Here is a 54,570-nt window from a genome sequence, read left to right as displayed (position 1 = left end):
CCACAACTACCCTTTCCTCGTTTGCTGAAAAGGGCTGCAACGGGACCTGCGGCCCCCCCCCCCCCCCCCCCACGCCCCGGCCTCCCCGGCCGCCGCCCGCGCGCCCGGTGAGGTGCGGCCCGCCGCGCCCCTCGACGCCGATGTCCGCGAGCTCCTGCTGCACGGCGCGCATCACGACCCGCACGCCGTGCTGGGGGCGCATCACATCCAGGGCGGGGTGCTCTTCCGGACCCTGCGCCCCCACGCGCGCGCGGTCTGCGTGGTCGCCGAGGGGCTGCGGGTCCCGCTGCGCGACGAGGGCGACGGGTTCTTCGCCGGGGTGCTGCCGCTGGCCCGCATCCCGACGGGGTACCGGCTGCGCATCGGCTACGCCGACGCCGAGGTGGAGACCGACGACCCGTACCGCTTCCTGCCGGCGCTCGGCGAGCTGGATCTCCACCTGATCGGGGAGGGCCGGCACGAGCAGCTGTGGCACGCGCTGGGCGCGCGGCCCATGACGCACGACGGCGTGGCCGGCACCCGCTTCACCGTCTGGGCGCCGAACGCGCGGGGGGTGCGGGTCGTCGGCGACTTCAACCTCTGGGACGGCACGCCGCATCCGATGCGCTCGCTGGGCGGCACCGGGGTGTGGGAGCTGTTCCTGCCGGGGGTCGGCGAGGGCGCCCTGTACAAGTTCGAGATCACCCGGCCGGACGGCTCGCGCGGCCTGCGGGCCGACCCGATGGCCCGGCGGACCGAGGTGCCGCCGGCCAACGCGTCGATCGTGCACGCCTCGCACCACGTGTGGCGCGACGGCGCGTGGATGGACCGCCGGGGGGCGCGGCCGGTGCACGAGGCGCCGTTCTCCGTCTACGAGGTGCACCTGGCCTCCTGGCGGCCGGGGCTGACGTACCGGCAGCTGGCCGAGCAGCTGCCGGCGTACGTGAAGGACCTGGGCTTCACCCATGTCGAGCTGATGCCGGTGGCGGAGCACCCCTTCGGCGGCTCGTGGGGGTACCAGGTGACGGGCTTCTACGCGCCGACCGCCCGGCTGGGCACGCCCGACGACTTCAAGCACCTGGTCGACTCGCTGCACCGGGCGGGCATCGGGGTGCTGATGGACTGGGTACCGGCGCACTTCCCCCGCGACGACTGGGCGCTCGCGTGCTTCGACGGCCGGCCGCTGTACGAGCCGCAGGACCCGGTACGGGCGGCGCATCCCGACTGGGGCACGCTGGAGTTCGACTACGGGCGCCGGGAGGTCCGCAACTTCCTGGTGGCGAACGCGGTCCACTGGTGCGAGGAGTACCACGTCGACGGGCTGCGGGTGGACGCCGTCGCCTCGATGCTCTACCTGGACTACTCCCGCGGGCCGGGGCAGTGGACGCCCAACGCGCACGGGGGCCGGGAGAACCTCGACGCGGTGGCGTTCCTCCAGGAGATGAACGCCACCGTCTACCGCCGCTGCCCCGGGGTGGTGACCATCGCCGAGGAGTCCACCGCGTGGGACGGCGTCACCCGCGCCACGCATCTGCGGGGGGCTGGGGGCTTCGGCGGGCTGGGCTTCGGGCTGAAGTGGAACATGGGCTGGATGCACGACTCGCTGGAGTACATGGCGAAGGAGCCGGTGCACCGCAAGTACCACCACGGCGAGATGACCTTCGCCATGGTCTACGCGTACAGCGAGAACTACGTGCTGCCGATCTCGCACGACGAGGTGGTGCACGGCAAGCGGTCGCTGGTGTCGAAGATGCCGGGCGACTGGTGGCAACAGCGGGCGGACCACCGCGCGTTCCTGGGCTTCATGTGGGCCCATCCGGGCAAGCAACTGCTGTTCATGGGGCAGGAGTTCGCGCAGGGCGCGGAGTGGTCGGAGGGTCACGGTCCGGACTGGTGGCTGCTCGATCCCTCGTACTCCGCCGAGCCCGACCACCGGGGCGTGCGCGATCTGGTGCGCGACCTCAACCGGCGGTACCGGGAGACGCCCGCGCTGTGGGAGCGGGACACCTCGCCCGAGGGGTTCTCCTGGGTCGACGGCAACGCCTACGAGGACAACGTCCTCGCCTTCCTGCGCTTCGCGGCCGACGGCTCGCCACTGCTGGCCGTCAGCAACTTCTCCCCGGTGGTGCGCGGCGGCTACCGGCTGGGGGTGCCGGCCGGGGACACGGTGTGGGAGGAGTGCCTCAACACCGACGCGGAGCGCTACGGGGGCGGCGGGGTCGGCAACGCGGACCCGGTGAAGGCCGAGGCGGTGCGCAGCCACGGCCGCCCGGCGAGCGTCACGCTGACGCTGCCGCCGCTGGCGACGGTGTGGCTGCGGCCGGTGTGACCGCCTCGCGCGGGGCCAGTTCCCGTGCCGCCCGGACGAGCAGGGGGAGGGACGGCGCGGGCGCTTCCTCGCGCCAGACCAGGTCGAGGTCGACGGAGGGCAGGTCGTCGCGGACGTCCAGGGCCACCGCGCCCGCGGGGAGGTGGCGGGTGAAGGTGCGCGGGACGACGGCGAAGTCGTGGCCGCCGAGGGTGAGGTGGCGGAAGCCGGGCATGGACTCCTCCTCGACGGCGAAGTCCTCGCCGGTGCCGCGCAGCGCGGCGAGGAGCGCGTCGTGGAAGGCGGGGGCGATGTCGCGCCGGATGATCCGCAGCCGGTCGCCGCGCAGCTCCGCCAGCGAGAGCTCCGCGCGCCCCGCGAGCCGGTGGGAGGCGGCGAGGACGGCGACGAGGTCCTCCCGGGCGAGGGTCAGCCGGGCCAGCCCCGGGCGGTCCGGGAGGCTGCGGGACAGCGCGGCGTCGATCTCCTCCCGCTCCAGCGCGCCGAGGAGGTCGGCCGACCACATCTCGCGGCTCTCGACGCGCACCCCGGGGTGGCGGGCGCCGAGGGCGGAGAGGATTCCGGGGACGGCCCAGTAGGCGGCGCTGGTGACGTAGCCCAGCCGGACCGTGCCCACGGTGCCGCGGGCGGCGCGCACGGTGCGTTCCACAAGGGCGTCCGCCTCGGCGATCAGGGCCCGGGCGCCGTCCACGAAGACCCGGCCGGCCTCGGTGGTCCGGGTGGGGCGCCGCTCGAAGAGCCGTACGCCCAGGTCGCGTTCGAGGGCCGCGATCTGCCGGCTCAGCGGCGGCTGGGCCATGTGCAGCCGGTCGGCCGCCCGCTGGAAGCCGCCCTCGTCGGCCACCGCCACCACGTACCGCATGAGCCGGAGATCCACCATCGTCATACCCGCAGGGTATCTCCACCGTACGGAACCGGTCTTGGTCAACTCCCCCTCGTACGGCCCAGAATCGAAGACGTCACCCCACCTCCCCCTGACTTTCCCAGGAGCACGTCATGCACGCCCGTCACCTCGCCTCCCTCCGCGTCTCCGCCCTCGGTCTGGGCTGCATGGGCATGAGCGACTACTACGCGCCCGGCGACGAGGCCGGCTCGCTCGCCACGATCCGGCGGGCGCTGGACGTGGGGGTGACCTTCCTCGACACGGCGGACGCCTACGGCCCCTTCACCAACGAGGAGCTGGTCGGCCGGGCGATCGCGGGCCGCCGGGACGAGGTCGTCCTGGCCACGAAGTTCGGCGCCGAACGGCTGCCGGACGGCAGCCCGGTGGGGGTCAACGGGCGGCCCGAGTACGTCCGTTCCGCGTGCGAGGCGTCCCTGCGGCGGCTCGGCGTCGACCACATCGACCTCTACTACCAGCACCGTGTCGACCCGGACGTCCCCGTCGAGGAGACGTGGGGGGCGATGGCCGAGCTCGTCGCCGCCGGCAAGGTGCGCCACCTGGGCATCTCCGAGGCCTCCCCGACGACGGTCCGGCGGGCGCACGCGGTGCACCCGATCACCGCGGGGCAGTACGAGTACTCGCTGTTCACCCGGGACGTCGAGGACGCCCACCTGCCCGTGCTGCGCGAGCTGGGCATCGGGCTCGTCGCCTACAGCCCCGTCGGGCGCGGCCTGCTGACCGGGGCGTTCTCCACCGGGCAGTACGGCGAGCGGGACTTCCGCCGCACGGCGCCACGCTTCCAGGGCGAGAACCTCACGGCGAACCTCGCCCTCGTGGAGCGGGTGCGGGCGCTGGCCGCCGCCAAGGGCGTCACACCCGCGCAGCTGGCGCTCGCCTGGGTGCTGGCGCAGGGGCCGGACGTCACGGCCGTCCCGGGGACGAAGCGGGTGGCCTACCTGGAGGAGAACGCCGCCGCCGCCGACGTCGTGCTGACCGCGGCGGAGCTGGCGGCGCTGGACGCGGCCGTGCCGCGCGGCGCGGTGGCGGGCGAGCGCTACGACGCGGGCCGGATGGCGCAGGTCGACCTCTGATCCGACGACGCGGGGATGCGGGGATGCGGCGGTGCGGTGGCCCGCCGGTCCGCGCCCGGCCCTGCCCCGGCCCGTCGTCAGGCGGGCACCGGCTGCTTCTCGTCCGGCTTCTCCCCCGGTCCGGCCTCCGGTGCCGCCGCCTCGTCCACGAGCGTCGCCTCGTCGAAGGGGAGCCGGCCGGCCAGCACCTCGGCCGCCCGGGCCTTGTCGATCTCCTTGGTCCAGGTGCCGATGAGGACGGTGGCCACCGCGTTGCCCGCGAAGTTCGTCAGCGCCCGGGCCTCGCTCATGAAGCGGTCGATGCCGACGATCAGGCCGACGCCGTCGACCAGTTCCGGCCGGTGCGACTGGAGGCCGCCGGCGAGGGTGGCGAGGCCCGCGCCCGTCACGCCCGCCGCGCCCTTCGACGCCACGATCATGAACAGCAGCAGCGACACCTGCTGCCCCAGCGACAGCGGCCGCCCCATCGCCTCCGCCACGAACAGCGACGACATCGTCAGGTAGATGGCCGTGCCGTCGAGGTTGAAGGAGTAGCCGGTGGGGACGGTGATGCCGACGACCGGGCGGCTGACGCCCAGGTGCTCCATCTTGGCGATCAGGCGCGGCAGCGCCGACTCCGACGAGGACGTGGAGAGGATCAGCAGGAACTCCCGCCCCAGGTACTTCAGCAGCGCGAAGACGTTCACCCCCGCCACCAGCCGCAGCAGCGTGCCCAGCACCACGACGACGAAGATCAGGCAGGTGAGGTAGAAGCCGATCATGATGACGGCCAGCGACTTCAGGGCGTCGACGCCGGTCGCCCCGACGACCGCCGCGATCGCCCCGAACGCGCCCACCGGCGCGGCCCACATGATCATGCCCAGGATGCGGAAGACGAGCTTCTGCACATGCCCGATGCCGCGCAGCACGGGCTCGCCCGCCGCCCCCATCGCCTGGAGGGCGAAGCCGGACAGCAGAGCGACGAGCAGGGTCTGGAGCACCTGTCCACCGGTGAACGCGGACACCAGGGTGGTCGGCACGATGCCGAGCAGGAACGCGGACGTGGACTCGTGGGCGGCGCCCTTGGCCTGGGCCTCGCCGGCGTGCCGGAGGGAGTCCGTCAGGTGGAGGCCGCTGCCCGGCTCCAGGAGGTTGCCGACCACCAGGCCGATGGCCAGCGCGACCGTGGACATCAGCAGGAAGTAGCCGAGCGCGAGGCCGCCCACCGCGCCGACCTTCGCGGCCTTCCGCACCGAGCCGATGCCCAGCACGATCGTGCAGAAGATGACGGGCGAGATCATCATCTTGATCAGGTTCACGAAGCCGGTGCCCAGCGGTTTGAGCTCGACCGCGACCCCCGGCGCCGCGAAGCCGACCGCGATGCCCGCGAGCACCGCGCCGATCACCGCGAGGTAGAGGTAGTGGGTCCGGTCGGTGCTGCGGCCGGGTGGGGAGTGGACTGCCACGGCGGTCTCCTCGTCATGCGTGTCGTACCGGGAACGTCGTGCGGAGACTATGCACTCCGATGTGACGGCGGTCACCCTTGCGTGCATTACGTTCACGAACACGCCAACAGGCACACTGTCGGCCATGCGCAAACCTCGCATACGCCGCCCCCGCAGCCTGGCCGGCCAGCTCTTCGCGACACAGATCGTGCTGGTCGCCGCCGTGGTGGCCGCCTGCGCGGTGTTCGCCTACGTCTCCGGCCGGGACCAGGCGCGGGAGACGGCCCGCCGGCAGGTGACGGCCGCCGCGGCCGCCGTCGCCGCGTCCCCCGCCGTCCGCGCCGCCGTCCGCGCCCCGGACCCCAGCGCCGCCCTCCAGCCGTACGCGGAACAGGTGCGCCGCGACACCGGCGTGGACTTCGTGACCATCATGAGCCCGAACGGCGTCCGCTGGACCCACCCCGACCCGCTGCGGATCGGCGAGCGCTTCCTCGGCCACACCGGCCCCGCCCTCCACGGCCGGGCCTTCTCCGAGACCTACACCGGCACGCTGGGCCCGTCCGTCCGGGCCGTGGTCCCGGTGAAGGGCGGGCCGGCCGGGGTGACCGCCCTGGTCAGCGCCGGCATCACCGTCCACGCCATCAGCGCCGAGGTACGCCGCCAGGTCGCCGTGCTGTGCGGGGTGGCCCTGGCCGTGCTCGCCGTCGGCGGCGCCGGGACCTACCTCCTCAACTCCCGGCTGCGACGCCACACCCACGGCATGAACGCCACCCAGCTCGGCCATCTCCACGACTACCACGAGGCCGCGCTGCACGCCGTGCGCGAGGGGCTGCTGATGCTCGACGGACGGCAGAGCATCGCTCTCGTCAACGACGCCGGCCGGGACCTCCTCGGCCTGCCCGACGACGTCGTCGGCCGCCGCGTGGACGCCCTCGGCCTCCCGCCCTCCCTCACCGAGGCCCTCCTCGACCCCGGCCCGCGCGTCGACGAGGTGCACCTGACCGCCGAGCGGATCGTCGTCCTCAACACCTCGCCCGTCTCCAGCGCCAAGCGGCACGGCACCGTCGTCACCCTCCGCGACCACACCGAACTCCAGGCACTCACGGGTGAACTGGACTCCGTACGCGGCTTCGCCGAGGCACTGCGCTCCCAGGCCCACGAGGCCGCCAACCGGCTGCACGCGGTCGTCTCGCTCATCGAGCTCGGCCGCGCCGAGGAGGCCGTCGACTTCGCCACCGCCGAGCTCGAACTGGCCCAGGCGCTGACCGACCGGGTCGTCGCCGCCGTCGCCGAACCGGTCCTGGCCGCCCTGCTGCTGGGCAAGGCCGCCCAGGCCAACGAGCAGGGCGTGGAGTTCGTCCTCACCGACGACACCCGCGTCGACGACGGGCTGCTGCCGCCCGGCCTGCCCGCCCGCGACCTGGTCACCGTCCTCGGCAACCTCGTCGACAACGCCGTCGAGGCGGCCCGCGACCCCCGCCGCACCGGCCGGGTCACCGTCACCGTCCGCGCCGACGAGCACGAACTGCTGCTGCGCGTCGGCGACACGGGCCCCGGCGTCGCGCCCGAGGCCGTGGACGAGGTGTTCCGGCGCGGCTGGTCCACCAAGTCCCCGGGCGCCGCCCCGCACGGCCGCGGCCTGGGCCTCGCCCTCGTCCAGCAGGCCGCCCGGCGCAACGGCGGCACGGTCGTCCTCGGCGACTCCCCCTGCGGCGGCGCCGAGTTCACGGTCCGGCTGCCGCTGCGCGTCCCCACTTCCGAAGGAGTCCCCGCATGAGCACCAGCCCCTGTCCCGCGCCCCGGGCGGCCGCGCCCCCGATCCGGGTGCTCGTCGTCGAGGACGACCCCGTCGCCGCCGACGCCCACGCCCTCTACGTGGGCCGGGTGCCCGGGTTCACCGTCGCCGGGGTGGTCCACTCGCGCGGGGCCGCCTCGCAGTTCCTCGGGCGCCACCCCGTCGATCTGCTCCTGCTGGACCTGTACCTCCCGGACGGGCACGGCCTCCAGCTGGTCCGCTCGCTGCGCACCGCCGGGCACGCCGCCGACGTCATCGCCGTCACGTCGGCGCGCGACCTGGCCGTCGTCCGCGAGGGCGTGTCGCTGGGCGTCGTCCAGTACGTCCTCAAGCCGTTCACCTTCACCACGCTCCGCGACCGGCTGTCCCGGTACGCGGAGTTCCGGGCCGCCGCCGGGGAGGCCAGCGGGCAGGAGGAGGTCGACCGGGCCCTCGCCGTGCTGCGCACCCCGCAGCCGGTGGCGCTGCCCAAGGGGCTGGCCGTGGACACCCTCCAGGCGATCACCGAGACCCTGCGGGCCGCCGGCGCCGAGGGCGTGAGCGCCCAGACGGCCGCCGCGGCGGTGGGCATCTCGCGGATCACCGCCCGGCGCTACCTCGAGTACCTGGTGGACACCGGACGGGCCGGGCGCGCGCCGCAGTACGGGCAGATCGGCCGGCCCGAACTGCTCTACCGGTGGTCCGGCCGGCGCTGACGGCCGGCGCCCGGACGCTCCCGGGCGCCGGGGGCGGGGCGCGCGTGCGGCGGGGCCGCCGGGGGAACGTACGACTCGACATCCCAAGGTGCAGGAGGTCGTGCCGTGCGCCCCACCAGTCCCGTACCTCTCGTCGCCGCACTCACCGCCCTCGGCTGCGTCGCCGCGCTCACCGGCTGCGGCGGCTCCGGCGAGGACCCGGACACCCTGCGGGTCGTCTACCAGCGCAGCACGGACAACAAGGTCCGGTTCATGGACGACTACCTGGCCGGCATCAAGAAGGAGTTCGAGCGGGAGCACCCCGGCAGGAAGCTCCGGCTGATCCCGGTCCAGGCCACCCAGGACGACTACAACGCCAAGGTCCAGCAGATGATGCGGTCCCCGAGGACCGCGCCGGACCTGGTGCGCGAGGACACCTTCCTCATCAACTCCGACATCCGGAGCGGGTATCTCAGACCGCTCGACGACAAGCTGGCCGGCTGGCGGTACTGGGACCGCTTCGCGCCGGCCGCGAAGGCCTCGGCGCGGGCCGAGGACGGGCGGACGTACGGGGTCCCGGACGGCACCGACACCCGGGGGCTGTGGTTCAACAAGGAGATCCTCGCCCGGGCCGGCCTGCCGGCCGACTGGCAGCCCAGGACCTGGCAGGACGTCCTCGACACCGCCCGCACGATCAAGCGGAAGGTGCCCGGGGTGATCCCCCTCAACGTCTACACCGGCAAGGGCGCCGGCGAGGCCGCCGCGATGCAGGGCTTCGAGATGCTCGCGTACGGCACCGGGGCCGACCCGCTCTACGACCCGGCGGCCAGGAAGTGGGTGGCCGGCGGCGAGGGCTTCCGGGCCGCCCTGGAGTTCGTCCGCACCGTCTACGCCGAGGGGCTGGGACCCGATCCGTCGGACGCCCTCGCCCCCACCATCGGCACCAAGGTGGCCACCGACTGGCTGCCGGGCGGCCGGCTGGCCATCGCCCTGGACGGCTCCTGGCTCGGCAAGACCTGGCTGCCCTCGGGCCCCCGGCCCTGGCCCCAGTGGTCGCGGGTGCTGGGCCGGGCCGCCTTCCCCACCAGGGACGGCCGGGCGCCGGGGCGCGTCAGCCTCTCCGGCGGCTGGACCTGGGCCATCGGCGCCAAGTCGGCCAAGGCCGACCTGGCCTGGGAACTCGTCGAGACCCTGCAGACGCCCGCCAACGCCACCGAATGGACCGTACGGGACGCGCAGATCGCCGTGCGCGACGACGTGGCCGCGTCGCCCGCCTACCGCGCGTCGATGCCCGGCATCGAGTTCTTCACCGGCCTGGTGAAGGACACCCGCTACCGCCCGGCCCTGCCCGTCTATCCGCAGGTGTCCGCCGCCATCCAGGAGGCGATGGAGGCCGTCACCAGCGGCGACGCCGACGCGGCCGCCGCCGCGCGCCGCTACGACGAGCGACTGAAGTCGATCGCGGGCCCGTCGGGGGTGACGACCCGGTGACCGCGCGCCGCGTCACGGGCGCCCGCTGGCTCCCCCTGGCCCCGGCCACCGCCCTGCTGCTGCTCTTCCTCGCCGGCCCCATCGCCTACTGCGTGGTCCTGGCCTTCACCGACACCCGGCTGACCGGTCAGGCCTCGGCCTCGTTCGTCGGCCTCGCCAACTTCCGGCGCGCCCTCACCGACGAGGACTTCCTCAACGCGGTGTGGCTGACGCTGGTCTTCACCGTGCTGTCGTCGATCGTCGGCCAGAACACCCTGGGCTTCGCCCTCGCCGCCCTGATGCGGCGGGCCTCCCGGACCGTGCGGTCGGTGACGGGCGCGGTGGTGGTCGCCGCGTGGGTGCTGCCCGAGATCGTCGCCGGCTTCCTGCTCTACACCTTCTTCGCGCGGGAGGGCACCCTGAACGCCGTCCTGGACCTGCTCGGTCTGCCCCGGCAGAACTGGCTGTTCACCCTGCCCATCCTGGCCGTGTCGTTCGCCAACGTCTGGCGCGGCACGGCCTTCTCGATGCTCGTCTACTCCGCGGCCCTCGCGGAGATCCCCCGCGAGGTGACGGAGGCGGCGGAGGTGGACGGCGCGAGCGGTCTCCGCCGCTTCCGGCACATCACACTCCCCATGCTCCGCCGCTCCATCGGCACCAATCTGATGCTCAACACCCTCCAGACCCTGTCCGTGTTCGGCCTCATCTGGGCCATGACCCGGGGTGGTCCGGGCAACCGCAGCCAGACCCTGCCGGTGTTCATGTACGACCAGGCGTTCCTGAAGTCCCTGATCGGCTACGGCACGGCGGTGGCATTGCTGCTGTTGCTGGTGGGAGGGCTGTTCTCAGCGGTGTACGTGCGACTGCTGCGCGAGGAGGTGTAGATCCGTGATCACTGGCCGAGCGGCGACACGGCGTTGCACAGCGCCAGACCCGTGTCCGAGGCCTTGGCCTTCTTCTCGTCGAGGACCTTGCCCTTGTACGTGATCCGGCAGCCGCCCTCGCCCTCCGACACCATCGCGCTGACGGTGGGGGCGGCGATGCCCTTGAGGGTGACCGTCTTCTTCCACGGGGTCTTCGGCTTGTCCTCGGTGGTGAACTGCGGGTCGGCCGGCGAGCCCTTGCCCTCGTTGAAGTCGACCGAGTCGACGGAGCCGGTGACCTCGTAGGTGACCTCGAAGCTGCCGCCCACGGCCTTGTCGACGGTGTCCACGGCCTTGTCCTCGACCGACTTCTTGGCGTCGGCCGCCTTCTCCTCGACCGACTTCCTGCCCTCGGTGCCCTCCTCCTTGCCGGCGGCCTTCCGGACCTCCTCGGTGCTGCAGGCGGTCACGGCGGTCAGCGCCAGACCGGCCACGGCGAGGGCGGAGAAGGTGCGGCGGAGGTGGGCGGAGCGGTTCACGGGTGTTCCTTCGGCGGGTGGGGGGTGGTGACAGCCGCTGAAGTACACAGCAAAGGGAAGGCAAAGGCAAGCGATGGAAGGAAGGAAAGGAAGGAGGGGCCGGGGTGGGACCGCCCGGTCCGCACCCCGGCCCCTCGGGCCTCAGCCGTGGAAGGGGACGCCCGCCCCACCCCTCCCGTTTCCGTGCCGCAGCAGCACCACCGCGTTGGCGACGGCACCGAAGAGCCCGGTGACGGCGGCGACCTGGGACCCGGGCAGCGCCGCGCCCACGCTCAGCACGACGATGACGACGACCACCACCACGGCGATGTCCGGAAACGGCTTGCGTCTCCACGGGCGCCGCAGGGGACGAAGAGAGATCGACCGACCCATCCGGTCCGTCCTTCCCGCCGACGACGTCGGCCGGCCGGTCCACCATGTGTCCGCGCGCTCCGGCGGGGCCGGGACACTGGCGACCCGCCAACTGCCGTGTCACCAGCATGTATTGACCTCTGCCCCGGTTCAGACGAACGAGGCAATACCAATACAATACGCGCTCAAAGGGTGACAATGCGGGAGGACATGCCCGAATGGCCCCTCGTTCGGAAGGTGAACCCAACCCGCACGGGCGCGGCGGTGTTTGACGGGGTGCCGCTCAGGTCATGGCGACGGTCGGCGGCGTCACCGGCGGGTTCGGCCTGATGACGGCGTAGGTCGCGCCGAAGGGGTCGCAGAGCCAGGCCATGCGGCCGATGTCGGGGACATCCGAGGCCGGCACGCGGACGGAGCCGCCACCGCCCTGCGTGGTGCGGACGACCTCGTCGACATCGGTGACGGAGAAGTAGGGGATCCAGCGGGGGGTCTCGTTGGGCTCGAGGAGGGGGACGACACCGCCGAAGGACGCGTCCTGCTGATCACCGTCGGCGGTGGACAGGACGGTGTAGGTCATGCCGGGCACCTTGAGATCGGCGGAGCGCCAGCCGAACAGGCCCCGGTAGAAGGCCTTGGCGGCGGCGGGGTCGCCGACGTGGAGTTCCGCCCAGCACAGGCAGCCCTCGTCGGAGGCCCGGTCGAGGCCGCTGACGGCGGCCGGCTGCCAGACGGCGAAGTCGGCGCCGCCGGGGTCGGTGAAGCAGGCCATGCGGCCGGCCTCCATCACGTCGAAGGGGGCGACCCGCACCACGCCGCCGCCCTTCTCGACGTCCTTGGCGGTCGCGTCGGCGTCGGGCGACTGGAAGTAGACGGTCCAGGCCGAGGAGGCGCCGGCCTCGGTGAGCGGGCCGAGGGCGGCGACGTTCCGCCCGTCCTTCTGGAAGAAGCCGTAGCCGCCGGCCTCGGGGCCGGCGGACCTCAGCTCCCAGGCGAACACGGACCCGTAGAACGCCGCTGCCGCGTCCGTGTCGGGCGTGCCGAGGTCGAGCCAGTTGGGAGCGCCGGTGACGAAGTCAGTGGTGAGCATGGTGGTGTGCCCTTCGACGGAGTCCGCTGGTGTGTCTCCGGGTTTTTCTCCGGCTCTTTTTCTCCGGCCTCTCTTCTCCGGCCGGTTTCGTCCGGAATTCAGTCTGGCACCGGCGGGGGAGCCGCGCCCGGCGCGGGGGCGGCGCACGGGCGGCGGGGGCCCGGGGAGCGCCCCGGGGGTCACCCGAACGGAGCAGTCCTCCGATCGCCGGGCGGGGCGGGGAGAGGGACGATGGAGGTGCCATCAGTGAGAGCACACCCGACATCGCGCACTCAGGAGGCACGTATGACCACGGCCAAGGACATCATGACCAGCGGTGCCCACTGGATCACCAAGTCGGACAACCTCGAGCACGCCGCCCGGATGATGCGGGACCTCGAGGTCGGCGCCCTGCCGGTGGGGGACGAGACCAACGACGAGCGGCTGTGCGGGATCATCACGGACCGCGACATCGTGGTGAAGTGCGTGGCCGAGGGCCGTGCGCCGGCCGAGTGCACCGCCGAGGAGCTGTGCGAGGGCACACCGCAGTGGGTCGCCGCCGACGCCGACGTGTCGAAGGTGCTGAACCAGATGGAGACCCACCGGATCCGCCGGCTGCCGGTGATCGAGAACAAGCGGGTCGTCGGCATGATCAGCGAGGCGGACCTCGCCGAGCACCTCTCGGAACACCAGATAGCCGAGTTCGCGGAGGCCATCTACGCCCGCTGATCAGCGCCGGTCCGGCGGCGGGCGCCCGGCTCAGGAGACAGATCATGACCAAGGCGAAGGACATCATGCACGAGGGGGCGCAGTGGATCACGCGTGAGGAGACGCTGTCCCGCGCCGCCCAGGTGATGCAGCTGCTCGACGTGGGCGCCCTGCCGGTCAGCGACGACAACGGCAGACTGTGCGGGATCGTCACCGATCGCGACATCGTCGTGAAGTGCCTGGCGAAGGGGCGTGACCCGGCGAAGGTGACGGCCGGTGACCTGTGCGAGGGCACTCCGCGCTGGATCGACGCCGAGGCGGACGTCGACGACGTGCTGCACGAGATGGAGACCCACCGGATCCGCCGGCTGCCGGTGATCCGGGACAAGCGCCTGGTCGGCATGATCAGCGAGGCCGATGTGGCGCGACACCTGCCGGACGCCCAGGTGGCGGCCTTCGCCGGGCAGATCTACTCGCCGGCGAAGTAGACGGAAGGGAACGGACGAGAGCACGGGACCACCCGTGAGGGCGACATTCGCCCGCTGACGCGCACCTCCGGTCGCGCGCTACGCTCCCCTCGAGTCGTTCGCGCACGCCGCGCCCGGAGGTGCCATGCGTCCGCTCCTCGCCCGCCGCACCCGTCACCGCCTGGCCGCCGACGCCGCGCTGCTCGCGGTGGCGGCGGCGTTCGCCGTTCCGCTGCTGTGGCTCGTCCTGTCGTCGGTGGACCCGGCGGCCGGGCTGAGCGTACGGACGCCCGAGCGCCCGACGACCGGCAACTTCTCCTCCGTCCTGACCGAGGAGATCACCTTCCGGCCCGTCCTCAACAGCCTGCTGCTGTGCGGCGGGGCCACCCTGCTGACGCTGGCCTGCGCCGCCCTGGCCGCGTACCCGCTGTCGCGCTACCGCTCACGCCTCACCCGGCCGTTCCTGCTGGGGGTGCTGTTCACGACGTGCCTGCCGATCACCGCGGTGATGGTGCCGGTGTACGGGCTGTTCGTCCGGATCAACCTGATCGACACCCTCGCCGGCACGGCCCTCTTCCTCGCCACCGCCCAGCTGCCGTTCGCGATCTGGCTGATGAAGAACTTCATGGACGGCGTACCGGTGATCCTGGAGGAGGCCGCCTGGACGGACGGCGCCGGCCGCCTCCAGACGCTGGTCAGGGTCGTCCTGCCGCTGATGGGGCCGGGGCTGGCGGTGGTGGCGGTCTACTGCTTCATCATGATGTGGGGCAACTTCTTCGTCCCCTTCATGCTCCTGCTCACCCCGGACCAACTGCCCGCGTCCGTCAGCATCTTCACGTTCTTCGGCAACTACGGCCAGGTGGCCTACGGACAGCTGGCGGCGTTCTCGATCCTCTACTCCACGCCCGTGATCCTGCTCTACGCCCTCATCGCCCGCCGCCTGGGCGGCGGCCTCACGCCGGGCGGGGCGGTGAAGGGGTGACGGAAGCCGCGCGGGCCTTCTCGGCGGCGATCCGGCGGATGGTGCCGAGGATGTCGGGCGCCCGGTCGAACTCCTCGTCGCTGATCTCGATGCCGATCAGCTTGCGTGCGTGTTCCCGGGCGGCGGCGAGCCGCTCGGCGCGCTGCGCGGCGGTGGGCTGCTCGGCGGCCAGCGCCTCGACCAGCCGGCCGATGGTCATGCCACGTTCCTCGGCCAGCCGGGCAAGGTGGTCACGGGGCGCGCGGGAGACCCGGATCGTCGTGGTGTCCGCCATGTCGGCACCGTAGACCGCTCCCGGATGGCGGCGTGGTTCTTCCTGCCCTCAAGGTGGTTCTTCCTGCCCTCAAGGGTGGCATCTGGGTCCTGAGGGGGACACCGTCCGTCTGAAGTACTACGCGCCCGTGCCGCCACGGGCCCACAGGCCGACGCCGCATTCCGGTCGTTCGGCTGACGTTTCACCGGTGGGCCGCACCAAGAATGGGAATCGCCGATTCCCCGTTGCCCCCGCCCCTCCGGACGCCAAGGGCCGTACGAGCTGATCCCCCGCCGGACCCCACCCACCCAGGACTGACCCCGACATGTTCCGTACCGCCCTGCGCAATCTCCTCGCGCACCGGACCCGGCTGATGATGACCGCCCTCGCGGTCCTCCTCGGCACCGCCTTCGTCTCCGGCACCCTCGTCTTCAGCGACTCCGTCGGCAGCGCCTACCGCGACCGGATGTCCAGGAGCCTCCGCGACGTCGCCGTCTCCGTGACCGCCGGCGGCCCCCGTAGCGACGCCGAGGACCGGGGCGTCCTCGACGCCCGGACGGTCCGGCGGATCGCCGCCCTGCCGGGCGTGGCCTCCGTACGGCCCTCCGTCACCGGCACCCCGGTGATCGCGGACCGGCACGGCGACGCCGTCGGCGGCGACTGGGGCAGTGACGGCGCCAACTACGTCCCCGGACCCGACGGCAAGGACAGCCGCTACCCGCTGGTCGAGGGCCGCGGCCCCGCCGCCGAGCGCGAGATCGCCCTGGACGGGAAGACCGCGAAGAAGCTCGGTGTCACGCTCGGCGGCACCGTCCGGCTCGCCGTCGACGGCCCGGTCATGACCAAGAAGCTCGTCGGCGTCGTCCGGACCGACAACCCCCGTGTGAGCGCGGGCGCCGGCCTGGCGCTCTTCGACACGGCGACCGCGCAGAAACTCTTCGGCAAGCCCGGCGAGTTCACCGAGCTCGTCGTCTCCGCGACCCCCGGCACCGACCACACGGCGCTCACCGCCACGGTCCGCGGGGTCCTGCCGAAGAGCTTCGAGGCGCGGAGCGGCGAGCGGCTCGCGGCCACCGAGGCGAAGATGATCGACGAGCAGACGAGCTCGATCCGCAAGACCCTGCTGATCTTCGCCGGCATCTCCCTCTTCGTCGGCGTCTTCATCATCGCCAACACCTTCACCATGCTGATCGCCCAGCGCGGCCGGGAGATCGCCCTGCTGCGCGCCGTGGGCGCCTCCCGCCGCCAGGTGGTGCGCGCGGTGCTGATCGAGGCGGGGCTGCTGGGCCTGGTCGCCTCCGCCCTGGGCTTCGGCCTCGGCATCGGCGTCGCCACCGGTCTCCACCCGGTCCTCAACGCGACCGGCGCGAGCCTGCCGGACGGGCCGCTGGTCATCAGGCCGACCGCCGTGCTGGCCGCCCTCGGGGTGGGCGTCGTGGTGACGGTGCTCGCCGCGTGGCTGCCGTCCCGCAAGGCCGCGCGGATCGCCCCGGTCGAGGCGCTGGCCGCCGTCGACCAGGCGCCGGCGTCCCGGAGCCTCGTACTGCGCACCTCCCTCGGCGCGGCCCTCACGGCCCCGGGCGTGGCGCTCATGCTCTACGTCACGACGTTCAAGGACAGCGGCGGCATCCGGTACGCGATGGCGGGCTCGGCGCTCACCCTCGCCGGCCTCATCGTGCTGGCCCCGCTGCTCTCCCGCCCGTTCGTACGGCTCTTCGGCGGTCTCGCGGTCCGGCTCTCCGGCGTCAGCGGCAAGCTCGCCCGGGAGAACGCCCTGCGCAACCCGCGCCGCACCGCCGCCACCGCCTCCGCGCTGATGATCGGCCTCACGCTGATCACCGGCCTGACCGTGGCCGCCGTCTCTGCGGACCGGGGCATGTCCACGATGGGGAAGCCGGACATGACGGCCGACTACAAGGTCGGCTCCACGAACTACCTGGGCCTCTCCCCCGAGATCGCCCGGACGCTCGCCGGGCAGAGCGGCATCGCGGCGGCCGTGCCGCTGCGGACGGCCGGCTTCGAGTCGGACGAGCGCCCGGCGCTGGCCACGGCGGCGGACGCCTCGGCCGTCGGCAAGGTCGTCGACGTGCGCGTGGTCAGCGGTTCGCTCGACGGTGTCCGCGGCACGACCTCCGTCGCCGTCTCCGGCACGTTCGCCGCCGAGCACCGTCTGACCGTCGGGTCCACGCTGCCGATGTCCTTCCACGACGGCGGGAGGGCCGCCCCGCGCGTCGTCGCCGTCTACCGGGACAACGACGTCCTGTCCTCGGTCCTCACCGCCCCCGCCCTCGTCGATCCCCACCTGGACACGGTGCGCGACGACCAGGTGCTGGTGAAGGCGGCGCCGGGCCGGGCCAAGGAGCTCCCCGGGAAGATCAAGGAGACGCTCGGCGGCAATCCGCTGATCAAGGTCCAGAGCCAGGACGACCTGCGCCGCGCCGACGCCGGCAGCATCGACGACATCCTCTACCTGATGTACGGGCTGCTGGGCATGGCCGTCGTCATCGCCGTCGTCGGTGTCGTCAACACCCTCGCCATGTCGGTCTTCGAGCGGACCCGGGAGATCGGGATGCTGCGCGCGATCGGCCTGGACCGGCGCGAGGTGAAGCGGATGGTCCGGCTGGAGTCCGTGATGATCTCGATGTTCGGCGCGGTGCTGGGCGTCGGGGCCGGCATCTTCCTCGCCTGGTCCGGCGGCCACCTGCTGCGCTCGTCCTTCCCGCGGTACGCCATGGTCGTGCCGTGGGGCCGGATCGGGGTGTTCCTGCTGCTGGCCCTGGCGGTCGGTGTGCTGGCCGCGGTCTGGCCGGCCCGCCGGGCGGCGAAGCTGGACATGCTGGAGGCGATCGGGGCGCAGTGAGCACGGGAGAGGCCCCCGCCCGACCGCCGGGTCGGACGGGGGCCTCTCGCGTGTGCGGGCCCGAGGGAGACGGACTAGAAGACCGACTCCGCCTCGTTCATCCGGTCCTCCGGGACGCGCTTGAGCTCGGTGACGGCGTCGGCCAGCGGCACCATCTCGATGTCCGTGCCCTTGAGGGCCGTCATCATGCCGAACTCGCCCCGGTGGGCGGCCTCGACGGCGTGCCAGCCGAAGCGGGTGGCGAGGACGCGGTCGTACGCGGTGGGCGTGCCGCCGCGCTGGACGTGGCCCAGGATGACCGGGCGGGCCTCCTTGCCCAGGCGGCGCTCCAGCTCGGTGGCGAGCTTGGTGCCGATGCCGGCGAAGCGCTCGTGACCGAACTGGTCTATGGCGCCCTTGGCGTAGTCCATCGACCCCTCGACCGGGTGCGCGCCCTCGGCGACACAGATGACGGCGAACTTCTTGCCCCGGGCGAAGCGCTCCTCGACCATGGCGACGAGGTCGGCCGGGTCGAAGGAGCGCTCGGGCAGGCAGATGCCGTGGGCGCCGCCGGCCATGCCGGACTCCAGCGCGATCCAACCGGCGTGGCGTCCCATGACCTCGACGACCATCACCCGCTGGTGGGACTCCGCGGTGGTCTTGAGGCGGTCGATGGCCTCCGTCGCGACGCCGACGGCGGTGTCGAAACCGAAGGTGCGATCGGTGGAGGAGATGTCGTTGTCGATGGTCTTCGGGACGCCGACGACGGGCAGGCCCGCGTCGGAGAGCATCTTGGACGCGGTGAGCGTGCCCTCGCCGCCGATCGGGATCAGCACGTCGATGCCGAGGTCGCGGGCGAGCTCCTTGGAGCTCTCGCAGGCCTCGCGCAGCCGGGCGCGCTCCAGGCGGGAGGAGCCGAGGATGGTGCCGCCGCGGGCCAGGATGCCGCTGACGGCGTCCAGGTCGAGCTTGCGGTGGCGGCCTTCGAGCAGACCCTTGAAGCCGTCCTCGAAGCCGATGACCTCGTCACCGTGGCCGACCATCGCCCGGTGCACCACCGAGCGGATGACAGCGTTCAGGCCGGGGCAGTCTCCGCCCGCCGTGAGGACTCCGATGCGCATCGTGCTGTGTCTCCTGCTCGCTATTGGTACCTGTGAGCCAGGCCGATTGTTTCATGGCCGACGGCCTGCGTCGCCTTCCACCGTCACCCTACTGACGAGCGCTTTATCCATGGGCGCAGGTATTGTCAAGAGGTAAAGCCCACCCTAACGGGTTTATTTTCAGCCGAGCACGAGCCGAGAACATAGGAGAGCACGCGTGACGCGCAGCGTGTACGTGACCGGGACCGACCGGGGCGACGGGCGCCAGGTCATCGAGCTGGGAGTCATGGAGCTCCTCACCCGTCATGTGGAGAAGGTGGGCATCTTCCGCCCCCTCTTCCACGGCGACGGTCCCGACCGCCTGGTGGACCTGCTGCGGTCGCGCTACCGGCTGACGCAGGGCGCCGCCGACGTGGTCGGCATGACCTACGCCGACGCCGCCGCCCTCCAGGCCGAGCGGGGCACCGACGAGCTGGTCTCCCGGCTGGTGGAGCGCTTCCACGCCGTCGCGCGGCACTTCGAGTACGTCCTCGTGCTGGGCACCGACTTCGCCGGCACCACCCTCCCCGACGAGCTGGCCCTCAACGCCCGGCTGGCGAACGAGTTCGCCGCCTCCGTGATCACCGTGGTCGGTGGCCAGGACCAGTCCGCCGAGTCCGTGGACGCCGAGGCCCGCAACGCCCACCGCGCCTACGCGTCGCTGGGCTGCGACGTCGTCGCCCTCGTGGTCAACCGGGTCGCCCCCGCCGACCGCGAGCCGATCGCCGAGCGGCTCTCGGCCACCCTGCCGGTGCCCTGCTACGCGCTGCCGGAGGACGGCACCCTGTCGGCGCCGACCGTCCGCCAGATCGTCCGGAAGCTGGGCGCCGAGGTGCTGCTCGGCGACGACGCCGGCCTCTCCCGCGACGCCAAGGACTTCGTCTTCGGCGGCGCCATGCTGCCGGTCTTCCTGCCCGCCCTGACCGAGGGCTGCCTGGTGGTGACCCCCGGCGACCGCGTGGACCTGATCGTCGGCGCGCTCGCCGCGCACAGCGCGGGTGCCCCCGCCATCGCCGGTGTGCTGCTGACCCTGGACGAGCGCCCCGGCCCGGACATCCTGGCCCTCGCCGGCCGGCTGGCCCCCGGCACCCCGGTCGTGTCGGTGCCCGGCGGCTCCTTCCCCACCGCGGCCGAGCTGTTCGCGATCGAGGGCAAGCTGGAGGCGTCCTCGCCGCGCAAGGCCGAGACCGCGCTGGGCCTCTTCGAGCGGCACGTCGACACCGCCGAGCTGACCGACCGCATCGCGGTGGCCCGTTCCGAGCGGGTCACGCCGATGATGTTCGAGCACGAGCTGATCGAGCGCTCCCGCTCCGCCCGCCGCCGCGTCGTCCTGCCCGAGGGCACCGAGGAGCGCGTGCTGCGCGCCGCCGACGTGCTGCTGCGCCGCGACGTCTGCGACATCGTCCTCCTCGGCGAGGAGGAGGCCATCCGCAAGCGCGCCGCCGAGCTGAGCATCGACCTGGGCGAGGCCCAGCTGATCGACCCGGCGACCTCGCCGCTGCGCGAGCGCTTCGCCGAGATCTACGCCAAGGCGCGCGCCCACAAGGGCATGACCGTCGAGCTGGCGCACGACGTCGTCGCCGACGTCTCCTACTTCGGCACCCTGATGGTCCAGGAGGGCCTGGCCGACGGCATGGTGTCCGGCGCGGTGCACTCCACCGCCGCCACCATCCGCCCCGCCTTCGAGATCATCAAGACCGCGCCGGGCGCCCAGATCGTCTCCTCGGTCTTCTTCATGTGCCTGGCCGACCGGGTCCTGGTCTACGGCGACTGCGCGGTCAACCCCGACCCCGACGCCGAGCAGCTGGCGGACATCGCCATCCAGTCCGCCGCGACCGCCACCCAGTTCGGTGTGGAGCCGCGCATCGCGATGCTGTCGTACTCCACCGGCACCTCCGGCTCCGGCGCCGACGTCGACAAGGTCCGCAAGGCCACCGAGCTGATCCGCGAGCGCCGCCCGGACCTCAAGGTCGAGGGCCCGATCCAGTACGACGCCGCCGTCGACGCGGCCGTCGCCCGGACCAAGCTCCCCGGCTCCGAGGTCGCGGGCCGGGCCACGGTCCTGATCTTCCCGGACCTCAACACCGGCAACAACACCTACAAGGCCGTGCAGCGCTCGGCCGGCGCCGTCGCGGTCGGCCCGGTCCTGCAGGGTCTGCGCAAGCCCGTCAACGACCTCTCGCGCGGCGCGCTGGTGCAGGACATCGTCAACACCGTCGCCATCACCGCGATCCAGGCCCAGGGCGAGCAGCGCGGCGAGCGCACCGAGCCGTAGCCCGGCCGCGGGGCCGGGGCACTCCCCCGGCCCCGCACCCCGGCGCCCCACCCCGTATCCCCCCACACCCACCGCTACCGGAAAGCCCAGATGACTTCCAACGCCACCCGAGTCCTCGTCCTCAACTCCGGCTCCTCCTCGGTCAAGTACCAGCTGCTCGACATGGCCGACGGCGCCCGCCTGGCCGCGGGCCTGGTCGAGCGCATCGGCGAGGAGACCTCGCGGCTGGCGCACACCCCGCTGGCGACGGGCGGCGCCAAGCGCGAGCGCGTCGCGCCCATCGCCGACCACGCCGCCGCGCTGAGCGCCGTCGCCGAGGAGCTGGCCGCCGACGGGCTGGGCCTGGACTCCCCCGAGCTGGCCGCGATCGGCCACCGCGTCGTGCACGGCGGCAGCGAGTTCACCGCCCCGACCCTGATCACCGACGAGGTCGTCGCGGAGATCGAGCGCCTGATCCCCGTCGCGCCGCTGCACAACCCGGCCAACATCACCGGTATCCGCACGGCCCAGGGCCTGCGCCCCGACCTGCCGCAGGTCGCGGTCTTCGACACCGCCTTCCACACGACGATGCCGGAGTCGGCCGCGCGCTACGCGATCGACACCGCGACGGCCGACGCGCACATGATCCGCCGCTACGGCTTCCACGGCACCTCGCACGCGTACGTCTCCCGCGAGACCGCCAGGCTGCTGGGCAAGGACCCGTCCGAGGTCAACGTCCTCGTGCTGCACCTGGGCAACGGCGCCTCGGCCTCCGCGGTGAAGGGCGGCCGCTGCGTCGACACCTCCATGGGCCTGACCCCGCTGGAGGGCCTGGTCATGGGCACCCGTTCCGGTGACCTCGACCCGGCGGTGCTGCTCCACCTGTCCCGCAACGCCGGGATGTCCGTCGACGAGATCGACTCGCTCCTGAACAAGAAGAGCGGTCTGATCGGACTGTGCGGCGACAACGACATGCGCGAGATCCGCCGGCGCATCGACGAGGGCGACGAGCGGGCGGCGCTCGCCTTCGACATCTACGTGCACCGGCTGAAGAAGTACATCGGCGCCTACTACGCGGTCCTGGGCACGGTCGACGCCGTGGCCTTCACCGCCGGCGTCGGCGAGAACGCCGCTCCCGTGCGCGAGGCGGCCATGGCCGGTCTGGAGCAGCTGGGCCTGGTCGTGGACGCGGATCTCAACCAGATCCGTTCGGACGAGCCGCGGCTGATCTCCCCCGGGTCCGCCCGGGTCGCGGTGGCCGTGGTGCCCACCGACGAGGAGCTGGAGATCGCCACGCAGACGTACGCGCTGGTCAGCTCTTGATCATCGACCGTTGGTTGGTCGTTCCCACAGCACGAATATTCCGCTCCGAAACAAACCGATAGGATCTGCCCCATGCGCCGTTCCAAAATCGTCTGCACCCTGGGCCCCGCCGTCGACTCCTACGATCAGCTGAAGGCGCTGATCGAGGCCGGTATGAACGTGGCCCGCTTCAACATGAGCCACGGGACCCACGCGGAGCACGAGGAGCGGTACGTCCGCCTCCGCAAGGCCGTGGAGGAGACCGGTCGCGCGGTCGGCGTCCTGGCCGACCTCCAGGGCCCGAAGATCCGTCTGGAGACCTTCGCGGACGGCCCCGTGGAGCTGGTGCGCGGCGACGAGTTCACGATCACCACCGAGGACGTCCCGGGCGACCGGACGATCTGCGGCACGACCTACAAGGGCCTGCCGGGCGACGTCGCCAAGGGCGACCAGGTGCTGATCAACGACGGCAACGTCGAGCTGCGCGTCACCGAGATCGACGGCCCGCGCGTGAAGACGATCGTCATCGAGGGCGGTGTCATCTCCGACCACAAGGGCATCAACCTGCCCGGCGCGGCGGTGAACGTCCCGGCGCTGTCCGAGAAGGACATCGAGGACCTGAAGTTCGCGCTCGCGATGGGCTGCGACATGGTCGCCCTGTCCTTCGTCCGCGACGCCGCCGACGTCCGTGACGTCCACCGCGTCATGGACGAGGTCGGCCGCCGCGTGCCGGTCATCGCCAAGGTCGAGAAGCCGCAGGCCGTGGACAACATGGAGGAGGTCGTCATGGCCTTCGACGGTGTCATGGTGGCCCGTGGCGACCTCGCGGTGGAGTACCCCCTGGAGCGCGTCCCGATGGTGCAGAAGCGCCTCATCGAGATGTGCCGCCGCAACGCCAAGCCGGTGATCGTCGCGACCCAGATGATGGAGTCGATGATCACCAACTCCCGGCCGACCCGCGCCGAGGCGTCCGACGTCGCCAACGCGATCCTGGACGGCGCGGACGCGGTCATGCTCTCCGCCGAGTCCTCGGTCGGCGCCTACCCGATCGAGACCGTCCGGACGATGTCCCGCATCGTCGAGGCGGCCGAGCAGGAGCTGCTCTCCAAGGGCCTCCAGCCGCTGGTCCCGGGCAAGAAGCCGCGCACGCAGGGCGGTTCCGTGGCCCGTGCCGCATGCGAGATCGCGGACTTCCTGGGCGCCAAGTCGCTGGTCGCCTTCACCAAGTCCGGTGACACGGCCCGCCGGCTGTCCCGCTACCGCGCGGCCCAGCCGATCCTGGCCTTCACCACGGACACCGCGACCCGCAACCAGCTCACCCTGAGCTGGGGCGTCGAGACCTTCGTCGTCCCGCACGTGGACAACACCGACGCCATGGTCGACCTGGTCGACGCCGAGCTGCTGAAGCTCAAGCGCTACAACGACGGCGACACGATGATCATCACCGCCGGCTCCCCGCCCGGCGTCCCCGGCACCACCAACATGGTGCGGGTGCACCACCTGGGCGAGAACCGCTAGGTTCCGCCGGGCTCGGCGCGGCGCGAAGGCCGCCACCCCCGAGGGGGTGGCGGCCTTCGCCGTGTCCTACCCTTCGCTCCCTGATCACGCACCACCCGCAAGGAGCACCCGTGTCCCTCATGGACCGCCGCCGCAGACAGACCTTCGAAGCCGCGACCCCGATGCTGGCCCCCGGTGAACGAGTCGACCTCATCACCTGCGTCAACGTCGGCACCGTCTCGGTACGCCGGCAGGTGGCGACCGCCGCGCTCGCCGGCGTGCTCAGCGGCGGCACCATGATGGCGACGGTCCGGCCCCGGCAGATGTACCTCGTCCTCACGGACGGACGCCTGCTGTTCTTCGACGCCTCGACCGCGACCGGGAAGCCCGGCAAGCTCCTGATCGAGCTGGCGCGCCCTTACGTGGCGGCGGGCCCGGCCCGGAAGGGCATGCTCGGCCTCACGCTGATCATCGAACTGGCCCTGGCCGGCAGCGCCGAAGGCCTCAGGCTGACCTTCCCCTCGCCCTGCCGGGCGGACGGCCGGCAGCTGGCGGGGCTCCTGCCGGCCGCCCCCTGATCAGGGGTACGTGCCCTCCGTCAGGTACTGGTGGAGGTTGGGGATGTGCAGCGTGCCGCCGTACTGGCCCGACTGGCGGATCTTCACGTCGGTGAAGAAGATCGGGATCGGCAGTTTGACCCCGGGGATCAACGGCGGCGGGCTGGTCGGCGACTGCGTCGACGGCAGCAGGCCCAGCAGCCGGCCCTTCAGCTCCTCGGTGTACATGGTGATCCGGCCGCCCTTGACGGTGGACTCCGTCCCCACGCCGGTGACGTGGTACTCCTTGCCCTCGCTGTTGATGATCTGGTGGAGGTCGCGGATCGCCAGCGCGTCCGCGGTGAACTTCAGGACGGACTTCTGCTCGCCGTTCACCGTCGTGATCTTCTTGACGCCCTCGTAGGTCAGCCCCGTGAGGGTGAGTCTGCTCGCCTCCAGGTACCAGGGCTGGCGGGGGAAGGCGCGCTTCTCGTTCTCGTCGACGACGTTCGGGCGCGGGCAGGGCGGCGGGGTGCCGTCGCCCCGGCCGGGACCGGCCGTGCCGGACGGGCCGGGCGAGGGCGTACCGGGCGGGGGCGTACCGGCGGGCGGGTCCTCCGGCCGGTCCTCGGTGTCCTTCGCCGTGCCGGGCGTGCCCTTCGACGGCCCGGGCGTGCCCTTGGCCGCGTCGCCGGGTCCGCCGTCCCCGGTCCCGCCGGCCGGTGGCCGCGGGGACCCGGAGGGCGAGGAGGAGGGCGAGGCCGGGGCGGACGAGGGCTCCGCCGGCTTCGCCTCGCCCTTGCGGCCGGTGAGGATGTCGCCGAGCTTCTCCCCCAGGCCCAACGGGTCCAGCGGGTTCGCCGACCGCGACGGCGAGGCGGAGGGCGAGGGGGACACCGGGGACGGCGGAGCGGCCGGCCCGGCCGTGGGCGAGGCGCCCGGCCGCGGCTCCTGCTTCGGCCGTGGCCGCTCGGCCGACGGGGAGCCGGAGGGCTCGCGGCCCCGGCTCGTGGCGGCGTCCCCGGACGTGGCGGGCTTGCCGGACGCGGACGGGGAGGGCGACGGGGACGGCGATCCGCTCGGCCGCTCCGACGGATCGGCCGCGTCCTCGGGCGCGGCGTCCGGGGCCGTGACGCAGCCGGCGTCCCCGAAGGGGTTCGCCGGCGGTACCGGCTTGGCCTGGGCCAGGGTCGGTGTGAGCCCCATGCCCATCAGCACCGCGCCGGGCATCGCCGCGAGCGCGACCGCCTTGCCGGCCGGCATGTGCAGCCGGGACAGCAGGGGTCTGCGCGGCGCGGCGTGCCGCGGCCCGGACGCGGCGGGGCCCGGACGGCCCTCGCGCTCGTGGTCAGTCGGCACGGTGACCCCCGCCGGCCTCCTCGGCCGGTGCCGCGGGCAGCGGTGTGCCGGGCGCCCAGGAGACCCCGAGCCCGCCGCCGACGAGGGCGAGCAGGAAGCCGATCAGGAAGGCGCCGAAGTTCGCGACGACCAGGGAGACCAGCGCGAGCAGGATCGCGGCGACACCGGCGAAGACCCGTGACTGCGGCTGGAACCACATGGTCAGGCCGAGCACGATCAGCAGCACGCCGATGATCAGGGATCCGGCCCCGGCGGTCGTGGCCAGGCGGATGTGGAGATCGCCCAGCGTCATGGTCTGGTACGGGATGTACATGATCGGGGCGCCGGCCAGTATGCACAGCAGGCCGCCCCAGAAGGGACGCCGGCCCCGCCAGTCCCAGAACGAACGGCGGGTGCGGCCGAGAGTGTCGGTCAGCCGTGGTCGCGTTTCGGCGCTCATGGTGTACAGCTCCTCGGGACGGGCGCTTCGGTGGTACGTGGCGCGGGTGGGGGAGACGAGGGCGCGGGAGCGGGCCGGGCACGGGTACGGGACGCCGAACCGCCGTCCCGCACCCGCCCGTTCAGTGCGTCACCGCGTCACTTGGGCAGTTCGCACTTGGCCTTGCCGAAGGCGACGCTCATGTGCAGACCCGGCAGGGTGAACGTTCCCGCCGAGGTCGCCCAGGCCCGCTGGTCGACGTTCTCGAACCAGACCTCGTCGGCCTGCTGGGCGAACGAGCCGCCCACCCACTTGCCCTGGCCTTCCTTGCCGGGCGCCGCCGGGCCGGGACCCTTGGTGGTGTTGTCGACGGAGACGCCGATGTCGACGTTCTTGAAGGTGGCGTCGGCCTTGAGGTCGTCCGCGTCGATGTAGAGCTTCTCCGCCGTGACGGCCTTGCCGCCGCCGGCCTCCAGCTTCATCGACACGTCGCCGAGCGGGCCGAGCGGGATGGAGACCGCCTGGCAGAGGTTGTTGATGTCCGCCTCGTTGATACCGACGACGGCGACGGCCTTGTTGCCCGCCTTGGTGGCGTCCAACGCGCCGTACTGGACGAACCCCTTGCCGTGCAGCTTCCCGGCCGTCACCTGGAACTGCTGGCCCGAAACGCTGAACGACGCGGCCAGCGCGCCCTGCGCGACGGCCACTCCGATCGCGGCTGTCGCCGCGACGCTGGGGACCATCACCACGGCGAACCGGCGCCATCTGGTCCCGCCACGAGTCTGGGACTTCACGACTTTCCTCCTTCTCGGACGTACATCTCCGAGCGGGCCGCGAAGCCCGTGCCCGGGATGGGAGAAGTGCTACGTCCTCGGGAAGGAGAGCGCCGTCGCACGCTGCGGCACGCACCGTACCCACTGCACATCGGCGTTCACCCCCGAGCGACAACCACTGGCCACGCCTGCGCGCAACCGCGGGAACAGGCCCCTCCGTCGCCGGCGGGGACCCCCCTGCTCCGAACCGGTGCGGAACGCACCGGTCCACCCGGTGGGGACCCATACACCGCGTACCGGACGGGCCGGATCGCGGTGATGGACCGGGCTGGGCCGATCGTGGTGCATTCACGGCCTGTGCACAAGAGGTTCATTACTCACGAGTAACGGACGGATGACCAACGGGGATCGGGTCCGCATCGGACGATCATGCGAAGGTACCCCTGCGTGGTCGCCGCGGGGCGGAGAAAACAGAAGAACCCGGGCGGAAAGCCCGGGTTCCTCTTACTCGCAGTAACAGAGCGCACGTTTACCAAGTTTTGGCAAAGCGCGGCGGCTGTGCCTCTTGGGGCGCAGGGGGTGGACGCCCGTCAGAACAGCGCGCGGGAGAGCGCCGTACGCGCCGCCGTCACCCGCGGATCGTCAGGACCGATCACCTCGAAGAGCTCCAGCAGCCGCACCCGCGCGGCGTCCCGGTCCTCCCCGGCCGTACGCCGGACGGCGTCGATCAGCCGCCCGAAGGCGTCGGCCACATGCCCGCCCACCAGATCCAGGTCGGCCGCCGCGATCTGCGCCCGCACATCGCCCGGGGCGTCGGCCGCGGCCTTGCGGACCTGCTGCGGGTCCACACCCTGGACGCGCTGGAGCAGCTCGGCCTGCGCCAGGCCCAGCTTGGCCTCGGCGTTGCCCGGGTCGTCGGACAGGACGTTCTGGTAGGCGCGCACCGCGCCGCCGAGGTCACCGGCGTCCAGCGCGTCGTGCGCGGCGCTCAGGGCACCGTCGTACGGACCCGCCGGGGCGGCCGGCGCGGCCTGCTCGCCCTGGCCGGACCGACCCGGCTCGACCGGCAGGCCCACGATGCCGAAGCGCTGCTCGGCCACCGCGATCAGCTGGTCCAGGACCTCGCGGATCTGCGCCTCGGGCACGGCGCCCTGGAACAGCGGCAGGGCCTGACCGGCCACGACGGCGAAGACCGCCGGGATGGACTGGACACCGAACTGCTGGAAGAGCAGCTGGTTGGCCTCGACGTCGACCTTGGCGAGCACGATGCGCCCGGCGTACTCCTGCGCCAGCCGCTCCAGGATTGGGCTCAGCTGCTTGCACGGCTCGCACCAGTCGGCCCAGAAGTCGACGACGACGGGCACCTCGGCGGAGCGCTGCAGGACCTCCTGCTCGAAACCGGCCTCGTCGACATCGAGGACGAGCCGGACACCGGCGGTGGGCACACCCTGGCGCGCGGCCTCGGCCCGCGCCTGCTCCGCCTTCTGCTTCGCTTCCCCGGCCGCCTTCACCGCGGCGAGGTCGACCACTCCACTCATGGACATGTTCCGTGGCTGCATGGGCCCATCCTCCCCCCTTCACGCGGTGAACCGGAAAAGTACGGCCGTAGCGGTCCGCTGTGACGCCGGGTCCCCACCTGGCGTCCGTGGTTGTCGCTCTTACGCTACGAGCCGTAGCGTAACTGCAACGATGGGGCACGCGGCAAGGTTTCCCCGTGATCTGCGTCTCACACCCGCCCACCTACTCGGCGGTAGGGTCCGCTCATGAGCTCCGCCTCCTCCCCCGCGCGGCGCCGCCCCGGCGCCGGCGGCCGCACGGGCCGGCCCCGCGATCCCGCGGCCGACCACGCGATCCTCCATGCGACCCGCACCGCGCTGGTCGAACTGGGGTGGGGGAAGCTGACGATGGGCGACGTCGCGGCGCGCGCCGGGGTCGCCAAGACCACCCTCTACCGCCGCTGGGCGGGCAAGAACGAACTGGTGGTGGACGCGGTCGCGGCCCTCTTCGACGAGCACCTGGACCTCCCCGACCGGGGCAGCCTGCAGGCCGACATCGAGGGCGTGGTGCTGCGGTTCGCGGAGCTGCTGGAGCGCCCGGAGACGAAGACCGCGCTGATGGCGGTGGTGGCGGAGTCCACCCGGGACGCGGCGCTGCGCGACCGCATCCGGTCCGCCATCGTGGACCGGCAGAAGTCGCTGGTGCTGCTGGGGCGGGAGCGGGCGCAGGCGCGCGGGGAGCTGCCGCGCGAGGACGACCCGGCGGCGGCCGCCCGTACCGCCGACCTGATCTTCGATGTGATCGCGGGCGCGGTGGTGCACCGCACGCTGGTGAGCGCCGAGTCCGTCGACGCGGAGTGGGCGCGGGGGTTCTCTGCGGTGCTGGTGGGCGGCCTGGGAACGGCGTCGCCCGCCGGCCGGGCCCTGGGCCCGGCCGGCGGGAGCGGCGCGCACGGCCGTCCCGGGGAGGACGGCCGCGGTGGTACGAACGGCGCGGGTCAGAAGCCCGCGGGCTCGATGTAGACGCCCCACTCCGCGCGCAGGACGTCGCAGATCTCGCCCATCGTCGCCTCGGCCCGGACGGCCCGGAGCATCGGCTCGATCATGTTCGAGCCGTCGCGCGCCGCGGCCAGCATCTCCGCCAGCGCGGCCTCGACCCGCGCGTCGTCGCGGTGCGCCTTGCGATCGGCCAGCACCCGCACCTGCTCGCGCTCGACCTCGTGGCTGACCCGCAGGATCTCCAGGTCGCCGGTGACCGAGCCCTCGTGGCAGTTGACGCCGACGACCCGCTTGGCGCCCTTCTCCAGGGCCTGCTGGTAGCGGAAGGCGCTCTCGGCGATCTCGCCGGTGAACCAGCCGTCCTCGATGCCGCGCAGGATGCCGGAGGTGATGGGCCCGATGGGGTGTTTGCCGTCGGGGTGGGCGCGCAGACCGCGCTCCTTGATCTGCTCGAAGATCTTCTCCGCGTCGGCCTCGATGCGGTCGGTGAGCTGCTCGACGTACCAGGAGCCGCCCAGCGGGTCGGCGACGTTGGCGACGCCGGTCTCCTCCATCAGCACCTGCTGGGTGCGCAGGGCGATCTCGGCCGCCTGCTCGCTGGGCAGCGCCAGGGTCTCGTCGAGGGCGTTGGTGTGCAGCGAGTTGGTGCCGCCGAGCACCGCGGCGAGGGCCTCCACGGCGGTGCGCACCACGTTGTTGTACGGCTGCTGGGCGGTCAGCGAGACACCGGCGGTCTGGGTGTGGAACCGCAGCCACTGGGCCTTGTCGGTCGTCGCGCCGTAGACCTCCTTCATCCAGCGGGCCCAGATCCGGCGGGCCGCGCGGAACTTGGCGATCTCCTCGAAGAAGTCGACGTGGGCGTCGAAGAAGAAGGACAGGCCCGGGGCGAAGGTGTCGACGTCCAGCCCGCGGCTGAGGCCCAGCTCCACGTAGCCGAAGCCGTCGGCGAGCGTGTAGGCGAGCTCCTGGGCGGCCGTGGCCCCGGCCTCGCGGATGTGGTAGCCGGAGACGGACAGCGGCTTGTAGGCGGGGATGTGGCGCGTGCAGTGCTCCATCAGGTCGCCGATGAGGCGCAGGTGGGGCTCGGGCGGGAAGAGCCACTCCTTCTGCGCGATGTACTCCTTGAAGATGTCCGTCTGGAGCGTGCCGTTGAGCACGCCGGTGTCGACGCCCTGCCGCTCGGCGGCGACCAGGTACATGCAGAAGGCCGGGACGGCGGGCCCGCTGATCGTCATCGACGTGGTGACGTCGCCCAGCGGGATGTCCTTGAAGAGGATCTCCATGTCGGCGGCGGAGTCGATGGCGACGCCGCAGTGGCCGACCTCGCCCAGCGAGCGGGGGTCGTCGGAGTCGCGGCCCATCAGCGTCGGCATGTCGAACGCGACGGAGAGGCCGCCGCCGCCCGCGGCGAGGATCATCTTGTAGCGCTCGTTGGTCTGCTCGGCGTTGCCGAAGCCCGCGAACTGCCGGATGGTCCAGGTCCGGCCGCGGTAGCCGGTGGCGTGGAGACCGCGGGTGAAGGGGTACTCGCCGGGCCAGCCGATGCGCTCGAAGCCCTCGTAGGTGTCGCCGGGGCGGGGCCCGTAGAGGGGGGCCACCTCGTCCCCGGAGAGCGTGGAGAAGTCGGCGTCGCGCTTGCGGGCCTTGTCATAGCGGGCCTGCCAGCGGCGACGGCCCTCCTCGATGGCTTCAGCGTCCATGCTTCAAATTTACTAGGACGTCCTAGTAAATGTCGATGGGCAACCGCCGGGCGCGTCCTGCGCCCGGCGGTGAAGACCTCAGGCGACGGCCGGCGCCTCGGCGGCGATCAGCGGCTCGATCTCCCGGGTGACCTTGCGCTCGACGACGAACGCGGCGGCGGGAATCGTCCCGGACACCAGCACCCAGATCAGCTTGCCCATGGGCCACTTCGCCTTGGAGCCCAGGTCGAAGGCGAAGACCAGGTAGATGATGAACAGCACGCCGTGGATCTGGGAGATCACCAGCGTGGCGCCCGCGCCCGTGTCGAAGCCGTACTTGAAGACCATGGCGGTGCAGAGCACCAGCAGCATTACGGCGGTGAGATAGGCCATCACCCGGTAGCGGGTCAGCACGCTTCGCTTCATGCCCATGAGCGTAACCGCCCGATTTGCGCGATCTTCGCGCGGGTCATTCCCCGGCGAAGTCGCCGGAGGCGACCCGCAGCGGCCGCAGCATGCGGAAGATCTCCCCGCACTCCTCGGCGTCGTACGCGTCGAGGCCGAAGTCCATCGCCATCAGGTCGCGGGTGGCCGACTCCACGACCTCGCGGCCCTTGTCGGTGATCGACGCGAGGGTGCCGCGGCCGTCCTCGGGGTTGGGGCGCTTGGCCACCAGACCGGCCTTGACCAGGCGGTCCACCGTGTTGGTGACCGAGGTCGGGTGGACCATCAGCCGCTCACCGATCTTGGACATCGGGAGCTCGCCGGCCTTGGAGAAGGTCAGCAGCACCAGCGCCTCGTAGCGGGCGAAGGTGAGGCCGTACGGCTTGACGACGGCGTCGACCCGGCCGAGCAGGATCTGGTGCGCCCGCATGACCGAGGTGATCGCGGCCATGGACGGCACGGAGCCCCAGCGCTGCTTCCAGAGCTCGTCGGCGCGCGCGATGGGGTCGAAGGAGAGGCTGAGCGGCTTCGGCACCCGACCGAGCGTACCCGCCGGGCGCGCCCCGCCCGGCCCCGTCCCGGAATCCGGGACGGGGCGGCGGGAAGCGGCGGCTCAGCCCTCGGCGCTTTCGGCCAGGTGCCGCTCGACCGTGGCGACCTTGGAGGTCAGGCCGTCGGTGACGCCCTGGCGGATGTCGGCCTTGAGCACGAGCGAGACCCGGCCGCAGCGCGCCTCGACGGCGGCCACGGCGCGCTTGACGACGTCCATGACCTCGTCCCACTCGCCCTCGATGGACGTGAACATGGCGTCCGTACGGTTCGGCAGGCCGGACTCGCGGACGACGCGGACCGCGTCGGCGACATACGCGCCGACGTCCTCGCCGGCACCCACCGGCGTCACGGAGAAGGCGACGATCATGCGTTGACCACGTTCTCCTTGCGGGCGCGGGCCGCGATGACGCCCGCCTCGGCCTCGCGGCGCAGCATGCGCTCGGCGAAGAAGCCGCCCAGCGGCAGGACGGAGAGGACGAAGTAGAGCGCGGCGGTCTTCAGGGGCCACTTGGTCTTGTTCCACGCGTCGATCCAGAAGATCACGTAGATGACGAAGAGGATGCCGTGGACGGCGCCCATCACCGGGACGGCGTTGAAGTCGGTGGTCCGCTTGAGCGCCGAGCAGACGAGCAGGAGCAGGAAGGAGACGGCCTCCGGGGCGGAGACCAGGCGGAGCCGGCGCAGGGCGGAGGTGGTCGTGAGGTCCACGGGGGCACTCCTTCGTCGGTGGTGGCGGGGCCGTCACAGCTTGTGACGGCGTTCACAAACTCCCCCATTGTCGCAGCCCGGGCGCCGATCACCGGGACGGGGGTCCCGTTCCGGGGCGTTGGGGGGCCTTTCCGGGCCCTGGGGCCTGTTGGAGCTGTATGTCCGCCCGCTAGCGTCGGGGCGTGGCTCAGTTTCGGCTCCACGGGAGCAAGGTCCTCGCCGTCGACATGACGGGGGACGCGGTCAAGGCCAAGAACGGGTCGATGGTCGCGTACGAGGGCGATATGGCGTTCAAGAAGATGACCGGAGGCGGTGACGGCCTGCGCGGCATGGTCACGCGCCGGCTGACCGGCGAATCGATGGAAGTCATGGAGGTGAAGGGGCACGGCACCTGCTACTTCGCGGACCGGGCGAGCGAGGTCAACCTGGTGACGCTCCGCGGTGAGACCCTGTACGTGGAGGCGAGCAATCTGCTCTGCACGGACGCGGGGCTGCGGACCGGGACGACCTTCACGGGCCTGCGCGGCGCCTCCCAGGGCAATGGCCTGTTCACCACGACCGTCGAGGGCTCCGGTCAGGCGGCGATCGTCTCGGACGGCACGGCGATCGTGCTGCGGGTGACGCCGCAGACGCCGTTGCAGGTCGACCCGGGCGCGTACATCGCGCACACCGGCCGGCTGCGGCAGCACTTCCAGTCGGGGGTGAACTTCCGGACCTTCCTGGGCGAGGGCTCGGGCGAGGCGTTCCAGATCCGCTTCGAGGGCGAGGGGCTCGTGTACGTGCAGCCGAGCGAGCGGAACACGATCGGGGGTGACCTGTGAGCGACGCACGCGCGGCCTCCGGGCCGCAGACGACAGCGAAGGCCGCACCTCTGCGCCGCGCGGGCGGAGAAGCGAACGAAGGGGATGCCTGATGACCTTCCGGTTGTTGAACTCGCGGATGGTCGAGGCCCAGGTGGTGCCGGGGCAGAAGCTGTTCAGCCAGCGCGGGGCGATGCTCGCCTACAAGGGCGACGTCTCCTTCACCCCGAGCATCGCCGGCGGTCAGGGCGGTGTCATGGGCATGATCGGCCGGCGGATCGCCGACGAGGCGACCCCGCTGATGACCGTGGAGGGCAGCGGGACGGTGATGTTCGGTCACGGCGGCCACCATGTGCACGTCGTCGAGCTCTCCGGGGACACGCTCCACGTCGAGGCGGACCGGCTGCTGGCCTTCGACGGCACCCTGCGGCAGGGCACGATGTTCATGGGGTCCCAGGGGGGCGTGATGGGCATGGTGCGCGGCCAGGTGACCGGGCAGGGGCTCTTCACCACGACCCTCAAGGGTCATGGCGCGGTCGCGGTGATGGCGCACGGCGGCTTCATCGAGCTGCCCATCACCCCGGGGCGGCCGGTCACGGTCGACCCCCAGGCGTACGTCGCCCACCGCGGCGACGTACGGAACAAGCTGTCGGCCGCGATCGGCTGGCGCGAGGTGGTCGGCCGGGGCAGCGGCGAGGCGTTCCGCCTCGAACTGTCGGGCACCGGCACGGTGTACGTCCAGGCCTCCGAGGAGAAGCTGTGAACGGCCCTGTCATCCATGACGTGACGACCCTGCCGTCGGACGACAACGTCAATCCGTACGCCTTCAGCGTCGACCTGAAGGGGCAGTGGTTCCTGCAGAAGGGGAAGATGATCGCCTATTACGGGCGGATCGACTTCCACGGCATCGGTCACGGCCCGCTGGACCGGCTGATCGCGGGCAGCTTCCACTCGCCGCTGCACGCCGCGGACTGGGTGGTGGCGGAGGGGCAGGGCAAGATGCTGCTCGCCGACCGCTCCTTCGACATCAACTCCTACGACCTGGAGGACGGCAACCTCACCGTCCGCTCGGGCAATCTCCTGGCGTTCCAGCCGTCGCTGTCGCTGAAGCAGTCCATCATCCCGGGGTTCCTGACCCTGATCGGCACGGGGAAGTTCGTGGCGGCCTCCAACGGGCCGGTGGTCTTCGTCGAGCCGCCCGTCCGGGTGGACCCGCAGGCGCTGGTGGGCTGGGCGGACTGCCCCTCGCCGTGCCACCACTACGACCACCAGTACCTGCGCGGCGTGATGGGCGGGGTGCGCCGGCTGACGGGACTGGGCGGGGCGTCCGGCGAGGAGCACCAGTTCGAGTTCGTGGGGGCCGGGACCGTCCTCCTCCAGTCCACCGAGCGGCTGATGGACGAGATCCCGACGGGCGACGCTCCTCCGGAGCAGGCCGGCGTCCCGCACGCAAGCCCCGGGAATCAGCCAATGACCCCGCGCCTGCCGGGCCAGCTGGGCGACCTCCAGCGCCGCTTCGGGCTGTGAGCGGTACCCTGCGGAGTGTGACATCGAACGCATGACCTCTCGTTCCGCTCGCCCCGCTTTCCTATATAGTTAATCTTTCAACTTCTTAGGTAGACTCCATTCATGGACACCGAGAACGGCACTCGCTGGCTCAGCGACGAGGAACAGGCCACCTGGCGCGCCCACCTGGACGTGAGCCGGCTGCTGATGCACCAGCTCGAACGGGACCTGCAGCCGTTCGGCCTCACCAACAACGACTACGAGATCCTGGTCAACCTCTCGGAGTCGGAGGACCACCGGATGCGGATGAGCGATCTGGCGACCGCCACCCTGCAGTCCAAGAGCCGCCTGTCCCACCAGATCACGCGCATGGAGAACGCCGGGCTCGTCCGGCGGGAGAACTGCGAGTCCGACCGGCGCGGCCTGTTCGCCGTGCTGACGGACCACGGCTGGGAGACCATGCGGAAGGTGGCGCCGCATCATGTGGCGTCCGTGCGCGAGCACTTCATCGACCTGCTGGGGCCGGAGGAGCTGGGAGCCCTTTACGAGTCGCTCAAGCCCGTCGCCAAGCACCTGCGCGCGACCCGCGGCCGGCTGTAGAAAGCCCGCGGGCCCCGTCCCGCCGTGGCGGGACGGGGCCCGCGGCGCGCCGCGCCCGCCTCAGCGGGCGTCGGTGAGGTGGTCGACGAGTTCGTCCGCGGCCGCGTAGGGGTCGAGGGAGCCGGCCGTCACACGTTCCGCGAGGGCCTCCAGGCGGGCGTCGCCGCGCAGGTCCCCGATGCGCTCGCGCAGGGCCGTCACGGCGATGGTCTCGATCTCGTGGGCGGCCCGGCGGCGGCGGCGCTCCGCGAGGACGCCCCGCTCCTCCATCCACGCGCGGTGCTTCTCCAGGGCCTCGACGACCTCGTCCGTGCCCTCACCGCGCGCGGCCACCGTCTTGACGATGGGCGGCCGCCAGTCGCCCGGCGACCGGGCCTCGCCCAGGCCCAGCATGTGGTTGAGCTCCCGGGCCGTGGCGTCCGCGCCGTCCCGGTCCGCCTTGTTGACCACGTAGAGGTCGCCGATCTCCAGGATGCCCGCCTTCGCGGCCTGGATGCCGTCGCCCATGCCGGGCGCCAGCAGCACCACCGAGGTGTCGGCCTGGGAGGCGATCTCGACCTCCGACTGCCCCACGCCCACGGTCTCCACCAGGATGACCTCGCAGCCGGCCGCGTCCAGCACCCGGATCGCCTGCGGGGCGGCCCAGGCCAGGCCGCCGAGGTGGCCGCGGGTGGCCATCGAGCGGATGTAGACGCCCGGGTCCGAGGCGTGCTCCGACATCCGGACCCGGTCGCCGAGCAGCGCGCCGCCGGAGAACGGCGAGGAGGGGTCGACGGCGAGCACGCCGATCCGCCGCCCCATCCGCCGGTAGGCGCTCACCAGGGCCGACGTCGAGGTGGACTTGCCGACGCCGGGCGAGCCGGTCAGGCCCACCACATAGGCGCCGCCGGTCAGCGGGGCCAGCGCGGCCATCACCTCGCGCAGCTGTGGGGACGCCCCCTCCACCAGGGAGATCAGCCGGGCCACGGCGCGCGGCCGGCCCGCACGGGCCTGCTCGACCAAAGCGGGGACGTCCACCATCACTGCTCCGTTCTTCGCATCGGATGCCGGCCGCGCGGGCCGTAGGTCAGTTGCCCGGCACGCGCAGGATCAGGGCGTCGCCCTGACCGCCGCCGCCGCACAGGGCGGCCGCGCCCACGCCGCCGCCGCGCCGCTTGAGCTCCAGCGCGAGGTGCAGCACGATGCGGGCGCCGGACATGCCGATCGGGTGGCCGAGCGCGATGGCGCCACCGTTGACGTTCACCTTTTCAGGGGATACGCCCAGATCCTTCATGGACTGCACGGCGACGGCGGCGAACGCCTCGTTGATCTCGATCAGGTCGAGGTCGGCGACCTCCAGGCCCTCCTTGCCCAGCGCGTGCCGGATGGCGTTGGACGGCTGGGACTGGAGGGAGTTGTCGGGGCCGGCCACATTGCCGTGGGCGCCGATCTCGGCGATCCACGCCAGGCCCAGCTCCTCGGCCTTCTCCTTGCTCATGACGACCACCGCGGCGGCGCCGTCGGAGATCTGCGAGGAGGTGCCGGCCGTGATCGTGCCGTCCTTGGCGAAGGCCGGCCGCAGCTTGCCCAGCGTCTCCGTCGTGGTCTCCGCGCGGATGCCCTCGTCCTTGCTGAAGACGACCGGGTCGCCCTTGCGCTGCGGGATCTCCACCGGGGTGATCTCGGCCTCGAACAGGCCGTTCTTCTGGGCAGCGGCGGCCCGCTGGTGGGAGAGCGCGGCGATCTCGTCCTGCTCGGGGCGGCGGATGCCCAGGCGGGTGTTGTGCTTCTCCGTGGACTCGCCCATGGCGATGTTCTCGAAGGCGTCGGTCAGGCCGTCGTGGGCCATCGCGTCGAGCATCTCGATCGCACCGTACTTGTAGCCCTCGCGGGACTTGGGCAGCAGGTGCGGCGCGTTGGTCATCGACTCCTGGCCGCCGGCCACCACGACGTCGAACTCACCCGCGCGGATGAGCTGGTCGGCCAGGGCGATGGCGTCCAGGCCCGACAGACAGACCTTGTTGACGGTCAGGGCGGGCACGCTCATCGGGATGCCGGCCTTCACGGCCGCCTGGCGGGCCGGGATCTGCCCGGCGCCGGCCTGGAGCACCTGACCCATGATCACGTACTGCACCTGGTCGCCGCCGATGCCCGCCCGGTCCAGCGCCGCCTTGATGGCGAAGCCGCCCAGCTCGGCACCGGAGAAGCTGCGCAGCGAGCCGAGCAGGCGGCCCATGGGCGTCCGGGCGCCCGCGACGATGACGGAGGTGCGGCGATTGGTGCCGTTCGAACCGGACATGGACGCTGCTCCTTGGGGAGGAGAGGGATGTTAACGACGGTTCCCGTCAATGTACTGAGGGGTACGGACCTCGTCACCGGGCCGACGGTGTGATCGCGCGCACGTTGCGTAACCACCCCGCGGGGCGGTGGACTGAAGCCATGCTGACGCGCATCGACCACATCGGGATCGCCTGTTTCGACCTCGACCGAACCGTCGAGTTCTACCGTGCCACGTACGGCTTCGAGGTGTTCCACACGGAGGTCAACGAGGAGCAGGGCGTCCGCGAGGCCATGCTGAAGATCAACGAGACGTCCGACGGCGGCGCCTCCTACCTCCAGCTGCTGGAGCCCACCCGGGAGGACTCCGCGGTGGGCAAGTGGCTCGCGAAGAACGGCGAGGGCGTTCACCACATCGCGTTCGGCACCGCCGACGTCGACGGCGACGCCCGGGCCATCGGCGAGAAGGGCGTCCGGGTCCTCTACGACGAGCCGCGCCGCGGCTCCATGGGCTCGCGCATCACCTTCCTCCACCCCAAGGACTGCCACGGCGTCCTCACCGAACTGGTCACCTCGGCGCCCCGGCCGGAGACGGAGCACTGACCCTCACCTCCCCCGGCCGGTAGAGTGCGGGTTCGGCCGGGGACCTGGTGGTCCCCGGACCGGGCTGTACCGATGATCTGACACCATTTCTTCGGAAGGGCGGGCTCCGGGTTCCACCACCGACGCAGTACGGGGCCGGCCGCCGACGCGACCAGGGGACGGATGGACCGCGCTGTGCGGGGCTACGAGCGCCAGGAGTGGCAACGGGACGAGGCCGACCACCTCTCGAAGTTCGAGGCCGAGATGGAGCGGCTGAAGACCGAGCGGGAAAAGGCGGTCCAGCACGCCGACGACCTCGGCTACCAGGTCGAGGTGCTGCGCGCCAAGCTCCACGAGGCGCGCCGCACCCTCGCCCACCGTCCCGCCTACGATTCGGCGGGCATCGACTACCAGGCCGAACAGCTGCTGCGGAACGCCCAGATCCAGGCGGACCAGCTGCGCACCGACGCCGAGCGCGAGCTGCGCGAGGCCCGGGCCCAGACGCAGCGCCTCCTCCAGGAGCAGGCCGAGCGGCAGGCCCGTATGGAGGCCGAGCTGCACGCCGAGGCGGTGGCCCGCCGGCAGCGCCTGGACGAGGAGCTCAACGAGCGCCGCCGGACCGTCGAGTCCCACGTCAACGAGAACGTCGCCTGGGCCGAGCAGCTGCGCGCCCGCACGGAGTCCCAGGCCCGACGGCTGCTGGACGAGTCCCGGGCGGAGGCCGAGCAGGCCCTGACCACGGCCCGTGCCGAGGCCCAGCGGCTCACCGAGCAGGCCAGTGGCCGGCTCGGGGCCGCCGCCGAGGAGGCCCGCGCGGAAGCCGAAGCGATCCTGCGCCGGGCGCGCACGGACGCCGAGCGGCTGCTGACCGCCGCCTCCGCGCAGGCGCAGGAGGCCACCGACCACGCCGAGCAGCTGCGCACCGCCACCACCGCGGAGTCCGACCAGGCACGCACCTCCGCCGCCGAGATGACGCGCACGGCCGAGGCGCGCCTCCAGGAGGCCGACGCGGCGCTGCGCGAGGCGCGGGCCGAGGCCGAGAAGCTGGTCGCCGAGGCGAAGGAGGCCGCGTCCGCCCGGCTGGCCGGCGCCGAGTCGGACAACGAGCAGCGCACCCGGACGGCCAGGGCCGAGATCGCCCGCCTGGTCAGCGAGGCCACCAAGGAGGCCGAGGCCCTCAAGGCGGAGGCCGAGCGGCTGCGCGCGGACGCCGCCGCCGAGGCCGAGCGACTGCTGGCCGAGGCCGCCGACAAGGCGCGCAGCGCCGTCGCCGAGGACTCCGCCGCCGCCCTGGCCAAGGCCGCCCGGACGGCCGAGGAGGTGCTGGCCAAGGCGTCCGAGGACGCCCGTGCCACCACCAAGGCCGCCACCGCCGAGGCCGAGCGCATCCGCGGTGAGGCGGAGGCCGAGGCCGAGCGGCTGCGGGAGCAGGCCGCCGACACCGCCGAGCAGCTCAAGGGCGCGGCGAAGGACGACACCAAGGAGTACCGGGCCAGGACGGTCGAGCTGCAGGAGGAGGCCCGCCGTCTGCGCGGCGAGGCCGAGCAGCTGCGTGCCGAGGCCGTCGCCGAGGGCGAGCGCCTGCGCGGCGAGGCGCGCCGCGAGGCGCTCCAGCAGATCGAGGAGGCGGCCAGCACCGCCGAGGAGCTGCTGGTCAAGGCCAAGGACAACGCCGAGGAGACCCGCTCCGGCGCGGCCGCCGAGAGCGAGCGGGTGCGCACCGAGGCGGCCGAGCGCGCGGCCACGCTGCGCCGGCAGGCCGAGGAGGCCCTGGAGCGGGCCCGTACCGAGGCCGAGGAGATGGCCGAGGAGGCCGAGGACCACGCCACGCGCACCCGCGAGGAGGCCGCCGAGGCGGCCCGCGCGCTGCGCGAGGAGGCCGAGCGGGCGGCCGCCGCGAAGGCCGAGGAGGCCGCGGCGGAGCTGGCCCGGCTGCAGGCCGAGGCCGAGCAGCGGGTGGAGGCGGCCGAGACGGCGCTGCGCGAGGCCCGCGCGGAGGCCGAGAGGCTGCGCCGGGAGGCGGCCGAGGAGGCCGAGAAGCAGCGCGCGGAGTCCGCGGAGCGCGTCCGTACGCTGCGCGAGCAGGCCGAGGAGGAGGCCGAGCGGCTGCGCGCCGAGGCCGCCGAGGAGGCGTCCGGGGCGCGTGCCGAGGGCGAGGCCACGGCCACCCGTCTGCGCGGCGAGGCCGAGGAGGAGTCGGAGCGGCTGCGCTCCGAGGCGCAGGAGACGGCCGACCGGGTGCGGGCGGAGGCGAACGCCGCCGCCGAGCGCACGGCCGCCGAGGCCGCCGAGGCGCTGACCGCCGCCCAGGAGGAGGCCGCGCGCCGTCGCCGGGAGGCCGAGGAGCTGCTCGGTGGCGCCCGTACGGAGGCGCAGGCGGAGCGCGAGGCGGCGCACGAGCAGAGCGAGGAGCTGCTGGCCTCGGCGCGCAAGCGGGTCGCCGAGGCGCAGGAGGAGGGTCGCCGGCTGGTCGAGGAGGCCGAGCAGCGCGCCTCCGAGCTGGTGGCCGCCGCCGAGCAGACCGCCCAGCAGGTGCGGGACGCCGTCGCCGGGCTGCACGAGCAGGCCGAGGAGGAGATCTCCGGCCTGCGCTCGGCCGCCGAGCACAACGCCGAGCGGACGGTCACCGAAGCGCAGATCGAGGCCGACCGGGTACGGGCCGACGCCTACGCCGAGCGCGAGCGCGCCGACGAGGAGGCCGCCGCGACCCGTGCCGAGGCCAAGGCCGCGGCCGACGCCGCCGCCGAGCGGGCGGAGCGCACGCTCGCGGAGGCCACCGCCGAGGCCGAGCGGGTGGAGGCCGAGGCCGTCCGCACCCTGGACGAGGCGCGCGAGGCCGCGAACACCCGCCGCGCGGAGGCGGCCCGGCAGGCCGACGAGCTGATCGCCGAGGCCACCACCGAGGCCGAGAAGCTGCGGACCGAGGCGGCCGGACAGGCCGAGCGGACGCTGGCCGAGGCCGCCGAGGAGGCGGAGCGGCTGCGCGCCGAGGCCGCCCGGACGACCGACGAGGCCCGCGAGGCCGCGAACGCCCGGCGTACCGAGGCGGCGCTGCAGGCCGACGAGCTCATCGCCGAGGCCACCACCGAGGCCGAGAAGATGGCCGCGGAGGCGCTGCGCACCCTGGGCGAGGCCCGGGAGGCCGCCGAGGCGCAGCGCGCGGAGGCCGCCGAGCGGGCCGAGCGGGCCCTGGCGGAGGCGAACCGCGAGGCCGAGCGGCTGGTGGCCGAGGCCACCGAGCTGGTGGAGGGCGCCACGGCGGACGCCGCCCGGATCGAGGGCGACGCCCGCCGGGCCGCCGACGCCCACCGGGCCGAGGCCGAGACCGACGCGGACCGGCTGCGTGCCGAGGCCGCCCGGACGGTGGACGAGGCCCGCGAGGCCGCGAACACCCGCCGCGCGGAGGCCGCCCAGCAGGCCGACGAGCTCATCGCCGAGGCGACGGCCGAGGCCGAGAAGATGGGCGCCGAGGCCCTGCGGACCCTCGACGAGGCGCGCGAGGCCGCCGAGGCGCAGCGCGCGGAGGCGACCGAGCGGGCCGAGCACACCCTGGCCGAGGCGAAGCGCGAGGCGGAGCGGCTGGTCGCGGCCGCCGCGGAGCGGAAGGCCAAGGCCGACGAGCAGGCCGACGCGGTGGTCGCCAAGGCGACCGCGGAGGCCGAGCGCATGGTCGCGGACGCCTCCGCGAAGGCCCAGCAGATGCGGACGGACGCCTCCGACGCGCTGGCGTCGGCGGAGCAGGACGCGGCACGGACCCGGGCCGACGCCCGCGAGGACGCGAACAAGATCCGGTCCGAGGGCCGGGCGGAGGCCGAGCGCATCGTCGACGAGGCCGCCGAGCTGACCTCCTCGGCGCAGGACGACGCCGACCGGATCGTCGAGACGGCCCGCGAGGCGGCGAACGCCCGCCGGGTGGAGGCCGCGCAGCAGGCCGACGAGCTCGTCGCCAAGGCCACGGCCGAGGCCGAGAAGATGGCCGCCGAGGCCGTCCGTGCCCTGGAGGAGGCCCGGGAGGCCGCCGAGGCGCACCGCGTCGAGGCCGCCGAGCGGGCCGAGCGCGCCCTGGCCGAGGCGACGGCCGCCGCCGAGCGGCTGCGCGCGGACGCCGACGAGGCGCTGGAGAACGCCCGCCGCGAGGCGACGCGGACCACCGACGAGGCCCGCGAGGCGGCGAACGCCCGTCGCGCGGAGGCCGCCGAGCAGGCGGACACCCTCGTGATGGAGGCCATGGCGGAGGCGGAGCGGATGGCCACCGAGGCCGCCGAGGCGCTCGCCGCCGCGCAGGAGAACGCCAACAGCACCCGGGCCGACTCCGCGAAGATCAAGGCGGACGCGGTCCTGGAGGCGGAGCGGCTGCGCGCCGAGGCGCGGGCCGAGGGCGAGCGGACGATCGACGACGCCCGCAACGCCTGTGCCCGGAAGCTGGCGGAGGCCGCCGAGCAGGCGGACGCGCTGGTCGCCAAGGCGCAGGAGGAGGCCGTACGGGCCGCCACGGCCGCCGAGGAGCAGGCCGACGCCATGGTGGGCGCGGCCCGCAAGGAGGCCGACCGGATCGTCGCCGAGGCCACCGGCGAGGGCAACGCGCTGGTGGAGCGGGCCCGTACGGACGCCGACACCCTGCTCGCCGAGGCGCGCGGGGACGCGACCGCCATAAGGGAGCGGGCCGAGGAGCTGCGCTCCCGGATCGAGGCGGACGTCGAGGAACTGCACGACCGGGCCCGCCGGGAGGCGGCCGAGGCGATGCAGTCGGCCGGCGAGCGCTGCGACAAGCTGGTCGCGGCCGCCACGGAGCAGCTGACGGACGCCGAGGAGAAGGCGGAGAAGCTGATCTCGGACGCCCAGACCGAGGCGAGCAAGGTGCGCATCACCGCCGTGAAGAAGGCGGACGCGCTCATCAAGGAGGCGGAGCAGAAGAGGACGGGCGCTGTACGCGAGGCCGAGCGCCTGCGCACCGAGGCTCAGGAGGAGGCCGCACGTCTTCTTGAGGAGGGGAAGCGGGAGTTGGAGGTGCTGGTCCGTCGTCGCGAGGACATTCAGGCCGAGATTTCCCGTGTCCAGGACGTGTTGGAAGCGTTGGAATCATTTGAGTCCCCGGGGGCGGGCGGCTCAAAGGACGGTGGGGTGAAGGCGACGGCCGGCGTCGGGGCAACTCGATCGGGTGGCAAGCAGGACCGAAAGTAGCCACTCAATCGAGGGGTCATTTTCCAGATTCCCGCACCGTCTACCACCATCTGCCGGATGACACGCCGCTCACGCCCCTAGGATTCCCTCTATCACCTCACAGGTCTCCAATGACAGGAACCCCATGAGCGACACTTCCTCCCCCTTCGGCTTCGAGTTGGTGCGGCGTGGATACGACCGCGGCCAGGTGGACGACCGCATTACGAAGCTCGTAGCGGACCGTGACAGCGCGCTGGCCCGGATCACCTCCTTGGAAAAGCGCATCGAGGAGCTCCACCTCGAGACGCAGAACGCTCAGGCCCAGATCAACGACGCCGAGCCGTCGTACGCGGGGCTCGGGGCGCGGGTCGAGAAGATCCTGCGGCTGGCCGAGGAAGAGGCCAAGGACCTGCGTGAGGAGGCCCGGCGCGCCGCCGAGCAGCACCGTGAGCTGGCCGAGTCGGCCGCCCAGCAGGTGCGCAACGACGCCGAGTCGTTCGCCGCCGACCGCAAGGCGAAGGCGGAGGACGAGGGCGCCCGGATCGTCGAGAAGGCCAAGGGCGACGCGGCCTCGCTGCGTGCCGAGGCGCAGAAGGACGCCCAGTCCAAGCGCGAGGAGGCGGACGCCCTCTTCGAGGAGACGCGCGCCAAGGCGGCCCAGGCGGCGGCTGACTTCGAGACCAACCTGGCCAAGCGCCGCGAGCAGTCCGAGCGCGACCTCGCCTCCCGCCAGGCCAAGGCGGAGAAGCGGCTGGCGGAGATCGAGCACCGCGCCGAGCAGCTGCGCCTGGAGGCCGAGAAGCTGCGTACGGACGCCGAGCGCCGGGCCCGCCAGACGGTGGAGACCGCGCAGCGCCAGGCCGAGGACATCGTGGCGGACGCCAACGCCAAGGCGGACCGTATCCGCAGCGAGTCCGAGCGTGAGCTGGCGGCGCTCACCAACCGCCGCGACAGCATCAACGCCCAGCTGACCAACGTCCGCGAGATGCTGGCCACGCTGACGGGCGCGGCCGTGGCGGCGGCCGGGGTGCCGGGTGACGACGAGCCGATCTCGCGCGGCGTCCCGGCCCAGCAGAGCCGCTGATACGCGGCGGAGGCACCGCACTCGATCGGGGGATCGGTGTGCTCGGCGCGCCACACGCGGCCCTCGGGGGCCGCGTGTGGCGCGCCGAGCCGGTTGTGGCGGAGGGCCGTGGGCGACTTGCGCGGAGCCCGCGCCACCGGTGGCGGGGCCCGGTGGGCGCGCTTACCGTGGCTGAGTGATCGAGCTCGAGGGGCTGACCAAGCACTACCGCGACGTCCGCGCCGTGGACCACCTCACGTTCACGGTCCGGCCGGGCATCGTCACCGGCTTCCTGGGGCCCAACGGGGCCGGCAAGTCGACGACCATGCGCATGATGCTCGATCTCGACAACCCCACCAGCGGCACGGTCCGCATCGACGGACGGCACTACCGCGAGCTGCGCGACCCGCTCCGGACCGTCGGCGCCCTGCTGGACGCCAAGGCGATGCACGGCGGCCGCAGCGCCTACCACCACCTGCTCTGTCTGGCGCAGAGCAACGGCATCCCGGCGGGCCGGGTGCGGGAGGCGCTGGACACGGTGGGTCTGACGGCCGTGGCCCGCAAGCGCACCAAGGGGTTCTCGCTCGGCATGGGGCAGCGCCTGGGCATCGCGGGCGCGCTGCTGGGCGATCCGCGCATCCTGATGTTCGACGAGCCGGTCAACGGCCTCGACCCCGAGGGCATCCACTGGATCCGCAATCTGATGAAGAGCCTGGCGGCGGAGGGCCGTACGGTCTTCGTCTCCTCCCACCTGATGAGCGAGATGGCGCTGACCGCCGACCATCTGGTGGTCATCGGGCAGGGCAAACTGCTGGCGGACACCGGCATGCGGGACTTCATCGCGGAGAACTCCCGCTCGTTCGTCCGGATGCGCTCGCCCGACCACGAGCGGCTGCGGGAGGTGCTGCACGGCGCCGGCATCGCCTTCGGTCCCGGCCCCGAGGGGGCGCTGGAGGTGGAGGGCGAGGACGCGGCACACCTGGGCGAGCTGGCGGCGCGCCACCAGTTGGTGCTGCACGAGCTGAGCCCGCAGTCCGCCTCGCTGGAGGAGGCGTTCATGCGGCTGACGGCCGGGGCGGTGGAGTACCACGCCCATGAGAACCACCGTCCGCCGGAGCCCGGAGCGGCGCCGGACGGGGGCTGGGGGGCCGACTGGCGGCGGCGGAAGGGAGCCTGACGATGGCGGTGGTGGCCCAGGTGCTGCGATCGGAATGGACGAAGATCAAATCCGTCCGGTCCACGGTGTGGACGCTCGGCCTCGCCATCGTGGCGACCGTCGCTCTCGGCGCTCTGATCAGCGCTCTTTCCAAAAGGGAATTCGACAACCTGTCGCCCGAGGGGAAGATCGATTTCGATCCGACCTACATCAGCTTCGCGGGAATGGGCCTCGGCCAGCTGGCATTGATCGTTTTCGGTGTGCTCGTGGTGGCGAACGAATACAGCACGGGAATGATCCGTACGTCGCTCGCCGCCGTTCCCCAGCGCGCCACCTTCCTGTTCTGCAAGATCATTGTCGCGACGCTGCTCGCCTGCGCGGTCGGGATGATCACGAGTTTCGCGGCGTTCTCGGTCGGACAGGCCATGCTCGGCGACCACGGCGCGGCGCTGGGCGATCCCGGCGTGCTGCGCGCGGTGCTCGGCGGCGGCCTCTACATGACCCTGATCACCGTCTTCTCGATGGGCATCGCGGCCATGCTGCGCAGCCCGATGCTCTCGCTCGGCATCCTCATGCCGTTCTTCTTCCTGGTCTCCGCGATCCTGGGCAACGTCCCCGCCACCAAGAAGGTGGGCCAGTACCTGCCCGACCAGGCCGGCCAGAAGGTCATGCAGGTGGTCACGGCCGGCGACGACAAGCCGTACGGGCCCTGGGGCGGCTTCGCGATCATGGCGCTGTGGGTGGTCGCCGCGCTGATCGGCGGATACGCGGTGCTCAAGCGGCGGGACGCGTAGCCATCACCAGCACCGCCGGCACCACCCGGGCCGCCGGCACCGCCCGCCCCTCCGCATCACACGCGCATCGGGAACCGTCAACCGCTGATCTATCCTCCTAATCCTTGCGGGGCGCATGCCCCCGACCGAGGGCACAGTCCCTGACCGAGCTCGCGAGGGGCGGAGAATGATCGAGGCAGTCGGCCTGACAAAGCGCTACGGCGCCAAGACGGCCGTGCACAACCTGACCTTCCAGGTGCGGCCGGGTGCCGTCACCGGCTTCCTGGGGCCCAACGGCTCCGGCAAGTCGACGACCATGCGGATGATCCTGGGGCTGGACGTGCCCTCTGCGGGCCGGGTCACCATCGGCGGGCAGCCGTTCCACAAGCTGCCCAACGCGCCCCGCCAGGTCGGCGCCCTCCTCGACGCCAAGGCCGTGCACGGCGGGCGCAGCGCCCGGATGCACCTGCTCTCGCTCGCCCAGCTGTCCGGCATCCCGGCCCGTCGCGTGGACGAGGTCCTCGGCGTCGTCGGCCTCCAGGACGTGGCCCGCAAGCGCTCCAAGGGCTTCTCGCTCGGCATGGGGCAGCGGCTGGGCATCGCCGCGGCGCTGCTCGGCGACCCCCAGGTGCTGCTCTTCGACGAGCCGGTCAACGGCCTCGACCCCGAGGGCATCCTCTGGGTCCGCAACCTGATGAAGGGCCTGGCGGCCGAGGGCCGTACGGTCTTCGTCTCCTCCCACCTGATGAGCGAGATGGCGCTGACCGCCGACCACCTGATCGTGATCGGGCGCGGGCAGCTCATGGCGGACATGAGCGTCAAGGACTTCATCGCGGCGAACTCCGCGGGCTTCGCGCGGGTGCGCACCCCGGACGGCGAGGCGGAGGGCCGCGAGAAGCTGACGGCCGCCCTGGTCGCGGAGGGTGCCCAGGTCCTGCCGGAGCCGGACGGCGCGCTGCGGGTGACGGGCCTGGCCCTGCCCCGGATCAGCGACCTCGCCCACGAGGCCGGCACCCGTCTGTGGGAGCTCTCCCCGCACCAGGCCTCCCTGGAGGAGGCGTACATGCGCATGACGCAGGGCGCGGTCGACTACCGCTCCACGCAGGACCAGCGCGCGGGCCTCCAGGCGCCGCCGGCGCCGCACGGCTGGCAGCAGCCCGCCGCCGCCCCGCTCCCGCAGGGCTGGGCCGAGCAGGCCTACCCGGTCCTGCCGGGCGAGCAGCCCAACCCGTACGCCCAGCCCGTCGCCGTGGCCCCGGCCGCGCAGCCGCCCGTCCCCCCGCCCACCGGGCCCGCCCCCCAGGGCGCGCCCGCCGACCTGACCAAGCGCGACAGCGAGGACGCCCGATGACCACCCCGCAGCAGCACCCCGCGCCCCCGCAGACCGCCCCGCAGGCCCCCGCGATGCCGCAGGCCGCCCCGCCGGTCCCCGCTCCCGCGTACGCGCAGGGCGCGGCGGCCGGCCACTGGCCGGGGCAGGCGCCCGCCGGCGGCTACGTCTCGCCGATCCCGATCCGCAAGGCCACCCTCATGGACGCCGTCGCCTCCGAGTGGACCAAGATCCGGTCCGTGCGGTCGACGATGTGGACGCTGGGCATCATGGTGCTGCTGATCCTCGGCATCGGCTTCCTGACCGCGGCCCTCGTCGCCGGCCAGAGCGGGGACACCGCCAACTCCTCGCCGCTCGCGCTGGGGTTCTTCGGCGTGCTCCTCGGCATCATCTGCGTGGTCACGCTCGGGGTGCTGACCATCTCGTCCGAGTACGGCACGGGCATGATCCGCACCACCCTGACCGCCTGCCCCGACCGCGGCCGGGTGCTGGCGGCGAAGTCGCTCGTCTTCTTCCTCCTGACGTTCGTGATCACCTTCGTCGCGACCGGGCTGATCGCGATGGTGGACTCCGCGCTGCTGGCCGACCGGACCACCCTCACCCCCGACGCCGAGCTCTGGCTGCGCTCGACGGTGGGCGTCAGCCTCTACGTGGCGACGCTGGGCCTGCTCGGGCTCGCCGTGGGCACCCTGCTGCGGCACTCCGCCGGGGCCATCACGGTCATGCTGGGTGTGATCCTGCTGCCGATCGTGCTGTCCCTGTTCATGATGGGCGAGGCACTCGAGGACGTCCGCAAGGCACTGATCGACTACTCGGTCCCGATGCAGCTCTCGGCCTTCTACGCCACCGGGTCCGAGCAGCACGCCGGCACCCCCACCGGCTGGAACCCCCTGTGGATCATGCTGGGCGTGGCGGCCGTCGCACTGACCGGCGCCTACCTCTCGCTGACGAAGCGGGACGCCTGAGCGAGGAGACCGGGGCCCGGACAGGCCCTAGTACCTCGGCGCGTTACGGGACCGCTGGAGCCGCGCGCTCCGGCGGTCCTTCGCGTTCCAGCAGGACCGGTGCCAGTGCCGGCGGTCCTCGACGCCGCCGCCGTGCTGCGGCCAGGCCACCAGGTGCGGCACCCCCGGCGGGATCTCCTGGTCGCAGCCGGGGCAGCGGTAGTGCTTCGCGGCCGCGCCGCCGCCGATCATCCGCACCGCCCAGTCCTCGCCCTGCCAGGACTCGGTCCGCTCCAGGCCGTACCGCTCGCCACCGACGTCGCGCGGGAGGGGGGAGGAGTGGTCGGTCCCGCCTCGCGGGCGGTTTCGGCGCGGGGACACGGGGCACCTCGGTGGGTCTGGGGGGCTACGGGTCGTGACCAGCCTACGCGTCATGGTCACCACCGTGGCGCGGTGTCCCTGACCTCTGTGACGCCTGTACACCGATCATCATGAAAACTTCACGCACGGCCGTACCTTCGGCACGTGTCCGCCGTTATTGCCTCAGGGGGATGCCGCGTCGGTCGCTAGGAGGAACGAGAGCGATGCGCGTTGGAGCCTTTGTCCTGGCTGCCCAGTTCCCCGGTCAGGGCCACGAGGAGCCGCTGTACCGGGCGATCCGCTCGGCGGAGGTCGCCGAGGAGGCCGGGCTGGACGCGGTCTGGCTGGCCGAGCACCACTTCGTGCCGTACGGGGTGTGCCCCTCGGCGGTGACCCTCGCCGCCCTGCTGCTCGGCCGCACCCGCACCCTCCGGGTCGGTACGGCCGTCAGCGTCCTGCCCACCACCCATCCCGTGACCCTGGGCGAGCAGGCCGCCCTGCTGCACATCGCCTCGGGCGGCCGGTTCACCCTCGGGGTGGGGCGCGGCGGGCCCTGGGTGGACCTGGAGGTCTTCAACTCGGGCCTGGGGGCGTACGAAGAGGGGTTCCCCGAGTCGCTCGATCTGCTGATGCGCTGGCTGCGCGAGCCCCGGGTGGGCACCGCGGGCGATCGCTTCGCCTTCCGCGAGGTCCCGGTGGTGCCCCGCCCCGACGAGCTGCTGGACTCCACCGGTCCCGGCGTCGTCGTCGCGTGCACCTCGCCGGCCAGCGTACGGCTGGCGGCGGCGCACGGGCTGCCCATGCTGCTGGGCATGCACAGCGAGGACGCCGAGAAGGCGGAGATGGTCGCCCTGTGGCGGGAGTGCGCGCTGCGGGCGGGCGGTTCGCCGGAGCGGGTGGCGGCCGCCGGCCATGTGGCGGCCGGGGTGGTGCAGATCGCGGACCGGTCCCCGGAGGCGCGGGAGACACTGCTGAAGACCATGCCGGGCTGGCTGCACCACGGCCTCTCGGCGCACGTCACCGTCGACGGCCGGGTCCGCCGGATGCGCGACCCGCTGGCGTACACGGAGCTGCTGTGCGACCTCCATCCCGTCGGCTCGCCACGGCTGTGCGCCGACCGGCTCGCCGCCACCCGCGAGCGCACCGGCATCAACCGGTTCGCCCTGCTCGCCGAGGGTTCCGGCGACCTCGCCGCCACCGAGGAGAACCTCCGCCGGCTCGGCGGGGAGGTGCTGCCCCTGCTCGTGTGATCCGCCGGTCACAGGCCCCGGCGGAGCTGCCGCACCCGAATCCTTGAAGCACCTCCCGCACTCGGAGCGGCAGCACAGGACACCCGTCAGCAGTCCCGCAGCTCCGGCGACTGGTTCAGCAGCTGGGCCCGGACCGAGGTGAACCGGGCCAGCCGGTCGTCCGCCGCGGGGCCCGCGGGGAAGACCGCCACCCGGTGGCAGTTCTGGAACGCCAGGCGGACCCCGAAGTGCCGCTGCAGCGCACCCCGGATCGCGTCACTCGCCAGGGCGCGCAGCAGCTGGCCACGCGCCTGCTCGTCCGGCGGGGGCGTCCGGTTGTCGGCGAACGCACCGCCGTCGGCCGTGAGCCGGTCCACCAGGGAGCTGATCGTCTCCCATGCGTAGGGCAGGGAGGTCCGGACGCAGTCGACGAAGGCGGCTTCGTCGACCTCGCCTCGCTCGGCCTGTTCGAGGAGGGCCGGTGAGACGTCGAGCGACATGGGTTCTCCTCTCGCGACCCCCGTGCGGGGGGTCTCAGGGATGGGCGAGCGGACGACGACGCCCTGTGCTCGTACGGCGACCGCCCGCTTCAACGGTAATCCGGCCACTGCTGCCCCACCAGGAGAACACCGACAACTGGCCAAAGCCCGAGGGGGTCTTCCAGGGCGAATCGCGTGAAGTGGCAGGAGTCGAGTAGCGTGGCTCACCATGCGTCTCGTCATCGCCCGTTGCTCCGTGGACTACGCGGGCCGGCTCACCGCCCATCTGCCCTCCGCCCCCCGTCTGATCCTGGTCAAGGCGGACGGCAGCGTCAGCATCCACGCGGACGACCGCGCCTACAAGCCCCTGAACTGGATGTCGCCGCCGTGCACCCTGAAGGAGGGCGACGGTGTGTGGACGGTGATCAACAAGGCGGGCGAGAAGCTCATCATCACCATGGAGGAAGTCCTCCACGACTCCTCCCACGAGCTGGGCGTGGACCCCGGTCTGATCAAGGACGGCGTCGAGGCGCACCTCCAGGAGCTGCTCGCCGACCGCATCGAGACGCTCGGCGAGGGCTACACCCTCATCCGCCGCGAGTACCCCACGGCGATCGGCCCGGTGGACATCCTCTGCCGCGACGCCGAGGGCGGCACGGTGGCCGTGGAGCTCAAGCGCCGCGGCGAGATCGACGGTGTGGAGCAGCTCACCCGCTATCTGGAGCTCCTCAACCGCGACCCGCACCTGGCCCCCGTGCGCGGCGTCTTCGCCGCCCAGGAGATCAAGCCCCAGGCGCGGGTCCTGGCCACGGACCGCGGCATCGGCTGCGTCGTGCTGGACTACGACGCGATGCGCGGCATCGAGGACGACAAGCTGCGGCTGTTCTGATCCCGGTCCGGCCCGACGGCCGGCACGCATACGGAAGGGCCCGTACGTCACCGTACGGGCCCTTCCGTGTGCGTGGGTACCGTCGCGGCTAGGCGATGGGACTGCCGCCGCCGGTGGCGCCCCCGCTCGCGCCGCCGCCCGTACCGCCCGGGGCCGGGCCGCTCGCGGAGTTGGAGCTCGCGCCCGTGGGCGGCTGGGGGCCCTTGGTCGGCGGCTCGGGCGACGTCGTCGGGGGCTTGTCCTCCGTCTTCGTCGGCGCGGGCGGCGACGGCTTGGTGGTCTCCCCGCCGCCGGGCGAGCGGGTCGGGCTCTGCGTGGGCCGGTCGGGCGTGGGCGACGGGGTGGCGGGGTCGCCGCTGCCGGACGCGGACGGCGAGGGGCTGCCGGAGGCGCCGGGCGAGCTCGGGGTGCCGCTGGGCGCCGCCGAGCGGCCCGGCGTGCCCGGGCGGCCGGGGACTCCCGGGTTGCCCCGCCCGCCGGACGCCGGCTCGTCGGCGATCATCCCGTTGTCGCCGTCCTGCTGCGAGGCCGACTGCCCGGGCTTGACCGTGTCGGCGCGGCCGTCGTCACCGCCGCCGGTGGTGGCGCCGAGGGTGACGACGGTGCCGAGGACGGCCGCCAGGAGGGCGCCCGCGCACGCCGCGACGAGGTTGCGCCGGTTGCCGCCGGCCATGAGCTTCTGCGCCCAGGACCGCCGGCCCACCGGACCGCGCCGCGGGACGCCCGCCGGGGGGCCCGCGGGCGGGCGCGGCACCGCCGCGGACGCCACGGGCGCCGCCGGGACACGGCTGACGACGGTGGTGCCGTCGGTCGGCCGCTGCCGGACGGGGCGCGCCGCCTTGGCCGGGGGCGCGGCCGACTCCTCGCTGCGGGCGTCCGGCACCTCCTCGCCGGAGGGGGTACGGGCCGGCAGCGGGGGCAGCGGCGGCATGGCCGCCGAGCCGGTGCGGTGGGGGCCGCCGGGCAGCGGCCGGGCGCCCAGCGCCAGGCCCGAGCGGTCGGCGACGAGGGCCAGGGCCCGGCGTCCGGCGACCGTGCCGCGCCGGTCGGCGAGCACGCCGCGCAGCCCGATGGAGGCCTCCAGCTCGGCGCGGGCCCGGTCGAGGTTGCCGGTGCACAGCGCCAGCACGCCCAACTCGTGGTGGAAATACGCTTCTTCGCCGACTTCGCCGGCCAGCCGCGCGGCCTCCTGGCCGGCCCGCAGGGTGCGCTCCCAGGCGCCCCAGTGGAGCGCGGCCGCGAACGCCGGCGCGGCGGTGCGGGCGAGCAGCACGGCGGCCGCGCGGTGCCCGGCGTCGCCGTGGCCGACGAGGGCGCTCACGGCGGCGAGGATCGTCTCGGCCTCGACGGCGATCCGCTCGGGGGTGACCGAGGGGTGGCCGGCCCACCAGGAGTAGTGCCGGGCCGCGGCGTGGGCGCGGTCGGCGGCGTCGTCGTCGTAGCCGGCGGCGATCAGCTGGTCGGCCACGCCGGCCGCCAGCCGGTAGTGGGCGCCCACGGGGCTGATCAGGCCGGCGGAGAGCAGCTCGCCGATGGCGGCGTCGGCGTGGGTGTCGCCGGCCAGGGCGGGCAGGTGGGCCTGGTGGGGCAGTTCGCCGCCGAGCGCGACGGCGAACCGCAGGGCGTCCCGGGCGGCCCCGCTCAGGCGGGAGGCGAGCGGCGCCGCGGGCGCGGCGGCCTCGGCGATCGTGGGCAGCGACGGGGCGCGCCCGGCGGTCGCCTCCTCGTCCGTGTCCTCCCCGCCGTCGGCACCGGCCGAGGCGGCGGCCGCGTAGGGGCGCTCGGCGGTCACGCCGAACTCGTCGGCGGCCGCGGGCCCGGACGTCTCCCGCTCCGCGGCCTCGCCGAGCTGCCGCAGCAGGGCGCCGGCCTGCACGAAGCGCAGGGGCAGCCCCTCGGACTCGAACCAGAGGTCGGCGGCCCAGTCGGCCTCCCGGTCGGTGAGCGGCCGGTCCACGGCCAGCTCCAGGAGCTCCAGGCAGCCGGTGCGGTCGAGTCCGCCGAGGAAGACCTCCTCCACGTGCGCGTCGGTGGAGGGCGCCGGGACGTCGGGGGTGGCCGCGAGGAGGAAGGCGCATTCGGGCGTGGCGTCGAGGAGTTCGTCGAGCGCGACGCCGCCGAACTCCAGGTCGTCCAGGACCACGACGGCGCCGATCTCGTGCACGGCCGCCATCAGTTCGGCCCGGTCGGGGCGGTGCAGCGGCGCGTGGTGGACCGCGGCGAAGAGCTCGTGGAGCAGGTCGCCCGGCGTGCGGTGGTAGCCGCTCAGCCGGACGACCCCGTCGGGCGCCAGGCCCGCGCAGTCCTCGGCGACCGCGTCCAGCAGCACGCTGCGGCCGGACCCGGAAGGTCCGGTCAGCCGTACGGAACGGCCGCGGGACAGCAGTCGGCCCAGCCGCTCGCGCTCCTCGGAGCGCTGCACCAGGGGCCGGGGCCCGGCCTCGCGCGCCGACGGCGCGGGCGCGGCGGCGGGGGGGGGGGGGGGGGGGCGGGGGGGGGGGGGGGGGTCCGTGCTTGGGGGGGGGGGGGCGGGGGGGGAAGGATTTCTCTTTTTTTCAGCTCGAACGGCAAAAA

General features: G+C 73.0%; 49 protein-coding genes. 28 read left to right on the top strand and 21 right to left on the bottom strand.

Annotation, left to right across the window (positions count from 1 at the left end):
- The first annotated feature begins 112 nt into the window (after positions 1 to 112).
- Positions 113 to 2,308, top strand: a complete 2,196-nt coding sequence (gene glgB / locus AC07BS_RS16555) for a 1,4-alpha-glucan branching enzyme (protein ID WP_478932741.1) — start codon at positions 113 to 115, stop codon at positions 2,306 to 2,308.
- Here the strand turns inward: glgB and AC07BS_RS16550 are convergent.
- Entirely contained in the window at positions 2,259 to 3,194 is a 936-nt protein-coding gene (locus tag AC07BS_RS16550) for a LysR family transcriptional regulator (protein ID WP_478642324.1), read from the bottom strand. The genes glgB and AC07BS_RS16550 overlap by 50 nt on opposite strands.
- A gap of 110 nt (positions 3,195 to 3,304) precedes the next feature.
- On the opposite strand from AC07BS_RS16550, the gene AC07BS_RS16545 reads away from it, so the two are divergent.
- A complete protein-coding gene (locus tag AC07BS_RS16545; protein WP_478642325.1) occupies positions 3,305 to 4,282 on the top strand; it encodes an aldo/keto reductase in 978 nt (325 codons plus the stop codon).
- A gap of 77 nt (positions 4,283 to 4,359) precedes the next feature.
- Here the strand turns inward: AC07BS_RS16545 and AC07BS_RS16540 are convergent, their stop codons facing one another.
- Positions 4,360 to 5,727: a cation:dicarboxylate symporter family transporter gene (locus AC07BS_RS16540; protein ID WP_478642327.1), complete on the bottom strand. Its 1,368-nt coding sequence runs from the start codon at positions 5,725 to 5,727 to the stop codon at positions 4,360 to 4,362.
- 124 nt (positions 5,728 to 5,851) lie between these two features.
- Between AC07BS_RS16540 and AC07BS_RS16535 the strand changes: the two genes are divergently transcribed.
- The 4 genes from AC07BS_RS16535 (at position 5,852) to AC07BS_RS16520 (ending at position 10,529) form a co-directional block, all read left to right on the top strand.
- Positions 5,852 to 7,483: a sensor histidine kinase gene (locus tag AC07BS_RS16535; protein WP_478642329.1), complete on the top strand. Its 1,632-nt coding sequence runs from the start codon at positions 5,852 to 5,854 to the stop codon at positions 7,481 to 7,483.
- Entirely contained in the window at positions 7,480 to 8,196 is a 717-nt protein-coding gene (locus AC07BS_RS16530) for a response regulator (RefSeq protein WP_478642332.1), read from the top strand. Before AC07BS_RS16535 ends, AC07BS_RS16530 begins: the two co-directional genes overlap by 4 nt.
- A 105-nt stretch (positions 8,197 to 8,301) precedes the next feature.
- A complete protein-coding gene (locus tag AC07BS_RS16525; protein ID WP_478642333.1) occupies positions 8,302 to 9,666 on the top strand; it encodes an extracellular solute-binding protein in 1,365 nt (454 codons plus the stop codon).
- Entirely contained in the window at positions 9,663 to 10,529 is an 867-nt protein-coding gene (locus AC07BS_RS16520; protein ID WP_478642336.1) for a carbohydrate ABC transporter permease, read from the top strand. Before AC07BS_RS16525 ends, AC07BS_RS16520 begins: the two co-directional genes overlap by 4 nt.
- Positions 10,530 to 10,537: 8 nt before the next feature.
- Here AC07BS_RS16520 and AC07BS_RS16515 read toward each other — a convergent pair whose 3' ends face one another.
- The 3 genes from AC07BS_RS16515 to AC07BS_RS16505 all read right to left on the bottom strand — a co-directional run bounded on the left by AC07BS_RS16515 (position 10,538) and on the right by AC07BS_RS16505 (position 12,485).
- Complete coding sequence (locus tag AC07BS_RS16515; RefSeq protein ID WP_478932737.1) at positions 10,538 to 11,047, bottom strand: MmpS family transport accessory protein; 510 nt, start codon at positions 11,045 to 11,047, stop codon at positions 10,538 to 10,540.
- A 141-nt stretch (positions 11,048 to 11,188) separates the two neighbouring features.
- Positions 11,189 to 11,419: a hypothetical protein gene (locus AC07BS_RS16510; protein WP_478642341.1), complete on the bottom strand. Its 231-nt coding sequence runs from the start codon at positions 11,417 to 11,419 to the stop codon at positions 11,189 to 11,191.
- A 262-nt stretch (positions 11,420 to 11,681) separates the two neighbouring features.
- Positions 11,682 to 12,485 (bottom strand): VOC family protein, encoded by an 804-nt coding sequence (locus AC07BS_RS16505; RefSeq protein WP_478642343.1) that lies wholly within the window; start codon positions 12,483 to 12,485, stop codon positions 11,682 to 11,684.
- 285 nt (positions 12,486 to 12,770) lie between these two features.
- On the opposite strand from AC07BS_RS16505, the gene AC07BS_RS16500 reads away from it, so the two are divergent.
- From AC07BS_RS16500 to AC07BS_RS16490, 3 genes are all read left to right on the top strand, one after another.
- Positions 12,771 to 13,193 carry a CBS domain-containing protein gene (locus tag AC07BS_RS16500; protein WP_478642346.1) on the top strand — a complete coding sequence of 141 codons (423 nt, stop codon included), beginning with the start codon at positions 12,771 to 12,773 and terminating at the stop codon, positions 13,191 to 13,193.
- Between the two features lie 44 nt (positions 13,194 to 13,237).
- Entirely contained in the window at positions 13,238 to 13,660 is a 423-nt protein-coding gene (locus tag AC07BS_RS16495) for a CBS domain-containing protein (protein ID WP_478642348.1), read from the top strand.
- A gap of 124 nt (positions 13,661 to 13,784) precedes the next feature.
- Entirely contained in the window at positions 13,785 to 14,621 is an 837-nt protein-coding gene (locus AC07BS_RS16490; protein WP_478932734.1) for a carbohydrate ABC transporter permease, read from the top strand.
- On the opposite strand, the gene AC07BS_RS16485 is transcribed toward AC07BS_RS16490, so the two are convergent.
- Positions 14,593 to 14,895: a hypothetical protein gene (locus AC07BS_RS16485; protein WP_478932732.1), complete on the bottom strand. Its 303-nt coding sequence runs from the start codon at positions 14,893 to 14,895 to the stop codon at positions 14,593 to 14,595. The genes AC07BS_RS16490 and AC07BS_RS16485 overlap by 29 nt on opposite strands.
- 304 nt (positions 14,896 to 15,199) lie before the next feature.
- On the opposite strand from AC07BS_RS16485, the gene AC07BS_RS16480 reads away from it, so the two are divergent.
- A complete protein-coding gene (locus AC07BS_RS16480) occupies positions 15,200 to 17,734 on the top strand; it encodes an ABC transporter permease (protein WP_478932730.1) in 2,535 nt (844 codons plus the stop codon).
- A gap of 74 nt (positions 17,735 to 17,808) precedes the next feature.
- On the opposite strand, the gene AC07BS_RS16475 is transcribed toward AC07BS_RS16480, so the two are convergent.
- Positions 17,809 to 18,834, bottom strand: coding sequence for an ATP-dependent 6-phosphofructokinase (locus AC07BS_RS16475; RefSeq protein WP_478642359.1), 1,026 nt, complete (start codon positions 18,832 to 18,834; stop codon positions 17,809 to 17,811).
- Positions 18,835 to 19,030: 196 nt separating this feature from the next.
- Here AC07BS_RS16475 and pta point away from each other — a divergent pair, with 196 nt between their 5' ends.
- The 4 genes from pta to AC07BS_RS16455 all read left to right on the top strand — a co-directional run bounded on the left by pta (position 19,031) and on the right by AC07BS_RS16455 (position 24,483).
- Complete coding sequence (gene pta / locus AC07BS_RS16470) at positions 19,031 to 21,127, top strand: phosphate acetyltransferase (RefSeq protein WP_478642362.1); 2,097 nt, start codon at positions 19,031 to 19,033, stop codon at positions 21,125 to 21,127.
- 90 nt (positions 21,128 to 21,217) lie between these two features.
- Entirely contained in the window at positions 21,218 to 22,429 is a 1,212-nt protein-coding gene (locus AC07BS_RS16465) for an acetate kinase (protein ID WP_478932727.1), read from the top strand.
- Between the two features lie 72 nt (positions 22,430 to 22,501).
- Positions 22,502 to 23,926, top strand: coding sequence for a pyruvate kinase (gene pyk, locus AC07BS_RS16460; RefSeq protein WP_478642367.1), 1,425 nt, complete (start codon positions 22,502 to 22,504; stop codon positions 23,924 to 23,926).
- 119 nt (positions 23,927 to 24,045) lie between these two features.
- Complete coding sequence (locus tag AC07BS_RS16455; RefSeq protein ID WP_478643185.1) at positions 24,046 to 24,483, top strand: hypothetical protein; 438 nt, start codon at positions 24,046 to 24,048, stop codon at positions 24,481 to 24,483.
- Here AC07BS_RS16455 and AC07BS_RS16450 read toward each other — a convergent pair whose 3' ends face one another.
- The 4 genes from AC07BS_RS16450 to AC07BS_RS16435 all read right to left on the bottom strand — a co-directional run bounded on the left by AC07BS_RS16450 (position 24,484) and on the right by AC07BS_RS16435 (position 28,550).
- On the bottom strand, positions 24,484 to 25,800 hold the full coding sequence (locus AC07BS_RS16450; protein ID WP_478932725.1) for a hypothetical protein: 1,317 nt from the start codon (positions 25,798 to 25,800) through the stop codon (positions 24,484 to 24,486).
- Positions 25,790 to 26,239: a DUF6114 domain-containing protein gene (locus tag AC07BS_RS16445; RefSeq protein WP_478642371.1), complete on the bottom strand. Its 450-nt coding sequence runs from the start codon at positions 26,237 to 26,239 to the stop codon at positions 25,790 to 25,792. The genes AC07BS_RS16450 and AC07BS_RS16445 overlap by 11 nt, the downstream gene beginning before the upstream one ends.
- A gap of 137 nt (positions 26,240 to 26,376) precedes the next feature.
- Positions 26,377 to 27,012, bottom strand: coding sequence for a DUF6230 family protein (locus tag AC07BS_RS16440; RefSeq protein ID WP_478642373.1), 636 nt, complete (start codon positions 27,010 to 27,012; stop codon positions 26,377 to 26,379).
- A 569-nt stretch (positions 27,013 to 27,581) separates the two neighbouring features.
- On the bottom strand, positions 27,582 to 28,550 hold the full coding sequence (locus tag AC07BS_RS16435; RefSeq protein WP_478642376.1) for a tetratricopeptide repeat protein: 969 nt from the start codon (positions 28,548 to 28,550) through the stop codon (positions 27,582 to 27,584).
- A 204-nt stretch (positions 28,551 to 28,754) separates the two neighbouring features.
- Here AC07BS_RS16435 and AC07BS_RS16430 point away from each other — a divergent pair, with 204 nt between their 5' ends.
- A complete protein-coding gene (locus AC07BS_RS16430; protein WP_478932722.1) occupies positions 28,755 to 29,510 on the top strand; it encodes a TetR/AcrR family transcriptional regulator in 756 nt (251 codons plus the stop codon).
- On the opposite strand, the gene AC07BS_RS16425 is transcribed toward AC07BS_RS16430, so the two are convergent.
- From AC07BS_RS16425 to AC07BS_RS16405, 5 genes are all read right to left on the bottom strand, one after another.
- Positions 29,486 to 31,186 (bottom strand): acyl-CoA mutase large subunit family protein, encoded by a 1,701-nt coding sequence (locus AC07BS_RS16425; RefSeq protein ID WP_478642382.1) that lies wholly within the window; start codon positions 31,184 to 31,186, stop codon positions 29,486 to 29,488. The genes AC07BS_RS16430 and AC07BS_RS16425 overlap by 25 nt on opposite strands.
- A 78-nt stretch (positions 31,187 to 31,264) precedes the next feature.
- A complete protein-coding gene (locus AC07BS_RS16420; protein ID WP_478642385.1) occupies positions 31,265 to 31,591 on the bottom strand; it encodes a DUF3817 domain-containing protein in 327 nt (108 codons plus the stop codon).
- A gap of 43 nt (positions 31,592 to 31,634) precedes the next feature.
- A complete protein-coding gene (locus tag AC07BS_RS16415; protein ID WP_478642387.1) occupies positions 31,635 to 32,144 on the bottom strand; it encodes a MarR family winged helix-turn-helix transcriptional regulator in 510 nt (169 codons plus the stop codon).
- Positions 32,145 to 32,222: 78 nt separating this feature from the next.
- On the bottom strand, positions 32,223 to 32,528 hold the full coding sequence (locus AC07BS_RS16410) for an MTH1187 family thiamine-binding protein (RefSeq protein ID WP_478932719.1): 306 nt from the start codon (positions 32,526 to 32,528) through the stop codon (positions 32,223 to 32,225).
- A complete protein-coding gene (locus AC07BS_RS16405; RefSeq protein WP_478642391.1) occupies positions 32,525 to 32,869 on the bottom strand; it encodes a DUF3817 domain-containing protein in 345 nt (114 codons plus the stop codon). Before AC07BS_RS16405 ends, AC07BS_RS16410 begins: the two co-directional genes overlap by 4 nt.
- A gap of 182 nt (positions 32,870 to 33,051) precedes the next feature.
- Between AC07BS_RS16405 and AC07BS_RS16400 the strand changes: the two genes are divergently transcribed.
- The 4 genes from AC07BS_RS16400 (at position 33,052) to AC07BS_RS16385 (ending at position 35,775) form a co-directional block, all read left to right on the top strand.
- A complete protein-coding gene (locus AC07BS_RS16400; RefSeq protein ID WP_478642393.1) occupies positions 33,052 to 33,690 on the top strand; it encodes an AIM24 family protein in 639 nt (212 codons plus the stop codon).
- Positions 33,691 to 33,781: 91 nt separating this feature from the next.
- Positions 33,782 to 34,432 (top strand): AIM24 family protein, encoded by a 651-nt coding sequence (locus AC07BS_RS16395; protein WP_478642396.1) that lies wholly within the window; start codon positions 33,782 to 33,784, stop codon positions 34,430 to 34,432.
- Entirely contained in the window at positions 34,429 to 35,196 is a 768-nt protein-coding gene (locus tag AC07BS_RS16390; RefSeq protein ID WP_478642399.1) for an AIM24 family protein, read from the top strand. The genes AC07BS_RS16395 and AC07BS_RS16390 overlap by 4 nt, the downstream gene beginning before the upstream one ends.
- Positions 35,197 to 35,298: 102 nt before the next feature.
- Complete coding sequence (locus AC07BS_RS16385; protein WP_478642401.1) at positions 35,299 to 35,775, top strand: MarR family winged helix-turn-helix transcriptional regulator; 477 nt, start codon at positions 35,299 to 35,301, stop codon at positions 35,773 to 35,775.
- A 60-nt stretch (positions 35,776 to 35,835) separates the two neighbouring features.
- On the opposite strand, the gene meaB is transcribed toward AC07BS_RS16385, so the two are convergent.
- On the bottom strand, positions 35,836 to 36,795 hold the full coding sequence (gene meaB / locus AC07BS_RS16380; protein ID WP_478642403.1) for a methylmalonyl Co-A mutase-associated GTPase MeaB: 960 nt from the start codon (positions 36,793 to 36,795) through the stop codon (positions 35,836 to 35,838).
- A 46-nt stretch (positions 36,796 to 36,841) separates the two neighbouring features.
- Positions 36,842 to 38,053: an acetyl-CoA C-acetyltransferase gene (locus AC07BS_RS16375; protein ID WP_478642406.1), complete on the bottom strand. Its 1,212-nt coding sequence runs from the start codon at positions 38,051 to 38,053 to the stop codon at positions 36,842 to 36,844.
- Between the two features lie 140 nt (positions 38,054 to 38,193).
- On the opposite strand from AC07BS_RS16375, the gene mce reads away from it, so the two are divergent.
- The 7 genes from mce (at position 38,194) to AC07BS_RS16340 (ending at position 49,060) form a co-directional block, all read left to right on the top strand.
- Positions 38,194 to 38,634 (top strand): methylmalonyl-CoA epimerase, encoded by a 441-nt coding sequence (mce, locus tag AC07BS_RS16370; RefSeq protein WP_478642409.1) that lies wholly within the window; start codon positions 38,194 to 38,196, stop codon positions 38,632 to 38,634.
- A gap of 162 nt (positions 38,635 to 38,796) precedes the next feature.
- Positions 38,797 to 43,794 (top strand): polarized growth protein Scy, encoded by a 4,998-nt coding sequence (scy, locus tag AC07BS_RS16365; RefSeq protein WP_478932715.1) that lies wholly within the window; start codon positions 38,797 to 38,799, stop codon positions 43,792 to 43,794.
- 124 nt (positions 43,795 to 43,918) lie between these two features.
- Positions 43,919 to 44,857, top strand: coding sequence for a coiled-coil domain-containing protein (locus tag AC07BS_RS16360; RefSeq protein WP_189451387.1), 939 nt, complete (start codon positions 43,919 to 43,921; stop codon positions 44,855 to 44,857).
- 175 nt (positions 44,858 to 45,032) lie between these two features.
- A complete protein-coding gene (locus AC07BS_RS16355) occupies positions 45,033 to 46,013 on the top strand; it encodes an ABC transporter ATP-binding protein (protein WP_478932713.1) in 981 nt (326 codons plus the stop codon).
- 2 nt (positions 46,014 to 46,015) lie between these two features.
- On the top strand, positions 46,016 to 46,786 hold the full coding sequence (locus tag AC07BS_RS16350; RefSeq protein ID WP_478932711.1) for an ABC transporter permease: 771 nt from the start codon (positions 46,016 to 46,018) through the stop codon (positions 46,784 to 46,786).
- Between the two features lie 166 nt (positions 46,787 to 46,952).
- Positions 46,953 to 48,116: an ABC transporter ATP-binding protein gene (locus AC07BS_RS16345; RefSeq protein WP_478642418.1), complete on the top strand. Its 1,164-nt coding sequence runs from the start codon at positions 46,953 to 46,955 to the stop codon at positions 48,114 to 48,116.
- Positions 48,113 to 49,060 carry an ABC-2 transporter permease gene (locus AC07BS_RS16340; protein ID WP_478932708.1) on the top strand — a complete coding sequence of 316 codons (948 nt, stop codon included), beginning with the start codon at positions 48,113 to 48,115 and terminating at the stop codon, positions 49,058 to 49,060. The genes AC07BS_RS16345 and AC07BS_RS16340 overlap by 4 nt, the downstream gene beginning before the upstream one ends.
- A 27-nt stretch (positions 49,061 to 49,087) precedes the next feature.
- Here AC07BS_RS16340 and AC07BS_RS16335 read toward each other — a convergent pair whose 3' ends face one another.
- Positions 49,088 to 49,420 carry an ATP/GTP-binding protein gene (locus AC07BS_RS16335; protein ID WP_478642424.1) on the bottom strand — a complete coding sequence of 111 codons (333 nt, stop codon included), beginning with the start codon at positions 49,418 to 49,420 and terminating at the stop codon, positions 49,088 to 49,090.
- Between the two features lie 203 nt (positions 49,421 to 49,623).
- Between AC07BS_RS16335 and AC07BS_RS16330 the strand changes: the two genes are divergently transcribed.
- On the top strand, positions 49,624 to 50,649 hold the full coding sequence (locus tag AC07BS_RS16330; RefSeq protein WP_478932706.1) for an LLM class flavin-dependent oxidoreductase: 1,026 nt from the start codon (positions 49,624 to 49,626) through the stop codon (positions 50,647 to 50,649).
- Positions 50,650 to 50,735: 86 nt separating this feature from the next.
- Here AC07BS_RS16330 and AC07BS_RS16325 read toward each other — a convergent pair whose 3' ends face one another.
- On the bottom strand, positions 50,736 to 51,128 hold the full coding sequence (locus tag AC07BS_RS16325; protein WP_478642427.1) for an SCO5389 family protein: 393 nt from the start codon (positions 51,126 to 51,128) through the stop codon (positions 50,736 to 50,738).
- A 208-nt stretch (positions 51,129 to 51,336) separates the two neighbouring features.
- On the opposite strand from AC07BS_RS16325, the gene nucS reads away from it, so the two are divergent.
- Positions 51,337 to 51,996: an endonuclease NucS gene (gene nucS, locus AC07BS_RS16320; protein ID WP_478642428.1), complete on the top strand. Its 660-nt coding sequence runs from the start codon at positions 51,337 to 51,339 to the stop codon at positions 51,994 to 51,996.
- 88 nt (positions 51,997 to 52,084) lie between these two features.
- Here the strand turns inward: nucS and AC07BS_RS16315 are convergent.
- On the bottom strand, positions 52,085 to 54,570 hold a 2,486-nt coding region (locus AC07BS_RS16315; protein ID WP_478932703.1), incomplete at its 5' end, for an ATP-binding protein.

This window comes from Streptomyces sp. NPDC044063, from assembly GCF_056434285.1.
The sequence above is the reverse complement of the archived record's forward strand: the minus strand, read 5'-3'. Positions and strand labels throughout refer to the sequence as shown.

Excerpts from the sequence above, each read along its gene's own strand:
- AC07BS_RS16550 (WP_478642324.1), bottom strand. The coding sequence starts at position 3,194 with ATGACGATGGTGGATCTCCGGCTCATGCGGTACGTGGTGGCGGTGGCC.
- AC07BS_RS16545 (WP_478642325.1), top strand. The coding sequence starts at position 3,305 with ATGCACGCCCGTCACCTCGCCTCCCTCCGCGTCTCCGCCCTCGGTCTG.
- AC07BS_RS16535 (WP_478642329.1), top strand. The coding sequence starts at position 5,852 with ATGCGCAAACCTCGCATACGCCGCCCCCGCAGCCTGGCCGGCCAGCTC.
- AC07BS_RS16530 (WP_478642332.1), top strand. The coding sequence starts at position 7,480 with ATGAGCACCAGCCCCTGTCCCGCGCCCCGGGCGGCCGCGCCCCCGATC.
- AC07BS_RS16510 (WP_478642341.1), bottom strand. The coding sequence starts at position 11,419 with ATGGGTCGGTCGATCTCTCTTCGTCCCCTGCGGCGCCCGTGGAGACGC.
- AC07BS_RS16505 (WP_478642343.1), bottom strand. The coding sequence starts at position 12,485 with ATGCTCACCACTGACTTCGTCACCGGCGCTCCCAACTGGCTCGACCTC.
- AC07BS_RS16500 (WP_478642346.1), top strand. The coding sequence starts at position 12,771 with ATGACCACGGCCAAGGACATCATGACCAGCGGTGCCCACTGGATCACC.
- AC07BS_RS16495 (WP_478642348.1), top strand. The coding sequence starts at position 13,238 with ATGACCAAGGCGAAGGACATCATGCACGAGGGGGCGCAGTGGATCACG.
- AC07BS_RS16490 (WP_478932734.1), top strand. The coding sequence starts at position 13,785 with ATGCGTCCGCTCCTCGCCCGCCGCACCCGTCACCGCCTGGCCGCCGAC.
- AC07BS_RS16485 (WP_478932732.1), bottom strand. The coding sequence starts at position 14,895 with ATGGCGGACACCACGACGATCCGGGTCTCCCGCGCGCCCCGTGACCAC.
- AC07BS_RS16480 (WP_478932730.1), top strand. The coding sequence starts at position 15,200 with ATGTTCCGTACCGCCCTGCGCAATCTCCTCGCGCACCGGACCCGGCTG.
- AC07BS_RS16475 (WP_478642359.1), bottom strand. The coding sequence starts at position 18,834 with ATGCGCATCGGAGTCCTCACGGCGGGCGGAGACTGCCCCGGCCTGAAC.
- AC07BS_RS16465 (WP_478932727.1), top strand. The coding sequence starts at position 21,218 with ATGACTTCCAACGCCACCCGAGTCCTCGTCCTCAACTCCGGCTCCTCC.
- pyk (WP_478642367.1), top strand. The coding sequence starts at position 22,502 with ATGCGCCGTTCCAAAATCGTCTGCACCCTGGGCCCCGCCGTCGACTCC.
- AC07BS_RS16455 (WP_478643185.1), top strand. The coding sequence starts at position 24,046 with ATGGACCGCCGCCGCAGACAGACCTTCGAAGCCGCGACCCCGATGCTG.
- AC07BS_RS16445 (WP_478642371.1), bottom strand. The coding sequence starts at position 26,239 with ATGAGCGCCGAAACGCGACCACGGCTGACCGACACTCTCGGCCGCACC.
- AC07BS_RS16435 (WP_478642376.1), bottom strand. The coding sequence starts at position 28,550 with ATGCAGCCACGGAACATGTCCATGAGTGGAGTGGTCGACCTCGCCGCG.
- AC07BS_RS16430 (WP_478932722.1), top strand. The coding sequence starts at position 28,755 with ATGAGCTCCGCCTCCTCCCCCGCGCGGCGCCGCCCCGGCGCCGGCGGC.
- AC07BS_RS16425 (WP_478642382.1), bottom strand. The coding sequence starts at position 31,186 with ATGGACGCTGAAGCCATCGAGGAGGGCCGTCGCCGCTGGCAGGCCCGC.
- AC07BS_RS16420 (WP_478642385.1), bottom strand. The coding sequence starts at position 31,591 with ATGAAGCGAAGCGTGCTGACCCGCTACCGGGTGATGGCCTATCTCACC.
- AC07BS_RS16410 (WP_478932719.1), bottom strand. The coding sequence starts at position 32,528 with ATGATCGTCGCCTTCTCCGTGACGCCGGTGGGTGCCGGCGAGGACGTC.
- AC07BS_RS16395 (WP_478642396.1), top strand. The coding sequence starts at position 33,782 with ATGACCTTCCGGTTGTTGAACTCGCGGATGGTCGAGGCCCAGGTGGTG.
- AC07BS_RS16385 (WP_478642401.1), top strand. The coding sequence starts at position 35,299 with ATGGACACCGAGAACGGCACTCGCTGGCTCAGCGACGAGGAACAGGCC.
- meaB (WP_478642403.1), bottom strand. The coding sequence starts at position 36,795 with ATGGTGGACGTCCCCGCTTTGGTCGAGCAGGCCCGTGCGGGCCGGCCG.
- AC07BS_RS16375 (WP_478642406.1), bottom strand. The coding sequence starts at position 38,053 with ATGTCCGGTTCGAACGGCACCAATCGCCGCACCTCCGTCATCGTCGCG.
- mce (WP_478642409.1), top strand. The coding sequence starts at position 38,194 with ATGCTGACGCGCATCGACCACATCGGGATCGCCTGTTTCGACCTCGAC.
- scy (WP_478932715.1), top strand. The coding sequence starts at position 38,797 with ATGGACCGCGCTGTGCGGGGCTACGAGCGCCAGGAGTGGCAACGGGAC.
- AC07BS_RS16360 (WP_189451387.1), top strand. The coding sequence starts at position 43,919 with ATGAGCGACACTTCCTCCCCCTTCGGCTTCGAGTTGGTGCGGCGTGGA.
- AC07BS_RS16350 (WP_478932711.1), top strand. The coding sequence starts at position 46,016 with ATGGCGGTGGTGGCCCAGGTGCTGCGATCGGAATGGACGAAGATCAAA.
- AC07BS_RS16345 (WP_478642418.1), top strand. The coding sequence starts at position 46,953 with ATGATCGAGGCAGTCGGCCTGACAAAGCGCTACGGCGCCAAGACGGCC.
- AC07BS_RS16340 (WP_478932708.1), top strand. The coding sequence starts at position 48,113 with ATGACCACCCCGCAGCAGCACCCCGCGCCCCCGCAGACCGCCCCGCAG.
- AC07BS_RS16330 (WP_478932706.1), top strand. The coding sequence starts at position 49,624 with ATGCGCGTTGGAGCCTTTGTCCTGGCTGCCCAGTTCCCCGGTCAGGGC.
- AC07BS_RS16325 (WP_478642427.1), bottom strand. The coding sequence starts at position 51,128 with ATGTCGCTCGACGTCTCACCGGCCCTCCTCGAACAGGCCGAGCGAGGC.
- nucS (WP_478642428.1), top strand. The coding sequence starts at position 51,337 with ATGCGTCTCGTCATCGCCCGTTGCTCCGTGGACTACGCGGGCCGGCTC.